Annotated in this window: 48 protein-coding genes, 1 pseudogene and 1 riboswitch (1 of these 50 running past the window's edge); of the genes and pseudogenes, 39 read left to right on the top strand and 10 right to left on the bottom strand. The window is 64.2% G+C overall.

The features are described from left to right. From AC1DXS_RS15910 to AC1DXS_RS15865, 10 genes are all read left to right on the top strand, one after another. Window positions 1–331, top strand: the 3' portion of a protein-coding gene (locus AC1DXS_RS15910; protein ID WP_477738452.1) for a L,D-transpeptidase Cds6 family protein. It extends 740 nt beyond the left edge of the window; the window shows 331 of its 1,071 coding nt (coding positions 741–1,071); the start codon falls outside the window, past its left edge; its stop codon occupies window positions 329–331. Between the two features lie 85 nt (window positions 332–416). After that, window positions 417–1,655, top strand: coding sequence for a L,D-transpeptidase family protein (locus AC1DXS_RS15905; protein WP_477738451.1), 1,239 nt, complete (start codon window positions 417–419; stop codon window positions 1,653–1,655). Then, on the top strand, window positions 1,655–2,380 hold the full coding sequence (locus AC1DXS_RS15900) for a peptidylprolyl isomerase (RefSeq protein ID WP_477738450.1): 726 nt from the start codon (window positions 1,655–1,657) through the stop codon (window positions 2,378–2,380). The genes AC1DXS_RS15905 and AC1DXS_RS15900 overlap by 1 nt, the downstream gene beginning before the upstream one ends. A 33-nt stretch (window positions 2,381–2,413) precedes the next feature. Then, window positions 2,414–2,923, top strand: a complete 510-nt coding sequence (locus AC1DXS_RS15895; protein ID WP_477738449.1) for a peptidylprolyl isomerase — start codon at window positions 2,414–2,416, stop codon at window positions 2,921–2,923. A 32-nt stretch (window positions 2,924–2,955) separates the two neighbouring features. Then, the gene (locus tag AC1DXS_RS15890; RefSeq protein ID WP_477738448.1) at window positions 2,956–3,765 is read left to right on the top strand and encodes a UDP-2,3-diacylglucosamine diphosphatase; all 810 of its coding nucleotides are present in this window, start codon (window positions 2,956–2,958) and stop codon (window positions 3,763–3,765) included. A 136-nt stretch (window positions 3,766–3,901) separates the two neighbouring features. Beyond that, window positions 3,902–4,672, top strand: a complete 771-nt coding sequence (locus tag AC1DXS_RS15885; protein WP_477738447.1) for a M90 family metallopeptidase — start codon at window positions 3,902–3,904, stop codon at window positions 4,670–4,672. A 160-nt stretch (window positions 4,673–4,832) separates the two neighbouring features. Further along, a complete protein-coding gene (locus tag AC1DXS_RS15880) occupies window positions 4,833–5,729 on the top strand; it encodes a hypothetical protein (protein WP_477738446.1) in 897 nt (298 codons plus the stop codon). 32 nt (window positions 5,730–5,761) lie between these two features. Then, on the top strand, window positions 5,762–6,358 hold the full coding sequence (locus tag AC1DXS_RS15875; RefSeq protein WP_477738445.1) for a sigma-70 family RNA polymerase sigma factor: 597 nt from the start codon (window positions 5,762–5,764) through the stop codon (window positions 6,356–6,358). Continuing rightward, on the top strand, window positions 6,355–7,500 hold the full coding sequence (locus AC1DXS_RS15870) for an ankyrin repeat domain-containing protein (RefSeq protein ID WP_477738444.1): 1,146 nt from the start codon (window positions 6,355–6,357) through the stop codon (window positions 7,498–7,500). Before AC1DXS_RS15875 ends, AC1DXS_RS15870 begins: the two co-directional genes overlap by 4 nt. A gap of 137 nt (window positions 7,501–7,637) precedes the next feature. Then, window positions 7,638–8,243, top strand: coding sequence for a DUF4337 domain-containing protein (locus AC1DXS_RS15865; protein WP_477738443.1), 606 nt, complete (start codon window positions 7,638–7,640; stop codon window positions 8,241–8,243). 45 nt (window positions 8,244–8,288) lie between these two features. Here the strand turns inward: AC1DXS_RS15865 and trhA are convergent, their stop codons facing one another. From trhA to AC1DXS_RS15850, 3 genes are all read right to left on the bottom strand, one after another. Continuing rightward, on the bottom strand, window positions 8,289–8,966 hold the full coding sequence (gene trhA / locus AC1DXS_RS15860; protein WP_477738442.1) for a PAQR family membrane homeostasis protein TrhA: 678 nt from the start codon (window positions 8,964–8,966) through the stop codon (window positions 8,289–8,291). Beyond that, window positions 8,963–11,743, bottom strand: a complete 2,781-nt coding sequence (locus AC1DXS_RS15855; RefSeq protein ID WP_477738441.1) for a DUF349 domain-containing protein — start codon at window positions 11,741–11,743, stop codon at window positions 8,963–8,965. The genes trhA and AC1DXS_RS15855 overlap by 4 nt, the downstream gene beginning before the upstream one ends. A gap of 183 nt (window positions 11,744–11,926) precedes the next feature. Beyond that, entirely contained in the window at window positions 11,927–15,904 is a 3,978-nt protein-coding gene (locus AC1DXS_RS15850; RefSeq protein ID WP_477738440.1) for a DUF748 domain-containing protein, read from the bottom strand. A 758-nt stretch (window positions 15,905–16,662) separates the two neighbouring features. On the opposite strand from AC1DXS_RS15850, the gene AC1DXS_RS15845 reads away from it, so the two are divergent. From AC1DXS_RS15845 to tolA, 19 genes are all read left to right on the top strand, one after another. Continuing rightward, entirely contained in the window at window positions 16,663–17,544 is an 882-nt protein-coding gene (locus AC1DXS_RS15845; protein WP_477738439.1) for a transglycosylase SLT domain-containing protein, read from the top strand. Between the two features lie 134 nt (window positions 17,545–17,678). Beyond that, window positions 17,679–17,808, top strand: a riboswitch (ZMP/ZTP riboswitch). A 59-nt stretch (window positions 17,809–17,867) separates the two neighbouring features. Then, window positions 17,868–19,112: a serine hydroxymethyltransferase gene (gene glyA / locus AC1DXS_RS15840; RefSeq protein WP_477738438.1), complete on the top strand. Its 1,245-nt coding sequence runs from the start codon at window positions 17,868–17,870 to the stop codon at window positions 19,110–19,112. Window positions 19,113–19,211: 99 nt separating this feature from the next. Then, window positions 19,212–19,661, top strand: coding sequence for a transcriptional regulator NrdR (gene nrdR / locus AC1DXS_RS15835; protein WP_007872661.1), 450 nt, complete (start codon window positions 19,212–19,214; stop codon window positions 19,659–19,661). A gap of 82 nt (window positions 19,662–19,743) precedes the next feature. Beyond that, window positions 19,744–20,391: a GspH/FimT family pseudopilin gene (locus AC1DXS_RS15830; protein WP_477738437.1), complete on the top strand. Its 648-nt coding sequence runs from the start codon at window positions 19,744–19,746 to the stop codon at window positions 20,389–20,391. Next, window positions 20,385–20,963: a type IV pilus modification protein PilV gene (pilV, locus tag AC1DXS_RS15825; RefSeq protein WP_477738436.1), complete on the top strand. Its 579-nt coding sequence runs from the start codon at window positions 20,385–20,387 to the stop codon at window positions 20,961–20,963. The genes AC1DXS_RS15830 and pilV overlap by 7 nt, the downstream gene beginning before the upstream one ends. Next, window positions 20,960–21,895: a PilW family protein gene (locus tag AC1DXS_RS15820; RefSeq protein WP_477738435.1), complete on the top strand. Its 936-nt coding sequence runs from the start codon at window positions 20,960–20,962 to the stop codon at window positions 21,893–21,895. The genes pilV and AC1DXS_RS15820 overlap by 4 nt, the downstream gene beginning before the upstream one ends. Next, window positions 21,882–22,430, top strand: coding sequence for a pilus assembly PilX family protein (locus AC1DXS_RS15815; RefSeq protein ID WP_477738434.1), 549 nt, complete (start codon window positions 21,882–21,884; stop codon window positions 22,428–22,430). Before AC1DXS_RS15820 ends, AC1DXS_RS15815 begins: the two co-directional genes overlap by 14 nt. A 29-nt stretch (window positions 22,431–22,459) precedes the next feature. Further along, entirely contained in the window at window positions 22,460–26,110 is a 3,651-nt protein-coding gene (locus tag AC1DXS_RS15810) for a pilus assembly protein (RefSeq protein ID WP_477738433.1), read from the top strand. A gap of 36 nt (window positions 26,111–26,146) precedes the next feature. Further along, window positions 26,147–26,632 carry a type IV pilin protein gene (locus AC1DXS_RS15805; protein ID WP_477738432.1) on the top strand — a complete coding sequence of 162 codons (486 nt, stop codon included), beginning with the start codon at window positions 26,147–26,149 and terminating at the stop codon, window positions 26,630–26,632. Between the two features lie 40 nt (window positions 26,633–26,672). Beyond that, the gene (ribD, locus tag AC1DXS_RS15800) at window positions 26,673–27,797 is read left to right on the top strand and encodes a bifunctional diaminohydroxyphosphoribosylaminopyrimidine deaminase/5-amino-6-(5-phosphoribosylamino)uracil reductase RibD (protein WP_477738431.1); all 1,125 of its coding nucleotides are present in this window, start codon (window positions 26,673–26,675) and stop codon (window positions 27,795–27,797) included. 97 nt (window positions 27,798–27,894) lie between these two features. Then, window positions 27,895–28,536: a riboflavin synthase gene (locus tag AC1DXS_RS15795; protein WP_477738430.1), complete on the top strand. Its 642-nt coding sequence runs from the start codon at window positions 27,895–27,897 to the stop codon at window positions 28,534–28,536. Between the two features lie 2 nt (window positions 28,537–28,538). Then, window positions 28,539–29,645 (top strand): bifunctional 3,4-dihydroxy-2-butanone-4-phosphate synthase/GTP cyclohydrolase II, encoded by a 1,107-nt coding sequence (gene ribBA / locus AC1DXS_RS15790; RefSeq protein ID WP_477738429.1) that lies wholly within the window; start codon window positions 28,539–28,541, stop codon window positions 29,643–29,645. Between the two features lie 47 nt (window positions 29,646–29,692). Continuing rightward, the gene (gene ribH / locus AC1DXS_RS15785; protein WP_477738428.1) at window positions 29,693–30,157 is read left to right on the top strand and encodes a 6,7-dimethyl-8-ribityllumazine synthase; all 465 of its coding nucleotides are present in this window, start codon (window positions 29,693–29,695) and stop codon (window positions 30,155–30,157) included. A gap of 49 nt (window positions 30,158–30,206) precedes the next feature. After that, complete coding sequence (gene nusB, locus AC1DXS_RS15780; RefSeq protein WP_477738427.1) at window positions 30,207–30,734, top strand: transcription antitermination factor NusB; 528 nt, start codon at window positions 30,207–30,209, stop codon at window positions 30,732–30,734. Between the two features lie 10 nt (window positions 30,735–30,744). Next, a complete protein-coding gene (locus AC1DXS_RS15775) occupies window positions 30,745–31,941 on the top strand; it encodes a pyridoxal phosphate-dependent aminotransferase (protein ID WP_477738426.1) in 1,197 nt (398 codons plus the stop codon). Continuing rightward, window positions 31,938–32,387: a tol-pal system-associated acyl-CoA thioesterase gene (ybgC, locus tag AC1DXS_RS15770; RefSeq protein ID WP_477738425.1), complete on the top strand. Its 450-nt coding sequence runs from the start codon at window positions 31,938–31,940 to the stop codon at window positions 32,385–32,387. The genes AC1DXS_RS15775 and ybgC overlap by 4 nt, the downstream gene beginning before the upstream one ends. Next, window positions 32,384–33,076, top strand: coding sequence for a protein TolQ (gene tolQ, locus AC1DXS_RS15765; RefSeq protein WP_074575395.1), 693 nt, complete (start codon window positions 32,384–32,386; stop codon window positions 33,074–33,076). Before ybgC ends, tolQ begins: the two co-directional genes overlap by 4 nt. Before the next feature lie 17 nt (window positions 33,077–33,093). Next, on the top strand, window positions 33,094–33,534 hold the full coding sequence (locus tag AC1DXS_RS15760; RefSeq protein WP_477738424.1) for a biopolymer transporter ExbD: 441 nt from the start codon (window positions 33,094–33,096) through the stop codon (window positions 33,532–33,534). A 34-nt stretch (window positions 33,535–33,568) separates the two neighbouring features. Continuing rightward, window positions 33,569–34,486: a cell envelope integrity protein TolA gene (tolA, locus tag AC1DXS_RS15755; protein ID WP_477738423.1), complete on the top strand. Its 918-nt coding sequence runs from the start codon at window positions 33,569–33,571 to the stop codon at window positions 34,484–34,486. A 64-nt stretch (window positions 34,487–34,550) separates the two neighbouring features. Here the strand turns inward: tolA and dnaE are convergent, their stop codons facing one another. Then, the gene (gene dnaE, locus AC1DXS_RS15750) at window positions 34,551–38,033 is read right to left on the bottom strand and encodes a DNA polymerase III subunit alpha (RefSeq protein WP_477738422.1); all 3,483 of its coding nucleotides are present in this window, start codon (window positions 38,031–38,033) and stop codon (window positions 34,551–34,553) included. Window positions 38,034–38,119: 86 nt separating this feature from the next. Between dnaE and AC1DXS_RS15745 the strand changes: the two genes are divergently transcribed. The 3 genes from AC1DXS_RS15745 (at window position 38,120) to AC1DXS_RS15735 (ending at window position 41,006) form a co-directional block, all read left to right on the top strand. Further along, window positions 38,120–38,926, top strand: a complete 807-nt coding sequence (locus AC1DXS_RS15745) for a sulfurtransferase (protein ID WP_477738421.1) — start codon at window positions 38,120–38,122, stop codon at window positions 38,924–38,926. Between the two features lie 78 nt (window positions 38,927–39,004). After that, window positions 39,005–40,342 carry an ergothioneine biosynthesis protein EgtB gene (egtB, locus tag AC1DXS_RS15740; RefSeq protein WP_477738420.1) on the top strand — a complete coding sequence of 446 codons (1,338 nt, stop codon included), beginning with the start codon at window positions 39,005–39,007 and terminating at the stop codon, window positions 40,340–40,342. A 10-nt stretch (window positions 40,343–40,352) separates the two neighbouring features. Further along, window positions 40,353–41,006 carry an alpha/beta fold hydrolase gene (locus AC1DXS_RS15735; RefSeq protein ID WP_477738419.1) on the top strand — a complete coding sequence of 218 codons (654 nt, stop codon included), beginning with the start codon at window positions 40,353–40,355 and terminating at the stop codon, window positions 41,004–41,006. A 14-nt stretch (window positions 41,007–41,020) separates the two neighbouring features. Here AC1DXS_RS15735 and AC1DXS_RS15730 read toward each other — a convergent pair whose 3' ends face one another. From AC1DXS_RS15730 to AC1DXS_RS15705, 6 genes are all read right to left on the bottom strand, one after another. Further along, window positions 41,021–41,716: a DUF599 domain-containing protein gene (locus AC1DXS_RS15730; protein WP_477738418.1), complete on the bottom strand. Its 696-nt coding sequence runs from the start codon at window positions 41,714–41,716 to the stop codon at window positions 41,021–41,023. A 41-nt stretch (window positions 41,717–41,757) separates the two neighbouring features. Continuing rightward, window positions 41,758–42,642 carry a pirin family protein gene (locus AC1DXS_RS15725; RefSeq protein WP_477738417.1) on the bottom strand — a complete coding sequence of 295 codons (885 nt, stop codon included), beginning with the start codon at window positions 42,640–42,642 and terminating at the stop codon, window positions 41,758–41,760. After that, a complete protein-coding gene (locus AC1DXS_RS15720) occupies window positions 42,639–43,046 on the bottom strand; it encodes an OsmC family protein (RefSeq protein WP_477738416.1) in 408 nt (135 codons plus the stop codon). The genes AC1DXS_RS15725 and AC1DXS_RS15720 overlap by 4 nt, the downstream gene beginning before the upstream one ends. 26 nt (window positions 43,047–43,072) lie before the next feature. After that, window positions 43,073–43,627, bottom strand: coding sequence for a flavodoxin family protein (locus AC1DXS_RS15715; RefSeq protein ID WP_477738415.1), 555 nt, complete (start codon window positions 43,625–43,627; stop codon window positions 43,073–43,075). Between the two features lie 105 nt (window positions 43,628–43,732). Continuing rightward, complete coding sequence (locus AC1DXS_RS15710) at window positions 43,733–44,128, bottom strand: DoxX family protein (RefSeq protein ID WP_477738414.1); 396 nt, start codon at window positions 44,126–44,128, stop codon at window positions 43,733–43,735. Window positions 44,129–44,263: 135 nt separating this feature from the next. Then, window positions 44,264–44,965, bottom strand: a complete 702-nt coding sequence (locus AC1DXS_RS15705) for a pirin family protein (RefSeq protein WP_477738413.1) — start codon at window positions 44,963–44,965, stop codon at window positions 44,264–44,266. Between the two features lie 129 nt (window positions 44,966–45,094). Between AC1DXS_RS15705 and AC1DXS_RS15700 the strand changes: the two genes are divergently transcribed. The 7 genes and pseudogenes from AC1DXS_RS15700 to AC1DXS_RS15670 all read left to right on the top strand — a co-directional run. Next, window positions 45,095–46,048, top strand: a complete 954-nt coding sequence (locus tag AC1DXS_RS15700) for a LysR family transcriptional regulator (protein WP_477738412.1) — start codon at window positions 45,095–45,097, stop codon at window positions 46,046–46,048. Window positions 46,049–46,226: 178 nt separating this feature from the next. Beyond that, window positions 46,227–47,303, top strand: a complete 1,077-nt coding sequence (locus tag AC1DXS_RS15695; protein ID WP_477738411.1) for an NAD(P)/FAD-dependent oxidoreductase — start codon at window positions 46,227–46,229, stop codon at window positions 47,301–47,303. 23 nt (window positions 47,304–47,326) lie between these two features. Beyond that, window positions 47,327–48,217 (top strand): tRNA glutamyl-Q(34) synthetase GluQRS, encoded by an 891-nt coding sequence (gene gluQRS, locus AC1DXS_RS15690; RefSeq protein WP_477738410.1) that lies wholly within the window; start codon window positions 47,327–47,329, stop codon window positions 48,215–48,217. Next, entirely contained in the window at window positions 48,214–48,969 is a 756-nt protein-coding gene (gene trmB / locus AC1DXS_RS15685) for a tRNA (guanosine(46)-N7)-methyltransferase TrmB (protein WP_477738409.1), read from the top strand. The genes gluQRS and trmB overlap by 4 nt, the downstream gene beginning before the upstream one ends. Window positions 48,970–48,984: 15 nt before the next feature. After that, entirely contained in the window at window positions 48,985–49,923 is a 939-nt protein-coding gene (locus AC1DXS_RS15680) for an RluA family pseudouridine synthase (protein WP_477738408.1), read from the top strand. A gap of 486 nt (window positions 49,924–50,409) precedes the next feature. Then, window positions 50,410–50,541: pseudogene (locus AC1DXS_RS15675) on the top strand (ESPR domain-containing protein); the annotation flags it as partial. A 120-nt stretch (window positions 50,542–50,661) separates the two neighbouring features. Then, a partial coding sequence (locus AC1DXS_RS15670; RefSeq protein WP_477738466.1) for an ESPR-type extended signal peptide-containing protein occupies window positions 50,662–57,671 on the top strand: 7,010 nt, incomplete at its 3' end.

Below are 57,671 nucleotides of genomic sequence, written 5' to 3'. Positions count from 1 at the left end.
AGAAGTCGAAGCCGCCGTGCGCGGCTGGGCGCAAGCCTGGTCCGACAAGGACATGAGCGGCTACCTCAGCAGCTACGGCCCCAACTTCGACCCACCCGGCAAGCAGGCCCGCAAGGCCTGGGAAGAAGACCGCCGCGCGCGCATCGTCGGCAAGTCCAAGATCAGCGTGAAGCTTTCCAACCTGTCCATTTCGGTGCAGGGCAACAAAGCCACGGCACGGTTCAAACAAGACTACAGCGCCGACTCCCTGAACATCTCCAGCCGCAAGACCCTGGACCTCGCCAAGGTGGGTGACCGCTGGGTGATCGTCAAGGAATCCACGGGCGGTTAACCGCCGCGGCCCACTTGACCCAAGTGCATTGCCCAGCCCGCTCCCGCCTTTCTTCGCCGGCCGGCAAACTGTCGCGGAAATCTGCATGAAGAAGGTGCTTACAGCCTTTTTTTTCGTGGCACCTTGCCTGGTGCCAGCGCTGGCGCCTGCGCGTGCGGAAGCCGCCACCAAAGTGGCGCCGCGCGCCGCWGCAATACCGCAGCGCGAACCACGCGACGGTGAAGCGGAGGCCCGCCTGATTGAAATCTACAAGCTGATCGGCCAGGCCAAACCCCGCGAAGCGCTTCGTAACGCCGAGAGCCTGGTCAAGGACCACCCGAATTTCCAGCTTGCGCAGCTGGTCTACGGCGATCTGCTGGCGGGCTTCACGCGCCCGCTGCGCGCGCCGGGTGACGCACCCGAGATCACCGCCAGCAAGGCCGCGGCCCCGCTGCTGGCCGAGTTGCGCCAGGAATCCCTGCTGCGGTTGCGCGCGCTGCGCGAGCGCCCGGCGCCGGGCACCGTGCCCTCGCAGTTCCTGGCGCTATCCCCGCGCAACAAGCATGCGATCGCCGTCGACGCCTCCCGGTCTCGCCTCTACCTGTTTGAGAACGCGTCCACCGGCATGAAGCTGGTGGCCGATTACTACATCTCGGTCGGAAAATCCGGCATTGAAAAGTCCGTCGAAGGCGACCTGCGCACGCCGGTCGGGGTGTACTTCATCACCAGCAACCTGAACCCCAAATCGCTGCGTGATTTTTATGGGTCGGGTGCGCTGCCCATCAACTACCCCAACCAGCTGGACGTCAAGCGCGGCAAGACCGGCGGCGGCATCTGGCTGCACGGCACGCCGCCGGCGCAGTTTTCGCGGGCGCCGCTGTCCACCGACGGCTGCGTGGTGCTGGCCAACCCCGACCTGGAACGCATCATCCGCACGGTCGAGGTGCGCAGCACGCCGGTTGTCATCGCGCACAGCCTCAAATGGGTGGCGCCGCAATCGTTGGCAGCCGACATCAAATCGTTTGAAAACGTCCTGCAGGGCTGGCACAGTGCCAAGTCCAGCGGGGACATCGCCAAACTCACCGCCTGGTACACGCCCGACTTCACCAGCTACGGCAAGACCCTGGCCGAATGGACACCAAGCCTGCAGAGCGAGCTCAAGCAACTGGGTGGTCGCGACATCCAGCTCAAGGATGTGTCTTACCTGCGCTGGACCGACAGCAACGACACGATGGTGGTAACCTTTGGCGAGCTGGTCAAAGGCGCCAAGACGGGCCGCACCAAGCGCCAATACTGGGTCCGCCAGGGCAGCCAGTGGAAAATATTCTTCGAAGGAACCATTTGATGGCAGTTCACACAAGGCCGGCCGTGTCCGCGGCCTCTTCTGTTTCTTCCCCCTTGCGCCGCGCGGTATTCGCGCTGGCCGCCGCCGCAGGCCTGTCCCTGCTGGCCGGCCCGGCCCTCGCGCAGAATGCGCCCAAAGTCAAATTCGTCACCAGTGAAGGCGACTTCGTGGTTGAGGTCTATCCCGACAAGGCGCCCAAGACCGTCGAGAACTTCCTGCAGTACGTCAAGGACAGGCATTACGACGGCACGATTTTCCACCGCGTGATCAGCAACTTCATGGTGCAGGGGGGCGGCTACGACGCCACCTATGCCGAGAAGAAAACCCGCCCGCCGGTGCCGCATGAAGGACGCGAGGCGCTTGCCAAAGGCGGCCCGAAAAACGTGGTCGGCACCCTGGCCATGGCGCGCACCAACGACCCCAACTCCGCCACGGCGCAGTTCTTCATCAACGCGAAGGACAACGACTTCCTGAACCCCACCGTCATCCCGCCCGGCGACCCGGTGCCCAAATTCGAATACCAGGGCCGCGTCTATGAAAACACCCCGCGCGCGCAACTCGTCAATGCGCCGCAGCTCTACGGCTACACCGTCTTCGGCAAGGTCGTCAGCGGCATGGAGGTGGTCAACAAGATCAAGTCGGTGCCAACCGGTGCGGGCGGCCCTTTCCCGACCGACGTTCCCAAGACGCCTGTCCTCATCAAATCAGCAACCCTCGTCAATTGATTGACTTCCCCTACTTCCTTACAGGACACCACCATGAGCAAACCCAAAGTCGAACTCCACGTCGCTGAATACGGCGTCATCACGCTGGAACTGGACGACGCCAAGGCGCCCAAGACCGTTGCCAACTTCCTGAACTACGTCAACAAGGGCCATTACGCCAACACCGTGTTTCACCGCGTGATCCCCGGTTTCATGGTGCAAGGCGGCGGCTTCGAGCCCGGCATGAAACAAAAGCCCACCGACGGCGAAATCGAGAACGAAGCCAACAACGGCCTGAAGAACGACAACTACACCATCGCCATGGCACGCACCAACGCGCCGCATTCGGCGAGCGCCCAGTTTTTCATCAACGTCGCCGACAACGGCTTCCTCAACCACACCGCGCCCAACGCTTCGGGCTGGGGCTATGCCGTGTTCGGCAAGGTGATTGCAGGCGCTGACGTGGTCGACAAAATCAAAGCCGTCAAGACCGGCCGCAAAGGCTTTCACGACGACGTTCCGCTGGAAGACGTGATCATCCAGCGGGCCATTTCGCTGGACTGAACCGGTCCGCCGGCCACGCCCCCACCCAACCGGTGAACTCACCCACGACCGTTCCCGAGATCGCGGAGCTTTCGGCGCCGCCGTCCTGGCGCACGGTCGATTTCATTTCCGACCTGCATCTGCAGGCCGCCGAACCCGCCACCTTCGAAGCCTGGCGGCACTACCTTGAGAGCACGCCCGCCGACGCGATCTTCATCCTGGGTGACCTGTTCGAAGTCTGGGTCGGTGACGATGCCGTCAGCGAGGAAGATCTGCATGCGCCCTCGCCCGGCTTTGACGCGCTCTGCGCACGCACCATGGGTGAAGCCGCCGGCAGGCTGGCCCTCTTCTTCATGCATGGCAACCGCGACTTCCTGGTGGGCCGCGCCCTGATGGACCTGTGCAACACCACCTTGCTGAACGACCCGACCGTGCTGGAGTTTCCCGCGGGTTCGGGACGGCGCTGGCTGCTCTCGCACGGCGACGCCCTGTGCCTGGACGACACCGACTACATGGAATTCCGCCGGCAGGTGCGCAGCGCGGACTGGCAACGCGCCTTCCTGGCCAAGCCCCTCCCGGAGCGCCAAGAGATCGCGCGCGCACTGCGCCGGCAAAGCGAGGCGCGCAAACAATCGGGTGCGCAGTATGCCGACGTCGATGCCGAGGCCGCACGCCAATGGCTGGGCACCGCAAACGCTCCCACGCTGATTCACGGCCATACCCATAAACCGGCCATGCATGACTTGGGTGACGGTCTGTCTCGCGTCGTGCTCAGCGACTGGGATTTGGCCGCTTCCAGGCCGCGCGCCGACGTGCTCCGCCTGACAGCCAGCGGCGGCCTGCAGCGTGTCGGGCTGGCATGAGGCTGCATCGCCCCCCCCCTTCCCCCTCGCTCTACCCGTGTTTTTCTCTTTTGTTTTTTTCACCTGGGGCCCTTACCCCCTTTTGTTTTTATCCTTCAGGCCCCAACTCTGTTGCATCTGATCTAGACATAACGCCATGCTGAACTGGTTACGCACGCTGGGGCGCCAAAGCGTCCCCACCAAGACCATTCCCGACACACTGTGGATGGACACCTTGCTGAAGTTTCCCTTTCTGGCTCGCCGTCCGGTGAACGAACTGCAGCAGTTGCACGATCTGGCAGGTAAATTCCTGAAACAAAAGGAGTTCACGGGCGCGCAGGGGCTGCAAGTGACCGACGAGATCGCCGTCGCGATCGCCGCGCAGGCCTGCCTGCCGGTGCTTCACCTGGGCCTGCGCTGGTATGACGACTTCAAGGGAATCGTGGTGCACCCCGGCGCCATGCTGGCGCGCCGCGAAGTCACCGACCAGGCCGGCGTGGTGCACCGCTACAGCGAAGAGCTGTTGGGCGAGGCCATGGAGGGCGGCCCCGTCACCCTGAGCTGGGAGGACGTGGCCGCCGCAGGCAGCGCGGCCGAACACGGCCACAACGTCGTCATCCACGAATTCATCCACAAGATTGATATGCGCGACGGCGCGGCCGACGGTTGCCCGCCCCTGCCCACCCGCAGCGCCCTGAGCGGATGGCATTCGGTGATGCAGCCGGCGTTCGATGAGTTTTGCGAAAAAGTCGCCATGGCCAAGCGCTTCGGGGCCGAGCCGCCCTGGCTGGACGACTACGGGGCAGGCTCACCGGCGGAATTTTTCGCCGTGGCCTGCGAGGCCTACTTTGTCAACCGCGAACGCTTCACCCAGGATTTTCCGCAGCTGACGGTGCTGTTCGACAAATTCTTCATCCCGGCCAAATAAGCAAAGCAGCAAAGGCCGGGGCGGATTTGCGCCACCGGAGCCCGGGGTGGATACCTTACACCCCGACTTAACCCCCCCAATCCCTAGTCCCCTTAATCCTTTAACCCCTTTTCTTCGCCTGCTTCGTTTCATGGAGCTCCACCACCTTCCGGAGCCCCCCATGAAAACCCGTCTCCTCCCCGCTTCCATCCTGCTGGCCCTGTCCGCCTGGACCGTGCCGGCGCAGGCCGTTGGCCGCCTGGCCGACATCACCGTGATAGACCGCGCCAGCGGCGCCACGCTGCCGCTGTACTACCACCGTGGCGAATACTGGGTGGCGGGCCAATACGGCGCCAAATACGCGATCTCCGTGCGCAACAAGCTCAGCGAGCGCGTGCTGGCCGTGACCGCCGTTGACGGCGTGAATGTACTCAGCGGCGAAACCGCCGCCTGGGACCAGACCGGCTATGTGTTCTCGCCCTGGCAGCAGTACCAGGTAACGGGCTGGCGCAAAAGCAGCAGCGAAGTCGCCGCGTTCGAGTTTTCCGCGCTGGGGGATTCTTATGCCGGCCGCACCGGCCGGCCCGCCAACGTCGGCGTGATCGGCGTGGCGCTGTTTCGCGAACAGCCGCCCGAGCCGGTGGCGCAGGCGCCCGTGTATTCCAGCCCCTACCGCAGTGAGCGCGAGGCCGACGCCCCCGCCAGCCTGCGCGGCGCGCCCCCGGCGCCTGCTGCGCCGGCGCCCGCAGCTGAATCGCTGGCCGACCGGGCGACCGGCGGCGCACAAGCCTCAGCCTCCGCCGAAGGGATGCTCAGGAAAGCGCAGCCCTCCCCGTTGCCGGCTCCCAAACTGGGCACAGGCCACGGCGCGCGCGAAAGCTCCGTGGTGTCACATACCAGCTTCGCGCGCCTGCAAAGCCAGCCCAATGAAGTGATACGCATCCGCTACGACAGCCGCGAGAACCTGGTTGCCGCCGGCGTGATCCGCGAACCCGTGGCGCACAACCCCATTCCCGATCCCTTCCCGCAATCGGGCAGCACGTCCTATGTCCCCGACCCTCCTCTGCGCCGATACTGAAAGCATGCATCTGCGCCGTGATAATCTGGCGCATGCCCAGCGCCCCGACGCCAGACAATGCAGCCGAAGACAGCGACGAATCGCTGATGCTGCGCTATGCGGCCGGCGACATCGCGGCTTTCGATGCGCTTTATGCGCGCCACGAGCTCGGCGTATGGCGCTATGTGTTTCGCAGCGTGCGGGTGCAGGCGGTGGCCGACGACCTGCTGCAGGACGTGTGGTTTGCCGTGGCGCGCAGCGCGCCCACCTACACGGTCTCGGCGCGTTTCAAGACCTGGCTTTTCACCATGGCGCACAACCGGCTCGTTGATTACTTTCGCACAGCGCGCAACCATGTGAGCATTGACGGCGATGAAGACGGCGAAGGCGGCGGCATAGCCGGCACGCTGGCCGCGGATTCGGGCTTCGGTCCCTTGCGCCGGCTGGAATCCAGCGAGCAGGCGGCCGCGCTGATCGCGGCGGTCGAGCGCCTGCCGCGCGAACAGCGTGAAGCTTTTTTGTTGCAGGCCGAAGCCGGCCTCAGCGTGGACGAGATCGCAGCCGCCACCGGCGTGAATTTCGAGACCGCCAAAAGCCGTTTGCGCTATGCGCGAAACAGCCTGCGCCAACAGCTACAGGAGTTTGCATGACAGAGCCTGACCGCAGCCCGTCCGGCGATGAGCTGGTGCAGCGCTACCGCGAGGCCAGCGCGCAGGACACGCGCCGCCCCGGCGCCGACGTGCGCGCGGCGGTGCGCTCCCATGCGCAGATGGTGATTGCCGCAGGCAAGGCCCCCGCAACGACGGACAACGCCCCTACCCCCCCCGCCGCCAACCAGTCACGCTGGAAAATTTCCGCCCTGGCTAGCCTGGCGCTGGCCGGCTTGACGGGCCTGCTGGTATTGCAATACGACCGCGGTACGGACGAGGAAAAAGACCTGGTGTTCGGCCAGCCCAGCGCGAGCGCGCCCCCTGCACCTGCACCTGCACCTGCACCTGCACCCGCACCCGCACCCGCAACGGCTCCAGCAGCGGCGGCACCGCAAGCACCCCAGGCCGATAAGCGCAGCGCCAAAGCCGCACCCGCTGAAAACCTTGTACCCGCGCCCACGACGCAGGCGGCGGCCAAACCCGCGGCTCCACCCTCCATCACCGGCTCGGCCGCGCCCAAAACGGAAGACCAGGCCGCGCCACCGCCTTCGGCAAGCGCAGCCCCTTCACCAGCCCCACCGCCGCCCGCACCGGAGCTTGCCGCGGCCAGGGAAAGCCCACAGCCGGCACGGGCCGCGCGCCAGGCCGACGCCGCAACGGGCGGACTGGCAGCCCTACCGGCGCCCGTGCCGCAGGCTGAGGCACGGGCCGCACCGCCCGCACCCCAGCCCCCGGCTCCCGTGGCTGCACCAGCGCCTGCCGCACGCGCCGCCGCTGCTGCGCCTGTTGCCGCAGCGCCCGAACAAAAACGTGAAAAATCGGTCGCGCCAAGCTCAGCCCTGCGCGCGGAAGCGTCCGGCACCCCCCTACTGGCAGGCGCATTGCAGAACGCGGCGCGCGCGGGTGATCTGCCGCAAGTGGAGCGCCTTCTCCAGCAAGGCGCCGCCCTCAATGCGGCCGACGCGGCGGGCCGCACCCCCTTGATACTGGCCGCCATGCAGGGGCACACGGCCGTAGTCCAGCGCCTGCTGGCGGCGGGCGCGAATACCGCGCTGATCGACCACGACGGCCTGAACGCACTGCAACATGCGCGCCGGCTGGGCTATGACGGCATTGCCCACCTGATCGAAGCGGCCCGCTGAGCTTGTGGCGGTGCCGGGCGCGCGGACGGAACCTATTGACGGCACGCCCATCAACAGGGGTCAAGCCAGGCTGATGGCGCGAGGTACCATTGCAGCCCGCTTGCCCCTGAACCCTTTTTCACGAACAGGTCCTTCCCATGGATATAGATCCCCTTGAAGTTGCCAAGGGCGACGACACCGACGACGCATCCTTTGCGCAGTTCCGCAAGCTCAACCAGTTTGTGGCCATTACGATTGCCCTGCTGGCCACCTTCATGGGTATCTGCAAGGTCAAGGACGACAACATCGTCCAGGCAATGCAGCAGGCGCAGGCCAACAAGCTGGACCACTGGAACTTCTACCAGGCGCGCAACATCCGCGAGGAAGTCGCCAAAGGCACCCTGCTGCAGCTGCGGCTGGCCGCCCCGTCACAGCCCGCTTCGGAGCAAGCCAACTACCAGAAGGCGATTGCGCAGTACGAGCAACTGGCGGCCGAGCAGGCCAGAAAAAAAGACGAGCTGAAAGCACAAGCCGAGCAGGACCAGAAAGACTATGACGCCGCCAATTTTCGCGACGATCAATTCGACCTGGCCGACGCCCTGCTGGCCATTGCCATTTCACTGCTGGCCGTCACGGCGCTGACCCATTTCTGGTGGCTTTACTTTCTGGCGCTGGTGCCCACGGGTTTTGGCGTGATGATGGGTCTGGCTGGCCTGGCGGGCTGGGGCATTCACCCGGATATGCTGATCCGGCTGCTTTCCTAGTGGCTCCGGACGGCGCTCAAACCTGGGCAAGGCGTCACCAAGGGCTTAGCTCGCGTAATACAGCACGGCCACGCAGTGGCAGGCGGTACCCGCCGCCACAAACAAGTGCCAGATGAAGTGCCCGTAGCGCAGCCTGGAATCGGTGGCGAAAAAGCCCACGCCCAAGGTGTAAAAAAGGCCGCCGGCCACCAGCCAGAACAAGCCCCAGCCCGGAATCAGTTCCAGCATGGGCTTGACGGCAATCACGGCAATCCATCCCATCGCGAGGTACAGCGCCGTGGACACGCGCGGGTAGCGTATGCCGGCGACGGCCTTCACCGCCACCCCGGCCAGCGCCATGGCCCAGACCAGGCCGAACAGCGTCCAGCCCCAGGGACCGCGCAGCACACCTAAGGTGAAAGGCGTATAGGTTCCAGCAATCAGCAGGTAGATCGCACCATGGTCCAGCACCTGGAACACGCTCTTGGCGCGCGCGGCGCGCACCGCCGGCAGCGCGTGGTACAGCATGGAGGTGAAGTACAGCAGCACCATGGTGGCGGCGAACACCGAGGCGCCTGCAATGTCAATGGCATCACCTTGCCGCGCGCTGGCCGCCACCACGAAAGGGGCGGCCACTATCGCAGCGAGCAGCGCCACGCCGTGGCTGACGCTGTTGGCGATTTCCTCGCCCAAGGTTTGCGGCCGATCCTGGGGCAAGGCCACAGCAGCGGCAGAAGCCCTCATCGTTTGAGAAGCGCCTTGAGCACGTTCTGAACGCGCCGGGCATTGCCGGCATCAAAGTCGGCGGCCAGCACCTGGGCCGTGTCTTCGCCCCAGGTTTCGGCCGGCGCGGGCGCGTTGCGTTTGGTCAGCAGTTGCAGCTGCAGCATGCGGCGCGCGCTGATGTGCTCGGCAGGCGTGGGCAGGTCGGCGGCAATTTCCAGGCGCAGCAGCGCTTCGGCGGCATCCTTGCCCGAAGGTGTACTGACGGCCTGCACCCAGCGGTTGCGCACGGCGGGCGGCACGGCCTTGCCGAGATCCTGCGCGCTGGGCAGTTGCGCCGGGTCGCGTTTTTCCCAGGCGGTCAGCAAATGCGTCAGCACCTCGCCGTGTGCCTGCAAGGCAAGCTTTTTCAGGGCCTGGTTGGCCGCATCAAAAGCTTCGCGCTGGGCGCGGAAGGCGGCGTCGCCCAGGCGCGGGCCGCGCTCTTCAAAAGCCGGGCGCTCGCTCCCGCGCGGGCCGCGCTCGTCACGACCCGGACGGGCATCGCGGTCGGGACGGTAGGGCTCGAACTTGTTGTCGGCGCTCTGGCGCGGGCCGCCCGGTTTGGCGCCCGGGCGCGCGTCCTTGCGGTCGCCGAACTTGCCGCCGCGGCCTGCCGGGGCGGGTTCGGGTTTTTTCATGCCGGGACGATCGTCGCCGCGCCTTGCCACGATGGGTTTGGGCGCCGGCTTGGGTGCGGGTGGTGCTTCAGCAGGGGCGCTGGCAGGCTCGCCCGCTTCCGCAAATTCAGCGGCCGCTGCGGCCTGCGCGTTGGCAACAGGTTCAGCCCCAGCCTCCGGCGCGGCCGCAAGCGCGGCTTCGACGGAAGGCGTATCAGCGGCTGGCGCGGGTGCAGGCGCCGCCGCGGCGGCCACAGGCACCTGGCCGCGCACAATGGCTTCCAATGCCTTGGCAGCGGCGTGGATCTTCTGGGCGTCCCCGCTGGCAGTGGCGGCTTCCACGGCTTTGGAGGCTTCCAGCACCATGCGGTCGTATTCACCCAGGGCCGCGGCGGCTTTCTCGCGCTCGGCGGTCTTGCGCTGGAAGGCGTCGTCGATGGGCTTCCTGAAAGCATCCCACATCTTTTGCTCTTGCTTGCGCTCGATGGGCACGGCCTGTGCCTCATGCTGCCAGCGCTGCTGCAACGACTTCACCGCATCTATGCGCAGTTGCGGCTCGGCGCCCAGCACGGCGGCTTCTTCGATCATGGCCTTGCGGCGTGCGATGCTTTCGGTGCGCGCAGCGGTCAGCGCGGCATCGGCCGTCTCCATCGCGGCCTTCCACACCGGCTGTATTTCGGCAAACGCCTTTTCGCCTAGGTGTCCGGCCTCGCGCCATTTCTCGACAAAACCGTTGAGGCTGCGGATGTGGTGCTTCCAGTCGGTATTGCCCTTGTTGGCCTCGGCCCAGGCAAGCACTTCGTCGATCAGCAGCTTGCGCTCGGCCTTGACGGCCTCGCCTTGCTCCTTGACTTTCTCAAGCCAGGCTTCGACAACCTTGTGCGCCTCGTTGCAGGCATCGTCAAAACGCTTCCAGAGCGCGTGGTTGGGCGTGCCGCCCTGGTCGCTCGTCTTCCACTGCTCGCGCATGGCGCGCAGGGCTTCCTGTTGCTTGCGGCCACCCAGCGGCTTGGCGACCAGCGCCTCGGCCTTGACGACCAGCTCTTCGCGGATCTGGTCGGCGCGCCAGCGCTGCCAGCCTTCAAGCTCGCCGGCCGCGGTGAGCGCGGCATGCGCGGCCGCCTCGAGCTTGCTGTCGATATTGCGGATGTTTTCCTTGAGCGCCTGGCGCAGCTCGGCCGCGACCTTGGGCGTGGACTTGCCGTGGCCTTCGGTAACCTCATGCTCGAGCTTGGCGAGCGCGGCCTGCACGACGGCCGAAGACTTTTCGCGCATCTCCTTGAGCACGGCCGGATCGATCTTGGCTTTGGGCGCGCGCGCAGGCTGCTCACCGGCCGCAGGCGGCAGGCCTCGCGCCGCGCGCAGTTCGTCAGCCCATACCGGCACGGCGGGCAATGGCGCCGCTGCATCGTCGGCGGCTTTCTGGGCCTGCGCGAGCGCACCCTGGAAGGCTTCCCACACGGCAAGCAACTGCGCGCGCGATGCGTCAAGCAGCGGGGGAAATTTCGCGTCCACGCTGGCCCAGTTGGCGTCATGCGTGATTTCATCGGCTTGCGATTGCCAGTGCGTGACGTCGCCGCGCAAGGACTCAAGGGCGGCTTCGGCATCGCGCCAGGGTTTGAGCGACAGCACTTCGGTGCGCTGGGCCAGCAGCACGGCGGCTTCGCGTTGCACCTGGGTTCGGTGCTGCAGGTCTTCGATGGTCTTCACGCGCTCGGCCAGTTGCGCCTTGAGGCCGGCCAGCGGCTCTTTGGACAGCGGCGCACCGGCCTTGGCGGCGTCGCGCTGCCAGGCCAGGGCGTCGGCCAGGTTGAGCTTGGGCACTGCCAGCAGCGCCTGGGCTTTTTCGGCCCATTCGGCGGCCACGGCTTCCTGGCCCTTGCTGCGCTTGATCTCGTCGAGCTTTTCCTTCAGCGGCTTGGCCGCGCCCTTGTCGCGGTTGGACAGGTCCTTGTAGACCTCGGCCATCTGCTCGGCCGTGGGTTCGCTCGCCAGCCAGGTGCGGATGCGCGAGGCACGCTCGCCTGAGGTGGGCGCGGAGAATGCGCCACCGGTCAGGCCATCCAGCGGATGGGCTTCGGCTTGTTTGGGGGATGGCGTTTTCACGGCGGGAGTGTCAGGTTTTGAAGATTTAAACATGGGAACGCAGGCTCAAAAAAATAGGTGCCGCCGACCGCAAGCGCCCTGTTGAACGGGGCATTGCGGGGCGGCAGCAGGTGTTGGAGTGGATGGGGGGCCGCGCCGCGCAACCCGTGTTGCACGCACCGGCCCTGGGCCCATAAAAGCTTTATCAATAAAGCGCTGGTGCTATTTTCGCCTTTTTTAGGGCATCGCCAAATTCAGCTCCGCGCGGGGTGTCCATTTAGCCTCCGGCGGCACGGCTTTGGCCGCGCCCAGGAACAGCCTTTCGGGCGGCAATTCGCGCGAGGCGAGGTAGTCTTTCACCGCGACGCCGCGCTGCACGGCGAGCTCGCGCATGGCGTCGTCGTTGACCTTGATGTCGGCCAGCAGCAGCTTTTCCATCTCGGGCACAGGCAGGTCCTTGGCCAGCCCGATGAGGTTGCGCGGCTTGGGCATGTCGGCGCGTTTATAGACTTCCTTGAGCAGATCGGGGTATTCCGCCGGGCTGATGCTCACGGCTGCCGAGGTGGTTCCGCCCTCCTTCACCGTGATGCGGCGTTTTTCGGCGCGCACCAGCGCGTCCAGCCGCTCGCGCTTGAAGCCCTCGCGCTCGGCCTCCACGCTGCTGGTTCCCACCACGGTGAGCCGCAGCGATGGCCTGTCGGCCAGCGCCTTGGCGACCTTGTCCAGGCCGGCCTTGGCCTCGGGGCGCAGTTCGGCGCTGCCGGGCGCGAATCCCACGATGCTGAGCTCCTCGCCCCCGCCGCCAAACGCGTTGGCCAACAGACTGAAAGGCGAGGTGATGGCCTTGACGATCACGTTGACGATGACCTTGATGATGATGGGGCCCAGGCTGAACTGCGGGTCATTGAGCGAGCCGCTGATGGGCAGGTCGATGTCGATCACGCCGTTGCGGTCGGCCAGCAGCGCGACGGCGAGCTTGACCGGCAGGCTGGCGGTGGAGCCCGGCACCTTCTCACCGAAGGCCAACTGGTTCAGGATCACCTTGTTGGTCGCCGTGAGCTTGCCGTCGGGCTGCACCAGGTAGCTCACGTCAACACTGAGCTTGCCGCGGTTGATGCCGTAACCCGAGTACTTGACGGAGTACGGCGACAGCGGCGGCAGCTCCAGGTCGCGCACCTTGCCCTTGATGTCCAGCGCCAACGGCTTGGCGAGCGGGTTGAGCTTGCCCAGGATTTCGAGCGAGGCCGTGCCTTCGGCTCGCCCCCGCAGTTCCAGGTCGGCCATCGCAGGCACTGCCGCCGTGCCGCCGGCAGGTATGGGGGCCACCGACGAAAAGGCGCTGAGCTTGCCGGTCAGGTCGCTGAGGTCGGCCGAATAATTTGGTTTCACGAAGCGGTCCGAGAACAGCACCTTGCCGTTGATCAGGCTGATGGGGCCGAAGTTCACGATGGGCGGCGGGTTTGCCGGAGCCACGGCGCCTTTGGCATCGGCGACCGTCGTTTTGGGTGGCGCTGCGGCTGCGGATGCCGGCGTCGAAGCTGCGACGGCCGCCTCCGCGGCTCCCGCAGGGGTGCTGGATTTGACGAGGTCCTGCAAATTGATGCGGCCGTCGGGCATGACGATCAAACGCGCAAAAAAATCGGTCAGCACGGTTTCCTTGACCTCCACGCGCGTGGCCTTGGCCGGATCCAGCGCCACATGAAAGCCGCGCAGGTTCAGCGCTTTCCAGGCGAGCAGGTCTTCGCTGGGCGCCAGTGTGTTGGCGCGCAGCTCTTCGAGTGAGACATCGCCCGTGACCTGCGCCTGCGGCCCGCCCGGCGTCTGGCGGTACGCCACCCTCCCCTTGAAGCTGGCATCGGCACGCAGCAGCTCAATATTGAGGGTGTCGGCGAAATAAGGCTCAAAGGCCTGCACCGGCAGCCGGTCGACCAACAGGCGGCCCTGGGCCTGAAGCGGCGCCAGGCCGATGCTGCCGTTGAAATCGACCTTGCCGGGCTCGAAGCGGCCGGCGGCCAGGCGCAGGGAGGCGGTCAGCGGCATGGGTTTGGCGGCCTGGGCCCGGGATGCGGGCCTGTCGTCCAGCAGCAGCCCGCCGAGCTGGGCTTTGGCCCCGGTAACCTCGAAAGCCACCGGCTTGGCCCCGGCCTTGTCGGAAAACGACATCGTGCCCCCTTCAAGCTGCACATCCTGGATGGCCACGGCCCAGGAAGGCGCGGCCGCCCGGGTGGCCGCATCGGCGGTTGGCGGTGCTGGCGGCGCAGCGCTGGCGCCGGGCCTGGCCATCCAGCGCTCGTACATCCAGTGCTTGTCGCTGTCACGGTCCACCAGGGCCTTCGGCTGCGTCAGCAGAAGCTTGGCAGCCTTGAAGTTCTGGCCGGCCATATCGATGTCCACCTGCGCCAGGTCCACGCGCTTGACCGACACCAGCGAGACCTTGCCTTGGGCCAGTTGCACCTCACTTAGCGCGAGCTGCGGCGCGCTGAGTCGCAGCACTTGCGGCTTGTCGCCGCTGGCCGCCTGCCAGTTCACGCCCAGTTCGGCGTCAAGCTGGCCGCCCAGTGCCGGCAGCAGGAACTGACCCACGTATTTGGCGGCCATGCCCAGCGGCCAGGCCGCCACCTTGGCCGTGAGCTGAGCGGCCTGGTCGGTGGCGCTGCCCTGGAAAGTCAGCAGAGCGGGAGCGGCCGGAGCCTGCACGGCTGCCGGCTTGCTGCCCGCCTTGGTACTGGCCTTGGTGGGCGGAGGCACAGGAGCCGCAGGTGGCTCAAAGCCCACCGAGCCGTCAAATTGCAGCGGTGCGCTGGCCGAGAAAGGCATGGCGATGGCCGTGGCATTGAGTTGCAGGCCGCTGAGGCGGATATCGGCGGGCGAAGCCAGGGTTTCGTCCAGCCAGTTCACGCTGCCCGCGCGCACCGCTACCCGGGCGACCTGAACCCTCCAGGGTGTGGGCGCCGTCCCTTTGGCCGCCGCGGCCGGCTTGGCGGGATCCGGCATGCCTGCTTCATTTTTTGCAGCAGGTGTGGCAGCAGGCGGAAGCAAATTGAGGTGCCCCGTCCGGTCGCGGACGATGGACAGCGCTGGCGCGGTCAGTTCGACCGCCGCGAGCTTGACGAACTGCTCCAGGGGCCGCACATCGGCCATGTTGACCTGCAGTCGCTCAAATGCGAGCACATCGGGACGGGCCGCAGGGGGCAGCTCACCACCCGCGCCGCCGCGCTTTCCGGCCGGCTTGCGGCCGGCGGCCTGGGCGGGGGCAGCCATCGCCGCCTGGCCTACCGCCTGCACGCGGACATTCTCCGCCGTCACCGTGCCGGAGATCCGCACCTGCGTGGCCGGCGTCTGCTCAAACGCCACCTTGGCATCGGCATGCAGCACGGCGCTTTGCAATTTGTAGGGCAGGCTCGCTGGCCAGTAGGCCAGGTAGGGGTTCAGGTCGAAGCCGCGCAGCGTCAGGGTGGCGTCGGTCTTGTGGGTCTGGGCAAAGGGCGTGCCCTCGGCGGCGGTGTCGAAACTGCTGCCGTTGAGCTTGAAAGCCAGGTGCGGCGCAGTCTTGATTTCCCGCTGGGATTTGAGGTTGCTCAGGAAAGGTACGGAGAGGTTCAGATCCCTCAACTCATGGGTCTTGCCGACGGACTGGTCGGCAAAGTCAACGCGCCCGCCACTCACCTCGATGTTGTAGACCGCAAAACGCGGCGGATCGCCGGCCGGCTGGTCAGCGGGCGCCTTCAGGCGCGCCAGGATGTCGTCGATGTCATAGCGGCCCTCACCCTGGTGAGCCAGAAAGGCCACGGGTTCGTCGACCTGCACAGCGTCGGCTACCGGCGCCAGCCGCAACAGGGACTCGAGTTCCGCATCTATATATATGCGCTTGACGGTCAGCTGGGGGCTTGCCCGGGGGGCGCCGGCACCGCCCGCTTTGGCGATGGCCAGGTCGTGCAAGGTGAGTTCCAGCGACCAGGGCTTGAAATCGACCGCGCCCACCGTGACCTGCCGGCCGAGTTTTTCAGAGGCAATTTTCTCGATTTGCGACTTCAGGACGACCGGCACGGCCGTATAGGCCAGCGCCCAGACCAGTAACAGGGAGCCCAGCGCCCACGCGGCGCGCCGCCGCCACAAGGGTGAGCGGGCCACACCCGCAGCCCGCGCCGGCAGGGCTTTTGCTGTGTTTCGCCATTCAATTTCGCGCCATTTGTTCTTCAAATCATCGATTGCCATAGCCGCCGAGTTTTTAACGCGGGCGCCAATCGGTCAATGATTTATTTGAAAAAGACGGTCACCCCAAAGGGCAATGTCCAAAAGAAAAACCCCGGGCAGTTGAACCGACCGGGGTTGACGGCGGGCATTTATGCTCAAGCCGTCGGGTTTCCGCAAAAGAGAGATGAATCGTCTCCAGTGCGATGAAAGCAAGTGATTGCTTCCAGATTTTCCGGGGTTGGCTACCCGGTTGGATGCGTGAATGAACACGCAACTGCAGGTTAAACCTCGGTAGCCCGAGATGCAAGACCATCTTTTCAATCACATGGACCGGTGTGATTGGCACTGCCTTCAGCATGTGCTTGAGCATCTGAAATCGCCTCTTCAGTCCCACATCGAACATCGAAAACGGCCTACAGCCGGACCCGCGATCCGCCGATCCGGTATTTTTCACAGCGAATTTAACTTAGAGCTTGATCTCAAAAAGAGGCCGTAACTACCTTGATTCAGGCGGATTCCGCCCAGAATCAAGGTTTTTATTTGCTTATTTAATATAAGAAACATGTTTATTATTATTGACAGGTTATTTAACGACCCCCTAGAATCCCGCCAGTCCCACAGAAACCTAGGGACAACCCGAATCTCCGCTGCCCCCTTCATCAAAGAAGACGGCAACGTCAAACAGGGGTCAACACCCACAAGGCTTGCCTTGGTTTGATGGCGACCCAATCAAAGCCTGCTTGGCCCCCAAAGGGCCTGCAAGCGTAGAAAGGAGTGCTATGACAGCGCTAGGACAATTCGGCCTTGAGGCGCACTTGAAAAGTGTACGCAGCAGTGTTTTAACCATTGCTGATGACATCGCCCAGGGCTTTTTCGAGATCACCCACAACAGCTTCGCCCTTCTGGGCCTGGCGGTCGTGTTCGCCGTGATCACTCTGACGGCCCGGCCCGACTTGCGCCAGGCCGGTGAATTCAAGCTCATGACCTGGCTGCAGCAGCGCCAGGAAGCGGCCATCGGTTTTACCGAGCCAGCCGCCATCGAACGGGCCACGGCCTCCAACCCCAAGGATCTGCCGGCCCAGCAGGCGGCGGTGGCATACTGGCTCAGCAAAAAGTACGGCGTGGCGCCTGAGCCATTGAGCGTGCTGGTGGCCGAAGCCTTCGACATCGGCCAGAAGGCCAAGCTCGACCCGACCTTGATCCTGGCCATCATGGCCATTGAGTCCGGCTTCAACCCCTTCGCGCAAAGCCCGGTGGGCGCCCAGGGCCTGATGCAGGTCATGACCAAGGTGCACCACGACAAGTACGACAATTTCGGCGGCAAGCTGGCGGCCTTTGACCCGGTGACCAACCTGCGCGTCGGCGTCAAGGTGCTGCAGGAATGCATCGCCCGCGCCGGATCCGTCGAAGGCGGCCTCAAATACTACGTGGGCGCCGCCAACATGGAAGACGACGGCGGTTACGCCAGCAAGGTGATGGGCGAACACGCCCGGCTGCTGGCCGTCGTGGCATCCGCATCCAAGCGCGGCAAGCCCTCGCCTTTCTTTGCCGAGCCTGACGGCAGCTCGCGCCCGGTTCCCGCCTCCCTGCCCGGCAAGTCCGACGCGCCGGCCTCCGAAGGCAAGACGCCTGAGAAGGTGGCGCTGCTGAGCCAGTCCTGATCCCCGCCGGGGCGCGGCCTGACAGTCCGCCTACCGTAGCGCAAAGCCGGCCGTGTCAAGCGCCCGGCTTTTTGCTTTCCGGGCCACGGGCATGGGACGATGCGCCGCGAGTTTTACGCGCCCTCAGTTACACTAGCCGGGTGCGCGACTGGCGATAGGCTCAAGGTTTTCGCAACCTTTGAAGCTGACGTGGGACACCACTGGGAAGCGCACCGCTGACAGCCGTTGGGCCTCAGCGTTCAGCCGTTCGCCTGGGCAGCCCTTGTTTCATTGAGAGTACCTCTCTCATATGAATAGCAGGGACCACGTCTTTAAGGACTGCCATGTACCACCGCAACATCCTGGTCGAACAGACCGACCCCGAAATCTTCGCCGCCATCCAGGCTGAAAACGCCCGGCAAGAGCAGCACATCGAGCTGATCGCCAGCGAAAACTACGCCTCGCCCGCCGTCATGGCCGCGCAGGGCTCGCAGCTCACCAACAAATACGCCGAAGGTTATCCCGGCCGCCGCTACTACGGCGGCTGCGAACACGTGGACGTGGCCGAGCAGCTCGCCATCGACCGCGTCAAAACCATCTTCGGCGCCGAAGCGGCCAACGTGCAGGCGCATTGCGGCGCATCGGCCAACGAAGCCGTGTTCCTGGCCTTCCTCAAGCCCGGCGACACCATCATGGGCATGAGCCTGGCCGAAGGCGGCCACCTGACACACGGCATGGCGCTCAACATGAGCGGCAAATGGTTCAACGTCGTCTCCTACGGCCTGAACGACAAGGAAGAAATCGACTACGACGCCATGGAGCGCAAGGCCCACGAGACCAAGCCCAAGCTGATCATCGCGGGCGCCTCGGCCTACAGCCTGCGCATCGACTTCGAACGCTTCGCCAAGGTGGCCAAGGCCGTCGGCGCCATCTTCATGGTCGACATCGCCCACTACGCAGGCCTGGTGGCCGCAGGCGTCTATCCCAACCCGGTGCCGCATGCCGACATCGTCACCTCGACCACGCACAAGAGCCTGCGCGGGCCGCGCGGCGGCATCATCCTGATGAAGGCCGAGCACGAAAAAGCCATCAACAGCGCGATCTTCCCCGGCCTGCAGGGCGGCCCGCTGATGCACGTGATCGCGGCCAAGGCAGTGGCCTTCAAGGAAGCCATGACACCCGAGTTCAAGGCCTACCAGCAGCAGGTCGTGAAGAACGCGCAGATCGTCGCCGACACCCTGACGCAGCGCGGCCTGCGCATCGTCAGCGGCCGCACCGAAAGCCACGTGATGCTGGTCGACCTGCGCGCCAAAGGCATCACCGGCAAGGAAGCCGAAGCCGTGCTGGGCAGCGCCCACATGACGATCAACAAGAACGCCATCCCGAACGATCCGGAAAAACCGATGGTCACCAGCGGCGTGCGCATCGGCACCCCGGCCATGACCACCCGCGGCTTCAAGGATGAGGAAGCCCGCGCCACCGCCAACCTGATCGCCGATGTGCTCGACAATCCGCGCGACGCGGCCACCCTGGAAGCGGTCCGCGCCAAGGTTCACGCCTTGACGAGCCGCTTCCCGGTCTATCGCTGATCGCGATGGGCGGCGCAGGCACTATAATTTTGATAGCATCCTGCGCCGCTCTCCTTGGGCTAAGGACAGATTGATCTTTTTAAATCCAGGTCAACACCCATGAAATGTCCCTTCTGCGGCCATCTCGAGACCCAGGTTGTGGAAACCCGGGTGGCCGAGGATGCCGACTTCATACGCCGCCGCCGCCAGTGCGGCGCGTGTGAAAAGCGCTTTACCACCTACGAGCGGCCGGACGTCACCTTCCCGTCCATCGTCAAGAAGGACGGCCGGCGCATCGAGTACAAGCGCAGCAAGATTCTGGGCTCCATGAACCTGGCACTGCGCAAGCGTCCGGTCAGCACTGAACAGATCGACTCCGCCATAGAGCGCATAGAAGAAAAACTGCTGAGCCTGGGCGTGCGCGAGGTCGCCTCCAACCGCCTCGGCGAGCTGGTGATGCGCGAACTGAAAAAGCTCGACAAGGTGGCCTATGTGCGCTTTGCCAGCGTCTACCGCAGCTTTGAGGATATTGACGAGTTCAAGACCCTGGTCGATGAGGTCAGGCGCTAGACGCGCTGACCGTTCGTCACACGAGCTTGACCGGACGTCGAATACCGGAGGCGGGACCGCCGGGCCATGCTCACAATTGCGCATGTCCGAAAATCTATCGATCACCGGCCCTGCCGATCTGCGCTGCCCATCGGCCTCCCCGGCCGTGCGGCGGCTCCAGCATGGATTCACATTGATTGAGGTGATGGTCGTGGTGGCCATCATCGGAATTCTTGCGGTTCTCGCGGCGCCCTCCTTCCTGGGCCTGCTCGCCAACGCGTCCGTCACCCGGGCCACCAACGGGTTCATCTCGGATACGCGCTACGCCCGCGGCGAAGCCATGCGGCGCGGAAAAAGCGTCACAATCTGCCGGACCGTCGATTCGACCGCGGCGAGCCCCGCATGCTCGACCGGCAGCGGAACGGCCGTTGGCGGATGGATGCAGGGATGGGTGGTATTCCTTGACAGCAATGGCAACGGTACTTTCGACGCCGCGACCGACATCGTGTTGCGCGCGCAGGAGCCCGTGGCCGGCATCACGGATTTTTTCGCCGTCGCCGTCTCCACACCCACGGCCGTGACCACCGGCAACGCCATCATCTATGACGCCACCGGCCGCGCCATCGGCCAGTCAGGCCGGTGGCTGGTGCACGCCTCGGGCTCATTCGCCACCAATGCTTACTACACCCGCACCTTGTGCATGAACTCGGTGGGTCGGGTCAAGGTCCAGACGGGGGACGTCGTATGCTAGGCCTCACCAGAAAACCTTCTCCTTCGCGCAAGGGACAGCGAGGTTCATCGCTGCTGGAGGTGCTCATTTCGGTACTGCTCATGTCCTTTGGCATGTTGGCCCTCGCCGGCATGCAGGCCTATTCGGTCGCAGCGCAGAAAAACGCGGCCAATCGCGCCATCGCCGCTGCACTGGCCAACGAGCTGGCGGAAGTGATCCGGCTCAATCCGACCGGCCTCTCCGGCGGTAACTACGACGTGGCGATGATGACCACCGGCAACCCGCCGGCCCTGGCACCCTGCGCCTTCCCCAATTGCAACACCCCCGCGAAACTGGCTGCCGCGGACCTCACGACCTTCCAGAGCAGGGTCCGCGCGCTGTTGCCTCTGGGCGGGGTTGAGATAACCCGTCCCGGCGCAAGCGCCACACAGGCGAACATCTGGATCCTCTGGGAGGAAGCCAGCGTGATGAACAACACGCGCCAGGTCAGCGGGGTGGATCAATCAGCTGAGCTGAGTTCCGATAACTGCTCGGCCACCGCCAAAGCCCTGGCCACAACGCCGCGCTGCTTTTACATGAAGGTGCAGCTATGACTTCATTCGCAAAAAGCCGCCACCAGCAGCGGCCTCGCATTTGCGCATCGGGATCTTCGGGAAGGCAGCAGTCAGGCTTTACGCTGATTGAACTGTTGATCTCCATGACCTTGGGCATGGTGATCATAGGTGCGCTCGTGGTGATGTACCTCTCCGGCAGCACAGCCACCCGCAATGCACAGGCACAGGGCCAGATGAACGAGGACGCCCAGATGGCGCTCGGTGTTTTCACGCAGGAACTGCGGCAGGCGGGATACAACCCCACGCGGACCGGCGGCGTCAAGAACGACCTGGGCCAAGCCGGCTGGAACCTGTATGCCTGCAACACGGGTTTTACGGATGCAACCGTCCCCAACATCAGCGCACTGACCTGCGCGGGAAGCGGCGGTTTTGCCCTGGCCGTAGCCTACGAGGGAGACCTCAACACCGGCAAAAACACCAGCGGCGGCTTGCCGATGGACTGCATAGGCAACGGGGTGGGGGTCGCAGGTGCGGCTTTCTACACGATGCAGTCGCGCATTTCCATCACCAACAACACCTTGACCTGCCGCGGAAGCGGGAACCTGGCGCAATCGCAGGTGCTCGCCGAGAACATCGAAAGCGCAACGGTGAACTTCGCGGTTGCAGAGCCCGCGGTCCCCAATAGCCAGAATGTGCGCGGCTACCTGAGCGCCTCCGGCATCATCAACCCGACGGATGCGGGCCTCACGGCGCTGCCCATGCTGGATCGCTGGAACAAGGTGGTCGCGGCGCAGGTCTGCGTGGTGGTCGTGAGCGAAAACGTCGTGCTGAAGGACATGGGCTCAGGCACAAACCCAAGCTATCAGGACTGCGCCGATGCCGATATCGATATCACCGACGGCAAGCTGCGCCGCGCCTATCGCACCACGGTGCTGCTGCGCAACCACGGAGTAGGTTATGTCAATCCCTGAACGAAGCCAACCGGCGAAAATGCACGGCCAGCAGGGCGTCGTGCTGATTGTGGCCCTCATCATGCTGATGATCCTGTCGATCCTGGCCAGCATCTCGATTCGTGGGGCCTCCTCGACCGAACAGGTGGCCAACCAGAGCCGCCAGCAGGCCCTGGCGCGGCAGACGGCGGAAACCGCCTTGCGCTTCTGCGAGCAGCAGGTGCAGCTCTACGCCTCCAACCCGGCCACCGGCTTTGCGCCTGAGGCTGCCCCCGTTGGCGCCGGAACACCGTACTCGTGGGCAACCATGGCAAATTGGGACACCCTGACGCCGACAACCAACCTCAAGACGGTGGCGGTCACCTCCGCCGGCGATGTGGGAACCACCGTGTATTTCACCCGCCAGCCCGAGTGCATGGCGCAGTACCTGACCCCCGCAGACACCAAAGTTTTTGTCACGACCGCCAGAGGCTTCGGCCCTGAAGTCGGCGCGAAAGACGGGAGCGCACCCAAGGGCACCGAGGTGTGGCTCCAATCTGTAATCACCATGAAATGATGCTCAACGCGAGCATGAAAGGCCTGGCCATGAAATTTTCTTCTTTGCGAAACGTCGCGTTTTATGCGGCCGCGCTGGTTGCGGCGGACAGCTCATTCGCGGTTGTCGCACAAGAGCCGCTGCTGTCCAAAACCGTGAACGTCAGGCCCAACATCGCGCTGGTGCTGGATACCTCGGGCTCCATGGACTGGGAATGCGTGTACGCCAAGCATGTCAGTACCGCCATGGTGAATGAAGATCCCACATCCACCAGCATCCCGGGTTTCCATGTGGACTGCCTTGACAGCTCCGACCCGCGCCAGATCTCGCCCATCAACAACCTGCTGTTTTACAACCCGAAAAAAGTCTACCAGCCGGGTTATGTCGGGGGCGTCCTCCAGGCCAACGCCACCATAGATAACACCTCGGTCGTGACAATGTACCTGCCAAAAGCAGGCAAAAACCCCACCACCTACACCACGTCCGCCGCCATCAGCAATACCGGGGACTACGACACCTACAGAGTCCGAACCGGCAGGTTCCAATTCAATGGAGTCGATACTGCCGGTGGCGGCAGCACCAACCCGTTTGGCCCCCACGGCGGCGCCCGGACCGATTGCGCCGCCGCCACCTGTACTCTCACCGAGGAACGCCAGAACATCGCGAACTGGCGCGCCTACCATATTGATCGGATCAAGTCGGCCAAAACCGGCCTGTCCGCGGCATTCGCCAGCCAGGCCGACAACTTCCGCCTGGCTTACGGCGATATCAATGGCACGCCCAACACCATGACCGATTTCGGCGTGGCCAAATCCGCCTTTTACACCTGGCTCGACGCACGCACCCCTAGTGGCGGCACGCCGCTGCGAGGCGCGCTTGACAGGGTCGGAAAGTACTACCAGAACAATGCCAACACCGGCCCCTGGGGATCCAAGCCCTGGGCGCCTCCCGCCGGCGAAACATCGACCAGTCACCTGTCCTGCCGCCGGTCCTATTCCATGCTGATCACCGATGGTTTTTACACGGATGGAGCGCCAGCAGGCGTAGGCGACGTTGACAGCACCCTGGGCACCCAATACACGTTTGCGCTGGACTCCAACAAGACCTACCGGTACACACCAGGCAACAAAACCGATGTTCGCAATCGAGGCAAGTCGGACAAGCCTAATGGATCAAGCGGAACCGCCGACACGCTGGCCGACATCGCCCTGAAGTACTGGGCCACCGACCTGCGCACTGATCTCGCGAACGACAACGGCAGCGGCGACCCTTCCGGCCCCCCGTTCTGGCAGAACATGACCAGCTATATGGTCAGCTTTGGCGCGCCGGGCAAAATGACCAACGCGGAAGTGGACAGCGCCAAGCTCGGCAACCTGGCCTGGGCCGTGCCCGTGCTCAACACCGTCACGACGATTGACGACATGCGCCACGCCGCGCACAACGGCGGCGGCGACTTCCTCACGGTCACCGACGCGGCCCAATTCGCGACCGACCTGGGCAACGTCATCGGCAGTATCGCGAGCCAGCAGTTCTCGCAAGCCGGTGTGGCGGCGTCCGCCGTGACCCTGACTGCGGGCACCAAGAAGTTTGTGCCCTACTACACCAGCGGAACCTGGTGGGGCAACGTGCAGATGGTCAACCTCACCGCCAACGGCGACAGCGCCGGCGTCGCCTGGCAAGTCATCGCCATCGACGGCAACGGCCAGCCGACCGGCGCCACCACGCTGCCCGCGCCGGCTTCCCGCAACATCGTCGTATGGACCGACGCGGCCAAGCAAGGCCTGGCTTTCACCTATGCCAACATCACCACGGCGGCCAACAGCCTGACAGGCACCAATACCAACATGCAGATGAGCACCGCGGTGACCTCCGACATCGTGGATTACCTGCGCGGTGTTCGTACCAAAGAGGGCGCCGGCATGAGAAAACGGCCGGCTGTCCTGGGCGATATCGTCAACTCGACCCCGGCCTTCATCAAGAACAACACCAATCCCCAGTTTGAGAAGCTCCCGTCGGCCACCCCGGGCCTGAGCACCTATGCCGCCTATATGACCGCCAAGGCAGCCCGCGCCGAAGGGGCGCTGTTTGTGGGCGCCAATGACGGCATGCTGCACGTATTTGGCGAAGGCAACGGCGCCGCCGTCGGTGGCCGGGAACTCTTTGCCTACGTCCCCAGGTCTGTACTCGGAAAGCTTGAAGCCCTGACTGACAGCGGCTATACCTATGCCCACACCTATTCGGTGGACGGGCCGCTGGCCGAGGTCGATGCCTATTTGACAACCCCCAACCTGGCCAGCAGCGGCACATCCACGGGATGGCGCAACGTGGTCGTTGGCACGACCGGTGCCGGCGCCAAGTCCGTCTTCGCGCTGAACGCCACAGACCCTCTCAACATGAACGGCAAGGCGATTTTGTGGGAAATCAATGCGGATCCGGCATTCCCCGTGATGCCGGGCAACTCCACGACCTCGTTCGCAGAACTGGGCGCCGTGCTGAGCACGCCCCAGAGCGGCATCACCGTCAGCGGTGACTGGGTGACCATCTTCGGCAACGGCTACGACAGCAAATCCGCAAAGGCCAGCCTCTTCATCGTCGAAACCGGCACCGGCAAGCTGCTCAAGGAGATCAAGACCGACAACACGGTCGCCAATGGCCTGGGCGGCGTTCGCCTGGTGTACAACACCAACCAGCAGATCATCGGCGCCTATGCGGGCGACCTGCAAGGCAGGCTGTGGAAATTCGACCTGAGCGGCACCGCGTCTTCCACCTGGGGCCTCGGTAACGGCGGCGTTGCGCTGTTCACCGCACTCAGCGGCAGCACACCGCTGCCCATCACAGCCCAGCCCGCAGTCCTTGAACGGACCGACCAGGCCACCTATCGGCCAAGCTACCTGGTGTCCGTGGCAACCGGCAAGCTGTTTGAAGCCGGGGATCCCACCGTCACAAGCCCCACTCAGGCAGCCTATGGCCTGTGGGACAGAAAACCATTCGGCTCGTCCGGCGCCGATACGATTAGCGAATCCCAGCTGGAAGGGCTCAAAGCCACGGCCGTCACGGCCGGCATAGACCCGACCACGGGCGCTACCCTCAACGCCGGCGGCATCACGGGCATCTATACGGTGGGCTTCAGCAACCCAGCCGTCACCAGCATGGACTGGTCGACACGGCGCGGCTGGAAATTGACGCTTAACGTGTTCCCCGGCCAACGTGACATCTATCCGCTCCAGATCCAGGGTGATGTCGTCAAGATCGACACGGTCGCGCCTCAGGCCAACTCATCGAGTTGCCTGGCCTCTTCAAGCAATGCCTTGAGTTTCTACATCAACCCACTGACCGCAGCCTGCCGTACCGGCGGAACATTGGACACCAACGCCGACGGACTCATTGATGGCAGCGATGCCAACGTCTGCGCCTACACCTCGCTCGCCGACGGTACCGACGTGGTCCTGACCATCCTCAACTCTTCAGGTGTAGACACCGGGGTGAGAGACGTCCAGAACTCCAGCGGCCACATCAAGGTCCGTACTGGAGACCAGCCCCCACCCCAGGACTGCAGCAACCCGGTCTATGCCGCGGCGCACGTCAGCGAATGCACGGTAGCCGACTGCACCAATGCCGCCTATCGTGCCGCCCACCCTGGCGACTGCCCCGGCGCTGTCCTGAACCGCTCCTGGCGTCAGCTCTTCCCACGTGCCAACTGAGCTTGAAAACCGCCGCTTTTACAAAGAGAATTAGCCATGATGTCCAATATGAAAAAAAACAGCGGCTCGGCGGGCTTTACGCTGATTGAGCTGATGATCGTGGTGGCGATTGTCGGCCTGCTGGCCGCGATCGCCCTGCCCGCCTACCAAAGCTACATCGCGCGCGCCAATCGCGCGGCTGCGCGGGCGCAGCTTCAGCAAGCCGTCCAGTACATGCAGCGCTTCTATGCGGCCAACGACCGCTACGATGCCGACCGCACGGGCTCACAAACCATCTGGGCAACCATGCCGCCCACTTTCATGCGTGCACCCGCTGAAGGCACACAGCTCTATGAGATCTCCAACACCGGCGGCAATGCCAGCAGCGCCGCCCAGAGCACCTTCACGCTTATCATGCGTCCTGTAGGCACGGGAAGCATGGCCAACGACAAATGCGGCGGCTTCAGCATGACGCAGGCAGGCGTCAAAGGCATCACCGCCGCGGCCGCGACGGCCGCACTGATCGCAGAATGCTGGCGTTGAAACAATAGGCCCGTCCCTGGCGAGGCCGCAGCGGGGAATAATGCAACAGCCCACCGATACAGCCTCCAACTCTGAATTTATCCAGGCGGCCCTGCTGGCCGCCGCCAACGCACCCTTCAGCGCTGCGCCCAATCCCCGCGTGGGCTGTGTGCTGGTATCCGCCTCAGGCCAAACCATAGGCATCGGCCAGACTCAGCAGGCCGGCGGCCCCCATGCGGAGGTCATGGCCTTGCGCGACGCTGCGGCCCAGGGCCATTCCACACAGGGTGCCACCGCCTACGTCACGCTGGAGCCCTGCTCCCACCATGGGCGAACCGGCCCCTGCTGCGACGCCCTGGTTGCCGCTGGCATCAAAAAAGTTGTCGCCTCCATGGCGGATCCCAACCCGCTGGTCGCCGGTCAGGGCTTTGATCGCCTGCGGGCGGCCGGCGTGGCGGTGGAGGTCGGTGCGGGCGCCGAGGCGGCGAGAGAGCTCAACATCGGCTTCTTCAGCCGCATGGTCCGCAAGACACCCTGGGTGCGCATGAAAATCGCCGCCTCGCTGGACGGCGCCACCGCGCTGGCCAACGGCCAGAGCCAATGGATCACCTCCCCCGAAGCCCGGGCCGACGGCCATGCCTGGCGCGCGCGGGCCGGTGCCGTACTGACGGGCATAGGCACCGTGCTGCAGGACAACCCCCGGCTGGATGTCCGGCTGGTGCACGCGCCCAGGCAGCCCGTTCGCGTGATTGTCGACAGCCTGCTGCAGACGCCGGTGGACGCGAAGATTTTCGAGGCCGGCGGGCCGGTGTGGATTTACACGGCGCTTCAGGGCGCTCCCCAGGAAAGCGCCCTGCTGGCCAGGGGCGCCACGGTCACCTGCCTGCCTGGCGCCCGCGGAAAAGTGGACCTGGTCGCCATGATGAAAGACCTGGCGCAACGCGAAATCAACGACTTGCACGTCGAGGCCGGAAGCAAACTCAACGGTTCACTGATCCGCGAAGGCCTGGTAGACGAATTCCTTGTCTACCTCGCGCCCACACTCCTCGGCCCGGGCCTGGGCATGGCCTCCATCGGGCCTCTGGAGCAGCTCTCCGACGCGGTGGCCTTGCAATTCCAGGGTTTTGAGAGAGTCGGCCCGGACCTGCGTGTACTGGCCCGCGGCGTAAGCCGGGACCAGTTCTAGCCCCTTTCCACGCAGGCCAGGCCGCGGCCGGGCCGCTTTTACAAGGCAATAGTGGCCCTTCCCCAAGCCCGGACCGGATTCCCTGCGAAAATAGCGCATGTTTACCGGAATCATTACCGGCTTGGGGCGCATCGTCGCCATCCAAAGCCTGGGCAGCTCTTCAGACCACGGCAAGCGGCTCACCATCGAGGCACCTGCGGGTTACCTTGACGACGTGGGCCTGGGCGACAGCATCGCCCTCAACGGCGCCTGCATGACGGCCACCTCGCTGGACCTGCCCCTCAACCGCTTCACCATCGATATTTCCGCCGAATCGCTGGCCAAAACCACCGGCCTGGCCGAAACCGGCCCCATCAACCTTGAAAAAGCCCTGCGCGCGCATGACCGCCTGGGCGGCCACATCGTTTCCGGCCACGTGGACGGCATAGGCCGTGTCACGCACTTCGCCGAAGTCGGCGAAAGCTGGGAGCTGCGCATCCTGGCTCCGCGCGAGCTCGGCAAGTACCTGGCCTACAAGGGCTCGATCACCGTCAACGGCGTTAGCCTGACGGTCAATCGCGTCATGGACCAAGCCGAAGGCACCGAGCTCAGCATCAACCTGATTCCCCATACCGTGCAGAACACCGCCCTGGGCCGCCTGGCCGCCGGCTCCGAGGTCAACCTCGAAATCGACCTGATCGCGCGCTACGTCGAGCGCATGCTGGGCGACACCCACAACAACATCCTGAAAAAGCCCTGAACATGAGCACAGCCATTTCCCCTGTTGAAGACATCGTCGCCGACATGCGCGCCGGCCGCATGGTCATCCTGATCGACGAGGAAGACCGCGAGAACGAGGGCGACCTGGTGCTCGCGGCCGACCACGTCACGCCCGAGGCCATCAACTTCATGGCGCGCTTCGGCCGGGGCCTGATCTGCCTGACCCTGACCCGCGAACGCTGCGAGCTGCTGCAGCTGCCGCCCATGGCGACGCGCAACGGCACCAAACACTCCACGGCCTTCACCGTTTCCATCGAAGCCGCCGAAGGCGTGACCACCGGTATCTCGGCCGCCGACCGCGCCCGTACCGTGCAGGCCGCCGTCGCCAAAAACGCCAAGGTCAGCGACCTGGTACAGCCCGGCCACATCTTCCCGCTGCAGGCGGTGGACGGCGGCGTGCTGATGCGCGCCGGCCATACCGAAGCCGGCTGCGACCTGGCCGGCATGGCCGGTTGCTCGCCGGCCGCCGTGATCTGCGAGATCATGAAAGACGACGGCACCATGGCCCGCCTGCCCGACCTGCTGGTCTTCGCGGCCGAACACGGCCTCAAGATAGGCACCATTGCCGACCTGATTGAGCACCGCAGCCGCAACGACTCCCTGGTCGAGAAAATCGGCTGCCGCACGCTGCAGACCGCCTTCGGCGAGTTCACCGCCCACGCCTTTCGCGACAAGCCCAGCCAGGGCCTGCACCTGGCGCTCGTCAAGGGCGAATGGTCGCCCAGCGACATCGTGGCCGCGCGCGTGCACGAACCGCTTTCTGTGCTCGACGTGCTGGAAACCGGCCGCCCCATGCATTCCTGGAGCCTGGACCAGAGCCTCAAGCACATCGCCGATGAAGGCCGTGGCGTGGCGGTGCTGCTCAACTGCGGCGAGAGCGCTGGACAGCTGCTGGCCCAGTTTGAAGGCACGGCGCGCGCCAGCCAGGCGCCCGAGCGCGGCCGCATGGACCTGCGTACTTATGGCGTAGGCGCGCAGATCTTGCGCGAGTGCGGCGTGCACCGCATGAACCTCATGGGCAATCCGCGCCGCATGCCCAGCATGACGGGCTACGGGCTGGAAATCGTCGGCTACATCACCCGGGACTGAGCTCCTCGTCATTCCATCAACCAAAAATCAATCAAAAGGGAACCACCGTGTTTGGAGCAGAAAAAGGAACGGCCGACAAACTGGACGGCAGAAAACTTTCCATAGGCATCGTGCAGGCGCGCTTCAACGAAAGCGTCACCAACACCCTGGCTGAAGCCTGCAAGCACGAGCTCGCCGCGCTGGGCGTGCACGAGGACAACATCAAGCACGTCAAAGTCCCGGGCGCGCTGGAAGTGCCATGCGCACTGCAGGCGCTGGCCGAGAGCGACAGATACGACGCGCTGATCGCACTGGGCTGCATCATCCGCGGCGAGACCTACCACTTCGAACTGGTGGCCAACGAAAGCGGCGCCGCCGTCACGCGCCTGGCACTGGACTACCAGTTACCCATTGCCAACGCCATCCTGACGACCGAGAACCTCGCCCAGGCCCAGGCCCGCCAGGTGGAAAAAGGACAGGACGCGGCACGCGTCGCCGTCGAAATGGCCAACCTGATCAATGACATCGCCTGAGCGTTCGTTGCCAAGCCTTGCCCCACCTCTAAACTGAATCGCATTTTTCATGGCTGAACCCATCATCAAACCCAAACGCCCGCCGCAGACCCGCACCGGCCTGACCGACACCGGCGTCAAAAAAGCGGCCGACAAATCGGCGCGCACGCGCGCGCGCGAATTCGCCCTGCAGGCCCTTTACCAGCACCTGGTGGGCCGCAACGAGGCCGACTCCATCGACGCCTTCACCCGCGACCTCGCAGGCTTTCACAAAGCCGATTCGGCCCACTACGACGCGCTGCTGCACGGCTGCATCGCGGACGCGAAAACGCTGGATGCCGGCATCGTCCCCCTGCTGGACCGGCCCATGGCCGAGATCTCGCCCATCGAGCATGCGGTGCTCTGGATAGGCGCCTATGAGTTCACCCATTGCCTGGACGTGCCCTGGCGCGTCGTGATCAATGAGTGCATCGAGCTGGCCAAGGCCTTCGGCGGCACCGACGGCCACAAATACGTCAACGGCGTGCTCAACAAGATGGCGCCCGCCCTTCGCGCCGCCGAAGTCGCTTCCGACAAAGCCCGGCAATCCGCGAAGTGAAGAGCCTGCCGTGAAAATCGCCCGGCGGGCTCAACGCATTGAGCCGTTTTATGTCATGGAGGTCGCCAAGGCGGCCTCGGCGCTGGCGCAGGAGTTCGCCCACAGCGACCGGCCCATGATTTTCCTGAACATCGGCGAGCCAGACTTCACCGCACCGCCATTGGTTCAAGAGGCCGCGGCCCGCGCGATTGCGCAGGGCAATACGCAGTACACCCAGGCCACCGGCCTGCCCGCGCTGCGCGAGCGCATCAGCGCCTGGTATGCCTCCCGCTTCGGCGCCGACGTGGCTCCCGGCCGCATCATCGTCACGGCGGGCGCCTCCGCCGCGCTGCAGCTGGCCTGCCTGGCCCTGATCGAGGCCGGCGATGAAATTTTGATGCCCGACCCCAGCTACCCGTGCAACCGGCATTTCGTCAGCGCCGCCGAAGGCAATGCCGTGCTGGTGCCGACCACCGCGCAGGAGCGCTTCCAGCTCACCCGCGAGAAGGTCGAGGCGGCCTGGAATGAACACACGCGCGGCGTGCTGCTGGCCTCGCCCTCCAACCCGACCGGTACCTCGATCGCGCCCGAAGAGCTGCAGCGCATCCACGAGTTCGTGCACAGCCGCGGCGGCATCACGCTGATCGACGAGATTTACCTGGGCCTGAGCTACGAAGAGCATTTCGGCCACTCGGCCCTGGCCATGCCCGGCGAGCTGGGCCAGAGCATCATCAGCATCAACAGCTTCAGCAAGTATTTCAACATGACAGGCTGGCGCCTGGGCTGGCTGGTGGTGCCCGAAGCGTTGGCCCCGGTGATAGAGCGCATCGCGCAAAACCTTTTTATCTGCCCCAGCACCGTGGCCCAGCATGCGGCCTTGGCCTGCTTCGAAACCGACAGCCTGCGGGAATACGAACGGCGCCGCGCCGAATTCAAGGCGCGCCGCGACTACTTCATTCCCGAGCTCAATCGCCTGGGCCTCACGGTGCCGGTCATGCCCGACGGTGCTTTTTACGCCTATGCCGACTGCACCCAGGCCGCCGCGCGCCTGGGCGTGAGCGGCAGCTGGGACTTCGCCTTCGAGCTCATGAAACGCGCCCACCTGGCCGTCACGCCGGGCCGCGATTTCGGCCACGCCGCGCCCGAACAATTTATCCGCTTTTCTACGGCCAATTCCATGGCGCAGTTGCAGGAAGCCGTGGCCCGGCTCAAGGCAGTGCTGGCATGAGTGCAGGTGCACGCGTGTTCAGTTGGCCTGTGAGGGTCTACTGGGAAGACACCGACGCAGGCGGCATCGTCTTTTACGCAAACTACCTGAAATTTTTTGAACGTTCACGCACCGAATGGCTCAGATCACTCGGTATTGAACAACAGCGCCTGCGGGAAAGCACGGGCGGCATCTTCGTGGTGGCGGAAACCAGCATCCGTTACCATCGTTCCGCCCGGCTGGACGATGAACTGATTGTTACGGCAAGCCTGGTCGAAGCCGGCCGCGCGTCCATGATAATCAGCCAGCAGGTGCTATTAAAAACAGAGCAGGCACCTGGGCAGCCGGCGCCACCGCTCTGTGAAGGCAGCATACGCATAGGCTGGGTAGACGCCGCCAGCCTTCAACCACGGCGCATTCCGGCTTCCATTCTTGACAGCTTAAAACACGATACGGCCACAACATGAACCAAGACCTGTCCATCGTCAGCCTCATCCTCAACGCCAGCTGGGTCGTGCAGGCCGTCGTGGCGCTGCTGGTCGGCGTGTCCATCGCCAGTTGGGCCGCGATCTTCCGCAAGATCGTCGCGCTCAAGCGTGTGCAGAAACTCAACGACGAATTCGACCGCGAATTCTGGTCGGGCACCAGCCTGAACGACCTCTTCGCCGGCGCCGCGCAAAACGCCAAGCATTCGGGCGCGATGGAGCGGATTTTCGCCAGCGGCATGCGTGAATACCAGAAGCTGCGCGAGCGCCACATCACCGACCCCGGCACGCTGCTCGACGGCGCGCGCCGCGCAATGCGCGCCAGCTACCAGCGCGAGCTCGATGCCATCGAGTCCAACCTGTCCTTCCTGGCCACCGTCGGCTCGGTATCGCCTTACGTGGGCCTGTTCGGCACGGTCTGGGGCATCATGCACGCCTTCACCGGCCTGGCGGCCCTGGAGCAGGTCACGCTGGCCACGGTGGCGCCCGGCATCGCCGAGGCGCTGGTGGCCACCGCCATCGGCCTCTTCGCGGCGATTCCGGCCGTCGTCGCCTACAACCGCTTCTCGCACGACATAGACCGCGTCGCCAACCGGCTGGAGACCTTTATCGAAGAGTTCTCCAACATCCTGCAGCGCAACCTGGGCGCCCAATCACCTTCCGGCCACTGAGCCAAGAGGAGACAGCGATGCCTGCAGTCAATTCCCGCCGCGGCCGAGGCCGGCGCACCATCAGCGAGATCAACATGGTGCCCTTCATCGACGTGATGCTGGTGCTGCTCATCATCTTCATGGTGACGGCGCCGCTGATCACGCCCAGCATGATCGCGTTGCCCAAAGTCGGCCGGGCACCCAGCCAGCCGCAGAACCCGGTGCAGATCCAGATCAGCAAGGATGAAGCCGTGCAGATCAAGATCAAGACCGACAGCGTACCCAGCAATGTGCGCAACGTCGCGGCCGACATCGCCCGGCTGGAGCCCGGCGTGAAGGCTGAGGGCGCGCAGGCCGTGCCCGTGGTCATCAGCGCCGACAAATCCATCAAATACGAAACCGTGGTCCAGGTCATGGACAACCTGCAAAAAGCCGGCGTGTCGCGCGTAGGCCTGTCGGTGCAGACCGGCAGCAAGTAGCCGCCAGGCCGCCCTTACTCGCTCTTAGCCCGCCATGCCCAGCGCCGCCGACCGCCTTGACTTTCTCCCGCCCCGGGACGGCGGGTCGGGCCGTTCGTTTGCGCTGGCGCTGCTGGTGCACGCCCTGTTGATCGCCGCACTCACCTGGGGCGTCAGCTGGAAACGCAGCAACCCGGACATCGCCTTCCAGGCCGAGCTATGGTCCAACATGCCGCCGCAGGAAGCCGCGCCTAAACCTGTCGAAGTGCCCACGCCGCCGCCCCCGCCTCCGACACCGCCCACTCCGGAAGTCAGGACACCTGCGCCGCCACCCGCGCCCAAGGTGGACATCGCCCTGGAGCAGGAAAAAAAACGCAAGCTCGTGCAGGAACAAAAGCAGGCGGAAGCCGAGCGCCTGAAGGAAAAACAGAAGGCTGAACTGCAGGCCAAGAAAGACAAAGAAGCCGAGAAACAAAAGGCCGCCGAAAAGAAGGCCAAGGAAGACCTGGCCAAACGCAAGGCCGCGGAAGACGCCAAAAAACTCGAGGCCCAGAAGGACAACAAGGACGCCGCGCAGCAAAAGGCGGCCCAGGCCGCCGCCGAAAAACTGCGCCAGGAAAACCTGCGCCGCATCACCGGCATGGCCGGCGCCACCGGCGATGCCGAATCCAAAGGGACGGCGCAAAAGTCCAGCGGCGGCTCCGCAACTTACGGCGCCATCCTCAGGGCAGCGATCAAACCAAATGTTGTGTTCGCCCAGGAGGTGGATGGCAATCCATCCACCAAGATAGAAGTACGCGTGACGCTGGACGGCACCATCATCAGCCAACGCATCGTTCAACCCAGCGGCAACAAAGCCTGGGATGAGGCAGCGATCAACGCCATCATCCGTACCCGGGTCATGCCCAAGGATGTCGATGGCCGAATTCCGGACACCATCCTGATCGTGGATATGCGCGCCAAGAACTACTAGCGCCTGGAAATGAACTGCGGCTCACCGCGCATGCACTTTGGCATGGCGGCGGGCAAAGGCGGCGTCACTCGTAAACGATCTGCACCAGCCCCTTGTCGGCCTGCGCCATCCAGCTGGCCAGCGCCGCATCGGTTGGATAGAACCTGGCGGCTTCGCCCAGATGCAGTTCCGCCGTCGCACCGCCCACGGCGTTCTGCCGCCTGAGGCTCAGGCGCACCGGCAGGCCGCGGCTGATCTCGCCCTGCTCCGACATTTCGCGGCGCGGCGGGAAGTCCCTGACCATGCGTGAGATGTCGGGTGCGCTGCCATTGACCGCCACGCGCAGGTACTTGCCGAACTTGCAGCGCGCGGTTTCCAGGTCCCACACCTGCGTGACCTTGAAGCGACGCCCGAAGCGCTCGGACGCACCCTGCAGCGTGCCCTGCACGACCACCAGCTCGTCGTCCTTGAGCAGGTTGCGGTTGGCGTTGAAGGTCGCTTCATCCACCGAGGCTTCCAGCACGTCGGTCTTGTCGTCAAGCTTGAAGATGATCAGCTTGCCGCGGTTGCCGTTAATCACGCGCAGGTCGCTCAAAATCGCTGCCAGCAATTGCGGCTCGCGCGAGTCGATCAGGTCTTCCAACTTGCGTTTGGCGAACTGCCGCACCTCGGTTTCCACCTCGTCGAACAGGTGGCCTGACAGATAAAAGCCGATGGCCGTCTTCTCTTGCACCAAGCGCGCCTTCACGCCGAAGGGCATGGCTTCCACCAGCGGCGGCTCCTGGGTGCTGGCGGCGTGCGAGTCGCTCATGTCGAACAGCCCGCCCTGGTTGGCGTTGGCTTCGGTCGCGGCGGCGAATTCAAAGGCGCGGTCCACCGAGGCCAGCAGCGAGGCACGGTTGAGCTGCAGGTTATCGAAGGCGCCGCCCTTGATGAGCGCCTCCACCGTGCGCTTGTTCAGGCGGCTGCGGTCCACGCGCACGCAAAAATCGTAGAGCGAGGTGAAGGGGCCGCCTTCCTTGCGCGCCGCCACGATCGCCTCGATCGCCTGCTGGCCGGTTCCCTTGATGGCGCCCAGGCCATAGCGAACCGAGGTCGCGCTGATGGGCTCGAAGCGATAGTGGCCCCGGTTGATATCGGGCGATTCGAACTGGATGCCCATCTTCTGCGCGTCACCGAACAAAATCTTGAGCTTGTCGGTGTCGTCCATTTCCACCGTCATATTGGCGGCGAAGAATTCGGCGGTGTAGTGCACCTTGAGCCAGGCCGTGTGGTAGGCCAGCAGCGCATAGGCGGCGGAGTGCGACTTGTTGAAGCCGTAGCCCGCGAATTTTTCCATCAGGTCGAAGACCTCGTCGGCCTTTTCCTCGCTGAGGCCGCCCTCGCCCGCGCCCTTGCGGAAGATCTCGCGCTGCGCGTCCATCTCCTCTTTTTTCTTCTTGCCCATGGCGCGGCGCAGCAAGTCGGCGCCGCCCAGCGAGTAACCGCCCAGGATCTGCGCGGTCTGCATCACCTGCTCCTGGTAGACCATGATGCCGTAGGTCTCTTCAAGGATGGCCTTGACGCGCGGGTCCGGGTATTCGGGCACTTCCTTGCCCTGCTTGCGCGCGATGTAGGTCGGGATCAGCTCCATGGGCCCCGGCCGATACAGCGCATTCATCGCGATCAGGTCTTCCAGGCGGTCCGGCTTGGCGTCTTTCAGCATGCGTTGCATGCCGATACTTTCAAACTGGAACACGGCTTCGGTCTGGCCCCGGCCGAAAAGCTCGTAGACCTTTTTATCGTTGAGCGGCAGGTCCTCGAACTTGAAGTCCTTCTGGGCCGGGTGGCGCGCAATGATGAACTCCCGGGCGATCTCCAGGATGGTCAATGTGGCCAGGCCCAAAAAGTCGAACTTGACCAGGCCGATCGCCTCCACGTCATCCTTGTCGAACTGGCTCACGGCGGAGTCGCTGCCGGGCTGGGCATACAGCGGGCAGAAATCAGTCAGCTTGCTGGGCGCGATCAGCACGCCCCCGGCGTGCATGCCGACGTTGCGGGTCAGCCCCTCGAGCTTTTGCGCGAGTTCCAGCAGCGTGTGCACGTCCTCTTCCTTGCGCTCGCGTTCGGCCAGGACGGGCTCCTGCTCCTTCGCCTGTTCAATCGTGATGTGCTGGCCCGGCTTGTTGGGGATCAGCTTGGAAATGCCGTCGCAAAAGCCGTAGGGAAAGTCCAGCACACGGCCCACGTCGCGGATGGCGGCGCGCGCCGCCATGGTGCCGAAGGTCACGATCTGGCTCACGGCGTCCTTGCCGTATTTGTCCTTCACGTAGTCGATCACGCGGTCTCGGTTGCTCTGGCAGAAGTCGATGTCGAAGTCGGGCATGGACACCCGCTCCGGGTTCAGGAAGCGCTCGAACAGCAGGTTGTACTGCAGCGGGTCCAGGTCGGTGATCTTCAGCGAATAGGCCACCAGCGAGCCCGCGCCCGAACCCCGGCCCGGCCCGACCGGGCAGCCGTTGTTCTTGGCCCAGTTGATGAAGTCGCCGACGATCAGGAAGTAGCCGGGAAAGCCCATCTTGAGGATGGTGTTGATCTCGAACTCCAGGCGCTTGACGTATTCCGGCCGCTTCTGGTCGCGCAGCGTCGCATCACGGTACAGGTGGGCCAGGCGCTCTTCCAGGCCTTCAAACGAAGCCTGGCGAAAGTATTCGTCGATGGGCATGCGCACGCCGCCGACTTCGGGCGTCGGGTAATCGGGCAGCATGGGCTTGCCCAGTTCCAGCGTGAGGTTGCAGCGCTTGGCGATCTCCAATGTGTTGGCCAGGGCCGTGGGCACGTCGGCGAACAGCGCCTGCATCTGCTCGGTCGACTTGAAGTATTGCTCGCGGGTGAACTTGCGCACGCGGCGCGTGTTGCCCAGGATCTCGCCCTCCGAGATGCAGACGCGCGCCTCATGCGCCTCATAGTCTTCGTAGGTCAGGAACTGCACCGGATGGGTCGCCACCACCGGCAGCTTGAGCCGCGCCGCCAGCTGGACGGCGGCCGCCACGTGGCGTTCATCATCGGGGCGCTGGGCGCGCTGCAACTCCAGGTAAAAACGGTGGGGAAACAGGCCCGCAAAAAACAGTGCGCATTCCGTGGCGCGGGCGCTGTCGCCCTGCAGCAGCGCCTGGCCCACGGCGCCGCCCTGCGCGCCCGACAGGGCAATCAGGCCTTCGCCCAGTTCCTGCAGCCATTCGAGCTTGACCACGGCCTGGTCGCGCACCACGTTTCGGGTCCAGGCGCGCGTGAGAATTTCAGACAGGTTCAGGTAACCCTGGCGGCTTTGCACCAGCAGCAGCAGGCGGGACGCGGGCGCGCCGGCGTCCTTGCCCGGGGCCTGCACCCAGATGTCCGCGCCTATCAGGGGTTTGACGCCGGCGCCGCGGGTTTCCTTGTAGAACTTGACGGTGCCGAAGAGATTGCTCAGGTCGGTGATGGCCAGCGCCGGTTGCCCGTCGGCGGCCGCGGCGGCCACGACCTCATCGATGCGGTTGGTGCCGTCGACGACGGAAAATTCGGTGTGGAGGCGCAAATGAACAAACATAAAGGCCATTTTAGGGCCGGGTCTGTCCGTTGAGCCCCCACACCGCCGTGCAAGGCCTTGCATGCCTGCCTACAATCAATCGCACCATGCAAATCCTGAACATTGCAGCCTACAAGTTTGTTGCGCTTGCCCAGCCGCAAGCGCTGCAAACCAGCCTGGTTGACCGGCTGCAGGGCCATGCCATCAAGGGCACGGTGCTGCTGGCCGAAGAAGGCATCAACCTCTTCCTGGCAGGCCCGGCCGGCGATATTCATGATTTTTTGGCATGGTTGAAACAGGACGTACGCTTTGCGGACCTGCAGGCCAAGGAAAGCTGGTCCGGCGCCCAGCCTTTTCGCAAGCTGCTGGTCAAGGTCAAGCCCGAAATCATCCGCATGAACCACCCGGCCATCCAGCCCGCGGCCGGCCGGGCGCCGGCGGTGGATGCCGCCACGCTCAAGCGTTGGCTGGATACGGGCCACGACGACGCCGGCCGCCCGGTGGTAACACTGGACACGCGCAACGACTTTGAAGCCGACGTCGGCACTTTTCACAATGCCATCGACTGGCGCATCCGCAAATTCACCGAATTTCCCGAAGCGCTGCTCGCGCACAAGCAGGACCTGGCGGGCAAAACCGTGGTGAGTTTTTGCACTGGCGGCATACGCTGCGAGAAAGCCGCCATCCTCATGCGCGAGGCCGGGGTAGAGAACGTCTGGCAGCTTGAGGGCGGCATCCTCAAGTATTTCGAAGAAAGCGGGCGCGCACATTTTGACGGTGAGTGCTTTGTGTTTGACGAACGCCGCGCGGTGGACCCGGAGCTCAAACCCCAGGTCAATCCGCCAGCAAAGCCCCTGCACCCGCCCCCCAGGACGCGCAGGCCCGAGGTTCTCGGGCTTTTGTCTGACAGCTGAGCCCCAAGCCCCGTGCGAAGCTTTTGAATCGTTCGCATCGCACGTCCGCCCGCCGTCCCTTTTTTAACGGTAGCCACCATGCCCAAAGACACTTCCCCCGCGCGCCAACAGGCCGCCCAGGCACTGCCCTCCCCGCTCGCCAGGCGCTTCAGCGCCGTGCGCCAGCAGACCGAAGCGCTGATCCAGCCGCTGAGCCCCGAAGACTGCCAGTTGCAGTCCATGCCCGATGCCAGCCCCGCCAAATGGCACCTGGCCCACATCACCTGGTTTTTCGAGACCTTCATCCTTGAAGGTTTCGAGCCCGGTTTTATGCCCTTCGATGCGGGCTTTCGCGTGCTGTTCAACAGCTACTACAACGGCGTTGGTGACAAATACCCTCGGCCCAAGCGCGGCCTGATCAGCCGGCCTTCGCTGGATGAAGTGCTGGCCTACCGGGCACAAGTCAACCAGCGCATGCTGGCGGTGATCGAAGCCGTCGAGGCCGGCGCAGACAAAGCGCGGCGGCGCGAACTCACCGAACTGGTCACGCTCGGCCTGCACCACGAGCAGCAGCACCAGGAGCTGCTGCTGACCGACATCAAGCATGCGCTGTCCTACAACCCCGCGCGCCCCGCGTACGCGAGCCGCTGGCCGCTGGCCGGTATACACCCGCAACCGGTGGAATGGCTGCGCCATGAGGCCGGCCTGGTTGAGCATGGTTTTGACACAGGGCGCGACGGTGAATTTGCCTTTGACAATGAAACGCCGCGCCACAAGGCCTACGTCGCAGCTTTTGAGCTGGCCAGCCGGCCGGTGACCAACGGTGAACTCATGGCCTTTATCGCCGACAAAGGCTACCGGCGCCCCGAGCTGTGGCTGTCCATGGGCTGGGACTGGGTGACGGAAAACAAGGTCATCCTGCCTTTCTATTGGCAGGGCGATGAGGGCGGCTACCAGCACTTCACGCTGCAGGGCCTGATTGAAGTGGACCCGAACACGCCGGCCTGCCACCTCAGTTATTTTGAAGCCGATGCCTTTGCGCGCTGGGCCGGCGCCCGCCTGCCGACCGAGTTTGAATGGGAACTCGCCGCGCGCGGCCTGCCGGCAGGCGCCACGCCGCAGGGCAACTTTGTGGAGAAGTCGGCCTTCCACCCGCTGCCGCAGCAGGAAGGCAGCCACGGCCTGCCCGCGCAGATGTTTGGCGACGTGTGGGAGTGGACGCAGTCCAACTACAACCCCTACCCCGGCTACAAGCCATGGGAGGGCCTGGTCGGCGAATACAACGGCAAGTTCATGTGCAACCAGTTTGTGCTGCGCGGCGGCTCCTGCGCCACGCCGCAAAGCCATATTCGAGCGAGCTACCGCAATTTCTTCCCGCCCGATGCGCGCTGGCAGTTCAGCGGATTGCGGCTGGCGCGTGATCTTGCAGTTGGGTAGGGTCTGACAGATGGCCAGATTCGTTCTGGTGCCCGGTGGCTGGCACGGAGGCTGGGCATTCGATGCTGTCGGCGATGCGTTGTCAGCCCAAGGCCATGAGGTCCAGGCGCTGACGCTTTCGGGGCTGGGCGACGAGCCCGCCAATGGCGCCGTCAACCTGGATCACCATATCAACGAGGTGGTTCAGGCGCTTCGCGTACGCGATACGCCAGCCGTTCTTGTCGGCCATTCGTACGGCGGAATGGTCATCACGGGCGCGGCGGACAAGGAGCCCTCCTGCGTCAAGGCGATGGTCTACGTCGATGCCTACGTGCCCGACAACGRCGCCTCGGTGTGGTCGCTCACCACGCCGGCCTACCGGGAACGCTTCATTGCGGGCGCGGCCGCGGACGGTTTGAGGTGCGCACCGGCGGCTCATCTCGACAAGAGATGCCGTCCCCATCCAATGGCGACTTTCCTGCAGGCGATCAGGTTGACGGGCCATTGGCGCAAGGTCAGCCGCAAGGCCTTCGTGGCGGCCAGTTGGGACGGAAGTCCCTTTGTTGATCTGTACGAACGGCTGCAGCCCGACCCCGGTTGGGACACACATCGCCTGGCCTGTGCACACGACGTTCCCCGGCTGGCCCCCGACGCGCTCGCGAAGATTCTGTTGAACTACGCCTAGGGATAAAGCAGGCCCTAATCGCGCAGCACACCGAGCACGTCGGAGTTGAACTCGCGGTTGTAGAGAATCAGAACCACCACTGCGGTGGCCAGCACAAAGGCGAAGGTCGAGAAAAACCACGCCATGATGCCGAAGCTGAAGTAGTAAGCCCTGAGCCCGTCGTTAAAGGTCTCCGCCGCCAGGCCCACCATGCGGCTGGTGYGCGTGGCAAAGGCCTCGCGGTCGAACTTGCCGACTTCAAACTCCTGCGGCGAGGGCATGGAGCCGATCAGCAAGGCCACAAAGGTGTACTGGCGCATGGACCAGCTGAAACGGAAGAAGGCATACACAAACACCGCCACCATCAGCAGCACCTTGAGGTCGAAGATCAGCACCGAGGTGCGCACCGCGAAGGGAATCTCGCGCACCAGTTCGGCGGCCTTGTCGGTGGTGCCCAGCAGCGCGAACAGGCCGCCGATGATGATGATTGTGGTCGACGAAAAAAATGCCGGCGTGCTCGACAGGTTCTGCGTGATGATGCCGTCGATCACGCGCGGGTCGCGCGCCGTGGCCTGCAGCAGCCAGTAGTGGCGGTAGCGGTTGGTGGTGCCCAGCAGCGAGGAGCGCTTGACGCCATAGTGCCGGGCGAACCAGGCATAGCCCATCCAGCCCAGAAAAAACCAGGCCATCGCCAGCCAGTCGGTCCACGGAAGCAGGGTAAAGATTTGCATCGCGCGATCTTAATTTACCGATGGCAGAGCTGGCTACGGCTTCAACCCACCGAGAACCTGCGCTCCGGCAGCGGAATGAACTCGGTCTCGCCCGGCACTTGCCCCAAGGCCTGCGCTTCCCAGTCTTCGCCGGCCTGCACGATGCGCTCCTTGCGACTGGAAACGAAGTTCCACCACATGAAGCGGTGCGCATCGAGCGCATCGCCACCTATCACCACCAGGCGCGTCGCCTTGCCTGCGCTCAGTTGCACCGCCGCGCCGGGTGCCAGCGTCGCCAGGGTGTGTTCGGCCAGCGGCTCACCGTCTACCAGCAGATCGCCATCCACCGAGTACAGCGCCATCTGCTCGGCCAGCGGCGGCAGGGTGAAGGGTGTGCCGGCGGCCAAGGCCACATCGAGGTAAAGCGTCTTGGAGAAAGTTTTGACGGGCGAGGTTTTACCGAAGGCCTCGCCGACCAGGACACGCACCGCCGCGCCATCGACCGTCATGGCCGGAATGGTCTCGGCAGGTGTGTGCGAAAAGACCGGCGCCGTTTCCTCAAATTCCTTGGGCAGGGCCGCCCACAGCTGCAGGCCGTGGTTGACGTAGGCGGTGCCGCGCAGGTCTTCGGGCGCGCGCTCCGAATGCACAATGCCGCGGCCTGCGGTCATCCAGTTGATGGCACCGGGCTCTATGCGCTGGGCTGAGCCCAGGCTGTCGCGGTGCATCATCGCGCCCTCGAACAAATAGGTCACCGTTGCCAGGCCGATGTGCGGATGCGGCCGCACGTCGTGGTTGGTGCCGGGCTGCTCGGTCACCGGACCGAAGTGGTCAAAAAAGATAAAGGGGCCGACCGACTGCTGCTGCGCAGCGGGCAGAAGGCGGCGCACCATGAAGCCGCCACCCAGGTCTTTGTGGTGGCCCGTCAATTTCAGTTGCATGCTCATGGCAGGCGCTCCAGTTCGGTGCTGATTTCGGTGGTGACCGTGGTCATGAGCTTGTGCACCGGGCATTTCTGCGCCACGGCATGCAATTCCGACAGTTGGGCATCGGTCAAATTGCCTTTGATCCGCAGTTTGGCCGCGAGCTTGTACACACCGCTGCGCTCCTGTGAGTCGTCGCGCTCAACGCGGGTCTGGACATCCTCGACGGGGATGCCCTTCTTGCGGGCGTACCACATCACCGTCAGCGCCTTGCAGGCGCCGAGCGCTGCGTCATAGAGGTCGTGCGGGCTGGGGCCGCCGTCGGCGCCGCCCTCGGCTTCGCTGACGTCGGCGGTGAACGCATGGCTGCGGATCTTCACCTGCTGGGCCATGGTGGCGCCGAGGTCTCGCTGCAATTCAATGGTCATGGAATTCCCGTCGTTAAGAAAATGGATCAGGCCGAAAGCTTCGCCGCAACGGCGGCAACGCGCGCGCCAAAGCTGCGTGCGGTTTCCAGGTCGCCGGCCGACATCTCGCCGGCGCCGGCATCGGAAGGCGACTGCGCCATGGCGCCGCTGTAGGAGCCCAGATAGTTGGCGTCGTTACGCAGCGCGGCCTTGCTGTTGCTGGGCAGCACACCCTGGCTGACCCAGATGCCGCCATGTTGCATGGCCAGGGTGAACAGGTAGTTCAGCGTGGACAGCTTGTCTCCGTTCATCGCGGCGCTGTTGGTAAAGCCGGCGAAGAGCTTGTCTTTCCAGGCCTGGCTGTACCAGGGTTTTGAGGATGCGTCGGCGAACTTCTTGAACTGCCAGCTCACATTGCCCATGTAGGTGGGCGAGCCCATGATGATGGCATCGGCGGCATTGAGGGTTTCCCAGCCGCCTTCGGGCAGGTTGCCGTCGGCGTCTATGGCCAGCAGTTCTGCGCCGGCGCCTTCAGCCACCGACTGCGCCATGCGCTGGGTATGGCCGTAGCCGGAGTGGTAGATCACGACAACTTTGGGCATTCAGGTTCTTTCGTGGGAATGGAAAAGGAAGATGAAATCTGGAACCAATAAAAAAGGGCTGCAGCCCGGGGGCGTGAAACCCCTCGCTGCAGCCCTGTTTGCGGATCAGCCTTTGCGCTGGCCGTCCACGCTCCAGGCGCCTCCGCCGAAAGCCGCGATGCTGAACAGGCCGCCGACGATGGCCATGTTCTTGAAGAACATCATCTGTTGCGTGGGGTCAGTCCAGAACGCATGAAAGATGCAGGTGATGACGACCGTGAAGACGCCGATGGCCAGTGCAGCCCAGCGCGTCTGGAAGCCTACGGCCAGCAGGAGGCCCAGGCCCAGTTCCACCACGATGGCGATGGCGGCGGCGACGCCAGGCAGCGGCACGCCCTTGGACGCGATATAGCCTACCGTGCCCTCAAAGCCGGCGATCTTGGAAAAGCCGGCGGGCACAAACAGCAGGGCCAGGAGCAGGCGACCGACCAGGGCGAGAGGGTTTTGCAGGGAATTGAGCATGGTGAATCCTTATAAGAGTAAGTGAACTGGCAGGGAAATGATGGATGAAAAAAACACTCTGGGCAAGCTAATACCTATGCATACCTATTCGCTCTCTCCCAGGGTGTTACTTCGTGTTGCGGCATTTGCTCCGACTCAGGGAGCCAGGTCAAACACCAGAACTTCGGCGTCCTGGCCATGGGCCAGTTGCAGCGTGGCTTCCGACTGCAGCATGGCGGCGTCGCCGGCCTTGAGCACCCGGCCGTTGACTTCCAGCTGCCCGCGGATCAGGTGCACATAGGTCTTGCGCGCTGCACTCAATTCCAACGTGGCGCTTTCAGCACCATTAAACAGGCCCGCATAAAGCCTGGCATCGGCATGGATCAGCACCGAGCCTTTGGCGCCGTCGGGTGAGGCCACCAGGCGCAGGGCGCCGCGCTTTTCGGCGTCGGCAAAGGTCTTTTGCTCATAGCTGGGCGGGATACCGGTCACATTGGGTTCGATCCAGATCTGCAGGAAGTGCGTGGTCTGGCCGTCCGCATGGTTGAACTCGCTGTGCTGCACACCCGTGCCGGCGCTCATGCGCTGCACGTCGCCAGGCGGGATGCCCTTGATGTTGCCCAGGCTGTCCTTGTGCGCGAGTTCGCCGCTCAGCACGTAGCTGATGATTTCCATGTTCTGGTGGCCGTGCGTGCCGAAGCCGCGGCCGGCTGCGATGCGGTCTTCATTGATGACGCGCAGGTTGCCAAAGCCCATGTGGGCCGGGTCGTAATAGCCGGCGAACGAGAAGGAATGGAAAGACTTGAGCCAGCCGTGGTCTGCGTAGCCGCGTTCGCTGGAAGTTCTTAAAGTCATCATGAGGTGCTCCTTTCAAGGTGCGTTGGACTGCGTTGTGATTCGTTTGCGATGACTCCAATGTAGGCGCCGGGCCTTCACTTTCCATTGCCGCGCTTTGATGGCATCATTCAAATTATTTGAATCATTCTTATGCCAACGATCAACAACCGGGTACGGGACGCCCTGACGCCCGAGACCCTGAGCCTGATAGGCGCCGTCCACGGTGCCGGCAGCATGGCGGCTGCGGCGCGCGAGCTCGGCCTGGTGCCCAGCGCCCTGACCTACCGCATCCGGCAGGTGGAAGATGCATTGGATGTGCTGCTGTTCGACCGCTCCTCGCGCCAGGCCAAACTGACCGAGGCCGGCAAGGAACTGCTGCGCGAGGGCAACCGCCTGCTGGCCGAACTTGACGCCGTGGCCAACCGCGTCAAGCGCGTGGCCACCGGCTGGGAGCCGCAGCTCACGCTGGCAGTCGACAGCGTGATCTCGCGCACCACGGTGATGGAGCTGTGCGAGGCTTTTTTCGCGCTGAACCCACCCACCCGCCTGCGCCTGCGTGAAGAGGCGCTGTCGGGCACGCTGGAGGCGCTCACCTCGGGCCAGGCCGACCTGGCCATCGGCGTGGCCATCGAGCCGGCGGTCAATAGCGCGGTGCAGCACAAGACGCTGGGCAGCATCCACTTCATTTACGCGGTGGCGCCCCACCACCCCCTGGCGCAAGCCCCCGAGCCCGTGACCGACGCCATGCTGATGCCGCACCGCGCAGTGGCCGTGGCCGATTCGGTGCAGCGCGGCAGCGGCGTCACGGTGGGGCTGCTGGGTGGGCAGGACATCTTCACCGTGCCCGGGATGCAGGAAAAGCTCCAGGCGCAGCTGCGCGGACTGGGCGGCGGCTTCCTGCCGGAATACATGGCGCGGCCCCACGTCATCACCGGCCGCCTCGTGGAAAAGCGCATGCAGCGCGCAGTACGCCAGGTGCCCATGAGTTATGCCTGGCTGCGCACTCCCGACGGCAAGGAGGGCCGCGCGCTGCAGTGGTGGCTCAAGCAACTCGAAAGCGCGGCCACGCGAAAAGCGCTGCTGGAACGCGACCAGTCACTGTGAAAACCCGTAGTCAGGCCGCAAACTTCGCGCAGCGGCTGCACCTGCGTGTAGAGTGTGCTTAGAGGTTCTTATAGTTTTCGTTTATGGTTGAGACGTGATGACCCAGGCCGGGGGGCCGTGAATTGCCCGCGAAAGCGGCAAGGCGCCTCATTCATCAAACCCAAAAAGCACACAAGACATGACAAAAAAAACCAGCCTCCCCCTTCCCGAATCCGCGGCCCGGCGCCGCATCGCCGTGATAGGCGCCGGCATCGCTGGCATTGCCTGCGCGCGCACGCTGGCGCAGGCCGGACACCAGGTCACCGTGTTTGAGAAAAGCCGCGAAGCCGGCGGGCGCATGGCCACCCGGGGCAGCGATTTCGGCGGCTTTGACCACGGCACGCAATATTTCACCGTGCGCGATGCGCGTTTCGAAAAAGCCCTGGCCACGGTCCCCGGTCTGGTGCGGCCCTGGAGCGCCAACACCGTGCGCATCCTGGACGAGCTGGGCCGCGTCGTGGCCTCCGCACTGCCGCCCAAGGAAGCGCACTGGGTTCCCACGCCGGGCATGGACGCGCTGGTGCGGCAGTGGGCGCAGCCCCTGGCCGCCGCGGGCAGCCTGCTGCTCCAAACCGAAGTGCTGCGGCTTGAACGCGACAAGCTGCACCCCGAACAATGGCAGTTGCAGACCGAAGGCCCGGGCGCCGGCAGCCGGGTGCACTCGGGCTTTGACGACGTGGTGCTGGCCCTGCCCTCTCCGCAGGCCCATGCCCTGCTGCTGAGCTCCCAACAGGGCAAGCCGCTGATGGAAGAACTCACCAAGGTCAGTGTGGCGCCCTGCTGGACGCTGATGCTGGCCTTTCCCCAGGCCATGCAGCCCACCATGGCGCACCTGGGCCCCCACTGGAACGCCGCGCGCAGCACCCACCACCGCATCGCCTGGCTGGCGCGCGAATCGTCCAAACCAGGGCGCAGCCCCATCGAACGCTGGACCGTGCAGGCCAGCCCCGACTGGTCGCAGCGCCACCTGGAAGACGATGCCGAGCGCGTGAAAGCCAAGCTGCTCAAGGCATTTACCGAAGTCACCGGCATACGCGCCGAGCCGCCCCACGCTGTGGTGCACCGCTGGCGCCACGCCCAGACACTGCAGCCCCTGGGCAAAACCCACGCATGGGACGCCAAGTCCCGCATAGGCGCCTGCGGCGACTGGTGCCTGGGGCACCGCGTGGAAGAGGGCTTTATATCGGGCCTTGAAATGGCCCTCGCCATAGCCTGAAAACCGGGTTCGGGAGCGCCCGCATGGAGGCCGAATACCGGGGCCGCTTCGCCCCTTCTCCGACCGGCCCGCTGCATGCCGGCTCTCTGGTGGCCGCCCTGGCCAGCTGGCTGGACGCCCGCGCACACCAGGGCCGCTGGCTGGTGCGCATTGAAGACGTGGACACGCCGCGCTGCGTGCCCGGCGCCGACCACATCATTCTTGAACAGCTGGCCAGCTGCGGCCTGATGCCGGACGAGCCGCCCGTGTACCAATCGCAGCGCGGCGCTCTCTATCAACAGGCGCTGGATTCACTGGTCGCGCGCGCGCTGGCCTACCCCTGCGCCTGCACACGCCAGGACATCGCCCGGGCGCTCGCGGCTTCTGGACAGGCGCGCGAACGCCATGGCGAGCTGGTCTATCCCGGCACCTGCAGGGGCGGCCTGCACGGCCGTAGCGCGCGCGCCTGGCGGCTGGACACGCGGGCAGATCCATGCGTCGCATGGACCGATCGCCTGCTGGGCCCGCAATCGCAGGACGTGGCCCATGACGTCGGCGACTTCGTGCTCAAGCGCGCCGACGGCCTGTGGGCCTACCAGCTGGCCGTGGTGGTCGACGACGCGGCCCAGGGCGTGACCGACATCGTGCGCGGCGAAGACCTGGCCGACAACACGGCGCGGCAAATCCTGCTGCAGCGCGCGCTGGGCCTGCCCCTGCCGCGTTACCTTCACACGCCGCTGGTGCTGGGCGCCAACGGCGAAAAGCTCTCCAAACAGAACGGTGCGCAGGCACTGGACACTTCCCAGCCGCTTGCCCTGCTGCGGCAGGCAGGTGCGGTACTGGGCCTGCCATTGCTGGCCAGTGCTGCCACGCCGCAGGACTGGCTGGGGCAGGCCGTGCCGCTGTGGGCAGCCCGCCTTAAAATCAGCCGGTGACAGATACAACATCCCCCATCCCGCCCTCCGACCTTTCCGGCCCCTCCGCCGAGAATGCGGCTACCGAGCCAGGCCCCCCCCGCAACATCCGCAGCTTTGTACGCCGCACCGGCCGCACCACCGTCGGCCAGGCGAAGGCCTTTGCGGACGTGGGCCCGCAGTTCCTGCTGCCCTACACGGGGGAGCCGGCGAATTTCGAGGCCATGTTCCAGCGTTCGGCCCCGACCATCCTCGAGATAGGCTTTGGCATGGGCGAGGCAACGGCCCATATCGCCGCCCTGATGCCCGAGAAAAATTTCCTGTGCTGCGAGGTCCACACCCCGGGCGTAGGCGCGCTGCTCAAGCGCATCAGCGAGCAGGGGCTGGCCAACATCCGCATCCTGCAGCACGACGCCGTTGAAGTGATAGACAACATGCTCCCGCTGGGCAGCCTGGACGGCGCGCACATCTTCTTCCCCGATCCCTGGCACAAGAAGCGGCACAACAAGCGCCGCCTGATCCAGGCGCCGTTGATCGCCAAGCTGGCCGCCCGCCTCAAGCCCGGCGGCTACCTGCACTGCGCCACCGACTGGCAACCCTACGCCGAGCAGATTCTCGAGGTGCTGGGCGCCGAAGCGCTGCTGCGCAACACCGCGGACGCATCCCAGGGCGGCTACGCGCCCAAGCCGGCCTACCGGCCTTTGACCAAATTCGAAAACCGCGGCATCAAGCTGGGGCACGGTGTCTGGGACGTGGTGTTCACCCGTGCGTGAACACAGCGCGCCAAGGTGAACGGGCAACCCTCCCACGGCTTGCCGACCCGCGAGGGTGTCGGCCCAAGCTGCGTGGGCCTGCCGGCGGGTGACTGGCCCACCATCACCGATTTCCTGGTGCAGCGCTTTCCCGCGATCACGCGCGAGGTGTGGCTGCAGCGCATGCGGGACGGCCTGGTCGCCGACGAGTTCGGCGTACCCGTCACGGCGCAACGCCCCTACCGCGGCCATATGCGCGTCTACTACTACCGCGCGCTGGAGGACGAGCCCCGCGTCCCCTTCGAAGCCAGCGTGCTGTACCAGGACGAGTACCTGGTCGTGGCCGACAAACCGCATTTTTTGCCGGTCACGCCCTCGGGCCACTATGTGCAGGAAACGCTGCTGGTGCGCCTGAAGAACCGCCTGGGCCTGGACGGCCTGGCGCCGCTGCACCGCATAGACCGCGAAACCGCGGGCCTGGTGCTGTTCTCGGTCAGGCCCGCTGACCGCGACGCCTACCAGGCGCTGTTCAGGCGCCATGAAGTGGCCAAGCACTACGAGGCCATCGCTCCATGGCATGAAGACATCGTTTTTCCGCTGGTGCGCCAAAGCCGCATCGTGCAGGGTGAGCCCTTCTTCCGCCAGCAGGAAGCGCCGGGTGCGGCCAACAGCGAGACCCACATCAGCGTGCTGGAAGTACTGGGCGACCACGCCCGCTACGCACTGAGCCCCGTCACCGGCAAAAAGCACCAGCTGCGGGTGCATATGCATGCCCTGGGCATTCCCATCCTGAATGACAGGATCTACCCGCCGGTGCACCCCACGCCCGACGACGACTACACCCGCCCCTTGCAGCTTCTCGCGAAATCCATGCATTTCACGGATCCGGTGACGGGTGAACAACGGTCTTTCCAGACCCGATTGAGCCTGCTTCCAGGCCCGCCACCGGCACCACTGCCGGCAACGAGCGGCTAACACCCTCTCCCGCTAAACCGCGGCACGCGGCGCCCATGCCCGCGCACTGCCGGCCGCTCCCGCTGGCCCTGATGGCGGGTTACCTGCGCCCCCGTCTCCTCATTCCAACGAATTACCCGGTCTCCATGGCTTCGGAGAGGCCGGCGCGAGCCTCGTTCCGGTATTAATCCAAAACTGTTGGTTTTCGTGAAAACGATCACCAAAGATGTTAGGAAACCTCCGAAAAAACTGATATTAGTTACATATTGAATCACTTATGGCGAATTTCTACGTAGAAACCGATATATCTAATGGCCTTTAAGGACGTGATTTTCTTCTCAAAAAACCAATCTAATCAATGATTTACAAGTAATCCGTCGGGGATTTCTGTACGCTTTTGCGAAGGCCTATGGGACAATCCTGTGAACTAGTTACATCATCTGTACATATTTTTACAAATAGCACTTAAGCAAACATCACGAGCCTGACCCCTGTCCTGAGTCCACCATGAACAAGTTTTACCGCACCGTCTACAGCGAGCTTCTGGGCACCTGGGTCGCCGTGTCGGAAATCTCGAGCGCGCGCGGCAAACGCAGCGGCTCCAAGGTGGTACAGGTCGGCGCCGCAGGTGCAGTCGTTGTTGCAGGGCTCTTTGGCGGGGGCCTCAGCCCCCTGAATTCAGCCTACGGGCAAACACTTCCGGAGGCCGCCTGTACCGCGGGCAATGGCGGCACGATGTACTCCGCCGCGTCCACCTGTGTGAACTATGTCAACAACACGCGCATCTATGTGGATTCGCTGTCGACCTCCACGTCGACTGGCCTGAGCACCTCCACCAGCCGCCTCAACTCGCTGTCAACGGGCCTCAGCACCACGGACAGCCGCGTCACCTCGCTGTCCACCTCCACATCCACAGGCCTGAGCACCGCCACAAGCAGCATCACGTCCCTGTCGACCTCGGCGTCCACCGGCATCAGCTCGCTGTCCACCGGCCTGAGCACCACGAACAGCAACGTCACCTCGCTGTCGACCTCCGCCTCGACAGGCATCAGTTCCCTGTCCACCGGATTGAGCACGACGAACAGCAGTGTCACTTCGCTGTCGACCTCGGCCTCCACCGGTGTCTCATCGCTGTCCACCGGCCTCAGCACCACCAACAGCAGCGTGACCTCCCTGTCGACCTCGACGTCCACGGGCATCAGTTCTCTGTCGACTTCGACCTCGACCGGCCTGAGCACAACGAACAGCAGCGTCACTTCGCTGTCGACCTCCGCTTCGACAGGCATCAGTTCCCTGTCCACATCGACGTCTACCGGCCTGAGTACAGCCACCAGCCGCATCAACTCACTGTCAACAGGATTGAGCACCACCGACAGCCGGGTCACGTCGCTGTCCACCTCGGTATCGACAGGCGACAGTTCTCTGTCGACCGGCCTGAGTACGACCAACAGCAACGTCACCTCGCTGTCGACCTCGGCATCGACAGGTGTCAGCTCCCTTTCGACCTCAACGTCTACCGGCTTGAGCACCGCTACGAGCGGCATCACCTCTCTGTCCACCGGACTGAGCACAACGAATAGCAGCGTCACTTCGCTATCCACATCGACGTCGACCGGCCTCAGCACGGCAACCAGCGGCATCACCTCGCTGTCTACCTCGGCATCCACAGGCTTGAGCACCGCCGCCAGCGGCATCACTTCGCTCTCCACCGGGCTGAGTACCGCCAACAGCAGCGTGGCCTCGCTATCGACTTCGGCATCCACAGGCATCAGCTCCCTATCCACGGGCTTGAGCACCACGAATAGCAGCGTCACCTCGCTGTCGACCTCCGCTTCGACAGGCATCAGCTCCCTGTCCACCGGCCTCAGCACCACCAACAGCAGCGTGACCTCCCTGTCGACCTCGACGTCCACGGGCATCAGTTCTCTGTCGACTTCGACCTCGACCGGCTTGAGCACCGCCGCCAGCGGCATCACATCGCTGTCGACCGGCCTGAGCACGACCAATAGCAGTGTCACCTCGCTGTCCGCCTCCACGTCGACCGGTCTGAGCACCGCCGCGAGCAGCGTGACCTCCCTGTCCACATCGGCGTCCACGAGCATCAGCTCTCTGTCGACTTCGACCTCCACGGGCCTGAGCACCGCCGCCAGCGGCATCACGTCGCTGTCGACCGGCCTGAGCACGACCAACAGCAGCGTCACATCGCTGTCGACCTCGGCCTCGACAGGTATCAGTTCCCTGTCCACGTCGACGTCTACCGGCTTGAGTACCGCTACGAGCGGCATCACCTCTCTGTCCACCGGGCTGAGCACGACCAACAGCAGCGTCACCTCGCTGTCGACCTCGGCATCGACGGGCATCAGTTCCCTCTCGACCTCAACATCCACCGGCCTGAGCACGGCCACCAGCGGCATCACGTCTCTGTCCACGGGTTTGAGCACCACGGACAGCCGGGTCACCTCGCTGTCGACCTCGACGTCCACGGGCTTGAGCACCGCAACCAGCGGGATCACTTCGCTGTCCACCGGCCTGAGCACAACGAACAGCAACGTCACTTCGCTGTCGACTTCGACGTCCACGGGACTGAGCACTGCCACCAGCGGCATCACCTCACTGTCCACCGGTCTGAGCAGCACCAACAGCAACGTGGCCTCGCTGTCGACCTCAACATCTACCGGCCTGAGCACGGCGGCCAGCGGAATCACGTCCCTGTCGACCGGCCTGAGCACAACGAACAGCAACGTCACTTCGCTGTCGACCTCGACGTCCACAGGCTTGAGCACCGCAACCAGCGGGATCACTTCGCTGTCCACAGGACTCAGCACGGCAAGCAGCGGCATCATCTCCTTGTCCACTGGCCTGAGCACCACCAATAGCAGCGTCACGTCGCTGTCGACGTCCACCTCGACGGGTTTGAGTACAGCCACAAGCGGTATCGTTTCGCTGTCGACCGGCCTTAGCAGCACCAACAGCAACGTGACGTCCTTGTCGACGTCGACCTCCACAGGCTTGAGCACTGCAAACAGCGGCATTACTTCGCTGTCCACCGGCTTGAGCAGCGCAAACAGCAGCGTCACGTCCTTGTCGACTTCCACCTCGACTGGCCTGAGCACTGCGGACAGCCGGATCACTTCGCTGTCGACCTCGACGTCCACGGGACTGAGTACCGCCACCAGCGGCATTACCTCACTGTCCACCGGCCTGAGCAGCACCAACAGCAATGTGGCTTCGCTGTCGACCTCAGCATCGACAGGCATCAGTTCACTCTCGACCTCAACGTCTACCRGCCTGAGCACGGCGGTCAGCGGCATCACGTCCCTGTCCACCGGTCTGAGCACAACGAACAGCAATGTCACTTCGCTGTCGACCTCGGCATCGACAGGCATCAGTTCACTCTCGACCTCAACGTCTACCGGCCTGAGCACGGCGGTCAGCGGCATCACGTCCCTGTCCACCGGCCTGAGCACCACGAACAGCAATGTCACTTCGCTGTCGACCTCGGCATCGACCGGCATCAGCTCACTCTCGACCTCAACGTCTACCGGCCTGAGCACGGCGGCCAGCGGCATCACATCCCTGTCCACCGGCCTGAGCACCACGAACAGCAATGTCACCTCGCTGTCGACATCGACGTCTACGGGTTTGAGTACCGCCACCAGCGGGATTACTTCACTCTCGAGCGGCCTGAGCACCGCCAACAGCGGCATCACGTCGCTCTCTACCGGCCTGAGCACGACGGCCAGCGGCCTGGTGTCGCTGTCGTCTTCAGCCTCTACAGGGCTGAGCACCGCCGACAGCCGGATCACATCCCTGTCAACATCGACCTCGACCGGCTTGAGCACTTCAGCCAGCGGCATCGTCTCGCTGTCTACCGGACTGAGCACCACCAACAGCAGCGTCACGTCCCTGTCGACGTCGGCTTCAACCGGTATCGGTTCGCTGTCTACCGGCTTGAGCACGGCCAACAGCAGTGTGGTCTCGCTGTCGACCTCGGCATCCACGGGCCTGAGCACGGCGACCAGCAGCATTACCTCCCTGTCGACCTCCACCTCGGCAGGCTTGAGCACCGCCGACAGCCGGATCACTTCGCTGTCGACGTCCACATCCACGGGTATTGGCTCCCTTTCCACCGGCGTGAGCACGGCGGCCAGTGGCATCACCTCGCTGTCCACCGGCCTGAGCACCACAAACAGCACGGTCACATCGCTGTCCACGGGCGTCAGCTCCCTGTCGACCGGTGTCAGCGCCGTCTCCAGCGGCCTGGCCTCGCTGTCGAGCTCAACCTCTACCGGCCTGAGCACGGCGGACAGCCGCACAACGTCCCTGTCTACCTCGGCCTCGACGGGCCTGAGCACGGCCAGCAGCGGCATTGCCTCCCTGTCCACCGGCTTGAGCACGACGGACAGCAACGTTGCCTCCCTGTCGACTTCGGCCAACTCGCTATCCACAGGCCTGAGCACAACAAACAGCGCCGTGAACTCGCTGTCGACTTCTACCTCGACGGGCCTGAGCACCGCCGATAGCCGGATCACTTCGCTGTCCACATCGACGTCCACCGGACTGAGTACAACGAACAGCAATGTCACCTCCCTGTCGACGTCCACGTCGACCGGCATCAGTTCTCTGTCCACGTCAACCTCGACAGGCCTGAGCACGGCCACCAGCGGTATTACGTCGCTATCCACTGGCCTGAGCACCACGGACAGCCGTGTTACTTCGCTGTCCACCTCAACGTCCACGGGCCTGAGCACTGCCGCCAGCGGCATTACATCCCTGTCGACCTCCACCAGTTCGCTGTCCACGGGCCTGAGCACAACGAACAGCAACGTCACTTCGCTGTCGACCTCGACGTCCACAGGCTTGAGCACCGCGAGCAGCGGGATCACTTCGCTGTCTACTGGCCTGAGCACCACGAACAGCAGCGTCACTTCGCTGTCGACCTCGGCATCGACGGGCATCAGTTCCCTCTCGACATCAACATCTACCGGCCTGAGCACGGCCACCAGCGGCATCACGTCCCTGTCCACTGGACTGAGCACCACGGACAGCAACGTCGCATCGCTGTCGACCTCGACGTCAACCGGCCTGAGCACGGCCGGCAGCAATATCAACTCGCTGTCGACTTCCACTTCAACAGGCCTGAGCACCGCCGACAGCCGGATCACTTCGCTTTCGACGTCCACATCCACGGGCCTGAGCACCACGAACAGCAGCGTCACCTCGCTGTCGACCTCGACGTCGACGGGCCTGAGCACGGCTGCCAGCGGCATCATTTCGCTGTCCACCGGCCTCAGCACCACCAATAGCAATGTCACCTCCCTGTCGACATCCGCGTCGACCGGCATCAGCTCGCTGTCAAGCTCCACGTCAACGGGCCTGAGCACGGCAAGCAGCGGCATCGCTTCGCTCTCCACTGGACTGAGCACCACCAACAGCAACGTCACGTCGCTGTCGACCTCGGCCTCGACCGGCTTGAGCACCGCCGCAAGCGGTATTGCCTCACTGTCCACCGGTTTGAGCACGACGGACAGCAGCGTCACATCCCTGTCCACGTCCACCTCCACGGGCCTGAGCACGGCAAGCAGCGGCATTGCTTCCCTGTCGACCTCGACCAGCTCGCTGTCCACCGGCCTCAGCACGACCAACAGCAACGTCACCTCGCTGTCCACGTCGACCTCCACAGGCTTGAGCACCGCGGACAGCAGGATTACGTCTCTTTCCACGTCCACGTCGACGGGATTGAGCACCTCCGCGAGCGGCATTACCTCACTGTCCACCGGCCTGAGCAGCACCAACAGCAATGTGGCTTCGCTGTCGACCTCGGCCTCGACCGGCATCAGTTCGCTGTCAAGCTCCACCTCAACGGGGCTCAGCACGGCCGCCAGCGGTATTTCCTCGCTGTCCACAGGATTGAGCACAACGGACAGCAACCTGGGATCCCTGTCGACATCCACCTCGACTGGTTTGAGCACCGCCACGAGCGGCATTGCGTCCCTTTCGAGTTCGACCAGTTCGCTGTCCACCGGCCTGAGCACCACCAACAGCAGCGTGACCTCGCTGTCGTCCTCGACGTCGACGGGCCTGAGCACCGCCGACAGCCGGATCACTTCGCTGTCCACATCGACATCCACCGGCTTGAGCACTTCGGCCAGCGGCATCACTTCCTTGTCGACCGGCCTCAGCACCACCAATAGCAGCGTGACCTCCCTGTCGTCCTCGACGTCGACCGGTTTGAGCACCGCCGCCAGCGGCATCAGCTCCTTGTCCACCGGCCTCAGCACGACGGACAGCAATGTTGCGTCACTGTCCACCTCCGCTTCGACTGGCATCGGCTCGCTGTCCACAGGCCTGAGCACAACGAACAGCGCCGTGAACTCGCTGTCGACCTCTACCTCGACGGGCCTGAGCACCGCCGACAGCCGGATCACTTCGCTGTCCACATCGACATCCACCGGCTTGAGCACTTCGGCCAGCGGCATCACCTCCTTGTCGACCGGCCTCAGCACCACCAATAGCAGCGTGACCTCGCTGTCGTCCTCGACGTCGACCGGTTTGAGCACCGCCGCCAGCGGCATCAGTTCCTTGTCCACCGGCCTCAGCACGACGGACAGCAATGTTGCTTCGCTTTCGACGTCCGCTTCGACTGGCGTCAGTTCGCTGTCCACCGGCCTGAGCACCACCAACAGCAACGTCACATCGCTGTCCACCTCTACCTCGACGGGCCTGAGCACCGCCGACAGCCGGATCACCTCGCTGTCCACATCAACATCCACCGGCTTGAGCACTTCGGCCAGCGGCATCACTTCCTTGTCGACCGGCCTCAGCACCACCAATAGCAGCGTGACCTCGCTGTCGTCCTCGACGTCGACCGGCTTGAGCACCGCTGCCAGCGGCATCAGCTCCCTGTCCACCGGCCTCAGCACGACGGACAGCAATGTTGCTTCGCTTTCGACCTCTGCTTCGACGGGTGTCAGTTCGCTGTCCACCGGCCTGAGCACCACCAACAGCAACGTCACTTCGCTGTCGACCTCTACCTCGACAGGCCTGAGCACCGCTGCCAGCGGCATCACATCCCTGTCAACCGGACTGAGTACCGCCAACAGCAACGTGGTCTCGCTGTCCACTGGCCTGAGCACCACAGACAGCCGTGTTGCCTCCCTGTCCACCGGTTTGAGCACGGCGGACAGCAATGTCGCGTCCCTGTCCACGTCAACGTCCACGGGCCTGAGTACCGCAAGCAGCAGTATTTCATCGCTGTCGGCTTCGACATCGACCGGCCTTAGCACCGCCGGCAGCAACATTGCGTCCCTGTCGACCTCCGCCAACTCGCTGTCCACGGGCCTTAGTACCACCAACAGCAATGTCACCTCGCTTTCGACCTCGACGTCCACAGGATTGAGCACAGCCACAAGCAGCATCTCCTCCCTTTCCACAGGTCTGAGCACGACGGACAGCAACGTCACGTCCCTGTCCACGTCAACTTCGACCGGCCTGAGCACCGCCGGCAGCGGCATTGCATCCCTGTCGACTTCGGCCAGTTCGCTGTCTACCGGCCTGAGCACGACCAACAGCAATGTCACCTCGCTGTCCACATCGACTTCCACGGGTTTGAGCACCGCCGACAGCCGGATCACGTCGCTGTCCACTTCGACATCGAGCGGCCTCAGCACGACGAACAGCAATGTCACTTCGCTGTCGACCTCAACATCCACCGGCTTGAGCACGGCCAGCAGCGGCATCGCATCCCTTTCCACCGGCTTGAGCACCAC

It is taken from the genome of Polaromonas sp. P3_B1 (genome assembly GCF_056402935.1).
This window is presented reverse-complemented; position numbering and strand designations above follow the sequence as displayed.

Coding starts and splice junctions, on each gene's coding strand:
- AC1DXS_RS15900 (WP_477738450.1), top strand. CDS start 1,655: ATGGCAGTTCACACAAGGCCGGCCGTGTCCGCGGCCTCTTCTGTTTCT.
- AC1DXS_RS15895 (WP_477738449.1), top strand. CDS start 2,414: ATGAGCAAACCCAAAGTCGAACTCCACGTCGCTGAATACGGCGTCATC.
- AC1DXS_RS15885 (WP_477738447.1), top strand. CDS start 3,902: ATGCTGAACTGGTTACGCACGCTGGGGCGCCAAAGCGTCCCCACCAAG.
- AC1DXS_RS15880 (WP_477738446.1), top strand. CDS start 4,833: ATGAAAACCCGTCTCCTCCCCGCTTCCATCCTGCTGGCCCTGTCCGCC.
- AC1DXS_RS15875 (WP_477738445.1), top strand. CDS start 5,762: ATGCCCAGCGCCCCGACGCCAGACAATGCAGCCGAAGACAGCGACGAA.
- AC1DXS_RS15870 (WP_477738444.1), top strand. CDS start 6,355: ATGACAGAGCCTGACCGCAGCCCGTCCGGCGATGAGCTGGTGCAGCGC.
- AC1DXS_RS15865 (WP_477738443.1), top strand. CDS start 7,638: ATGGATATAGATCCCCTTGAAGTTGCCAAGGGCGACGACACCGACGAC.
- trhA (WP_477738442.1), bottom strand. CDS start 8,966: ATGAGGGCTTCTGCCGCTGCTGTGGCCTTGCCCCAGGATCGGCCGCAA.
- AC1DXS_RS15855 (WP_477738441.1), bottom strand. CDS start 11,743: ATGTTTAAATCTTCAAAACCTGACACTCCCGCCGTGAAAACGCCATCC.
- AC1DXS_RS15850 (WP_477738440.1), bottom strand. CDS start 15,904: ATGGCAATCGATGATTTGAAGAACAAATGGCGCGAAATTGAATGGCGA.
- AC1DXS_RS15845 (WP_477738439.1), top strand. CDS start 16,663: ATGACAGCGCTAGGACAATTCGGCCTTGAGGCGCACTTGAAAAGTGTA.
- glyA (WP_477738438.1), top strand. CDS start 17,868: ATGTACCACCGCAACATCCTGGTCGAACAGACCGACCCCGAAATCTTC.
- nrdR (WP_007872661.1), top strand. CDS start 19,212: ATGAAATGTCCCTTCTGCGGCCATCTCGAGACCCAGGTTGTGGAAACC.
- AC1DXS_RS15830 (WP_477738437.1), top strand. CDS start 19,744: ATGTCCGAAAATCTATCGATCACCGGCCCTGCCGATCTGCGCTGCCCA.
- pilV (WP_477738436.1), top strand. CDS start 20,385: ATGCTAGGCCTCACCAGAAAACCTTCTCCTTCGCGCAAGGGACAGCGA.
- AC1DXS_RS15820 (WP_477738435.1), top strand. CDS start 20,960: ATGACTTCATTCGCAAAAAGCCGCCACCAGCAGCGGCCTCGCATTTGC.
- AC1DXS_RS15815 (WP_477738434.1), top strand. CDS start 21,882: ATGTCAATCCCTGAACGAAGCCAACCGGCGAAAATGCACGGCCAGCAG.
- AC1DXS_RS15810 (WP_477738433.1), top strand. CDS start 22,460: ATGAAATTTTCTTCTTTGCGAAACGTCGCGTTTTATGCGGCCGCGCTG.
- AC1DXS_RS15805 (WP_477738432.1), top strand. CDS start 26,147: ATGATGTCCAATATGAAAAAAAACAGCGGCTCGGCGGGCTTTACGCTG.
- ribD (WP_477738431.1), top strand. CDS start 26,673: ATGCAACAGCCCACCGATACAGCCTCCAACTCTGAATTTATCCAGGCG.
- AC1DXS_RS15795 (WP_477738430.1), top strand. CDS start 27,895: ATGTTTACCGGAATCATTACCGGCTTGGGGCGCATCGTCGCCATCCAA.
- ribBA (WP_477738429.1), top strand. CDS start 28,539: ATGAGCACAGCCATTTCCCCTGTTGAAGACATCGTCGCCGACATGCGC.
- nusB (WP_477738427.1), top strand. CDS start 30,207: ATGGCTGAACCCATCATCAAACCCAAACGCCCGCCGCAGACCCGCACC.
- ybgC (WP_477738425.1), top strand. CDS start 31,938: ATGAGTGCAGGTGCACGCGTGTTCAGTTGGCCTGTGAGGGTCTACTGG.
- tolQ (WP_074575395.1), top strand. CDS start 32,384: ATGAACCAAGACCTGTCCATCGTCAGCCTCATCCTCAACGCCAGCTGG.
- AC1DXS_RS15760 (WP_477738424.1), top strand. CDS start 33,094: ATGCCTGCAGTCAATTCCCGCCGCGGCCGAGGCCGGCGCACCATCAGC.
- tolA (WP_477738423.1), top strand. CDS start 33,569: ATGCCCAGCGCCGCCGACCGCCTTGACTTTCTCCCGCCCCGGGACGGC.
- dnaE (WP_477738422.1), bottom strand. CDS start 38,033: ATGTTTGTTCATTTGCGCCTCCACACCGAATTTTCCGTCGTCGACGGC.
- AC1DXS_RS15745 (WP_477738421.1), top strand. CDS start 38,120: ATGCAAATCCTGAACATTGCAGCCTACAAGTTTGTTGCGCTTGCCCAG.
- egtB (WP_477738420.1), top strand. CDS start 39,005: ATGCCCAAAGACACTTCCCCCGCGCGCCAACAGGCCGCCCAGGCACTG.
- AC1DXS_RS15725 (WP_477738417.1), bottom strand. CDS start 42,642: ATGAGCATGCAACTGAAATTGACGGGCCACCACAAAGACCTGGGTGGC.
- AC1DXS_RS15720 (WP_477738416.1), bottom strand. CDS start 43,046: ATGACCATTGAATTGCAGCGAGACCTCGGCGCCACCATGGCCCAGCAG.
- AC1DXS_RS15715 (WP_477738415.1), bottom strand. CDS start 43,627: ATGCCCAAAGTTGTCGTGATCTACCACTCCGGCTACGGCCATACCCAG.
- AC1DXS_RS15710 (WP_477738414.1), bottom strand. CDS start 44,128: ATGCTCAATTCCCTGCAAAACCCTCTCGCCCTGGTCGGTCGCCTGCTC.
- AC1DXS_RS15705 (WP_477738413.1), bottom strand. CDS start 44,965: ATGATGACTTTAAGAACTTCCAGCGAACGCGGCTACGCAGACCACGGC.
- AC1DXS_RS15700 (WP_477738412.1), top strand. CDS start 45,095: ATGCCAACGATCAACAACCGGGTACGGGACGCCCTGACGCCCGAGACC.
- AC1DXS_RS15695 (WP_477738411.1), top strand. CDS start 46,227: ATGACAAAAAAAACCAGCCTCCCCCTTCCCGAATCCGCGGCCCGGCGC.
- gluQRS (WP_477738410.1), top strand. CDS start 47,327: ATGGAGGCCGAATACCGGGGCCGCTTCGCCCCTTCTCCGACCGGCCCG.